Here is a 48,408-nt window from a genome sequence, read left to right as displayed (position 1 = left end):
AGTCAGCAATAAGCTGACTTTTTATTTTAAAACTGCCAAACTACTATTTCTAAATAATAGTTATTTTTTAAGCTCCTTCACTTAAGAACTTATATTGCGCCATATATAATTCATAGTAGCTACCTCTGTTATTTAATAGTTCCATATGATTTCCAATTTCCTCTATTTTCCCATCATTTATAACCATAATTTTATCGCAATCTCTTATAGTTGATAATCTATGTGCAACAACAAAAGATGTTCTACCATAAAGCAACCTTTCAATACCTTTTTGAACTAGCTTTTCAGTTTCTGTATCTATATTAGAAGTAGCTTCATCTAATATTAATATTCTTGGATTTGCAAGCAACGCTCTAGCAAAGGAAACTAATTGTCTTTGTCCTAGCGATAATCTAGATCCTCTTTCATTTACTTCTGTATTATATCCATTTTCAAGCTTCATTATAAATTCATGAGCATTTACAGCTTTAGCTGCATTTATAACATCTTCATCAGTAGCATCTAATCTACCATATCGTATATTCTCCATTATAGTAGTTGAAAATAAAAATGTATCTTGAAGCATTATTCCCATTTGACTTCTTAGACTTTCAATTTCCACATTTCTTATATCTTTTCCATCAATTAAAACTTCTCCAGAAGTTGGATCGTAAAATCTACTCAACAAGGAGACTATAGTTGTTTTTCCGGCTCCCGTCGCTCCAACCAACGCTATTCTTTCTCCTTTATTAACTTTAAAATTAATATTTTTTAAAACATGTGAATTTTCATCATAAGAAAAATCTACATTTTTAAATTCTACATTACCACTAATTCTTCCAATTTCTTTAGCATTTTTTTCATTTTTTATAATAGGTTTAATATCTAATATATCAAAGATTCTATCTGCTGCTGAAAAATTAGTAACTAATGTGTTATAAAAACTTGAAAGATTCATTATAGGTCTCCAGAACATTCCTGTATACATTGAAAAAGCTATTAAAGTTCCTAGCTTTATTTCCCCTTTACTTACTAAAGTATATCCCACAGCAAAAACCACTATTGTTCCAATCCCCCAAGCAAAATCTACTAATGGCCAAAATAAATCATTTAATTGTACAGCTTTTATAAATGCTGTACTTAACTCTGAAACCATAGCTTTAAAATCTTTTTCCGTACCCTTTTCTTTAGCAAACCCTTGTACAACTTTTATTCCTGAAAAATCTTCATGAGTAAATCCATTTAAATTTGATCTCTTATTTCTATATATTTCCCATCTTTTTCTTGAAAATGTCTCAATACAAAATATTGATATAAAAAGAAGTGGAACTAAGGCTATACATGCTAAAGCTAATTTAACATTCATCACAAGCATAATAACTGTAACACATAAAAGATTTAATAGTTGTGGTATAAGGGACTGTATACTTTGTGAAAACAAATTTTTTAATGCATTAACATCTCCAACTACTCTTGCAAGTATTTTTCCAACAGGCCTACTATCAAAAAAATCAAATGATAAATATTGTATATGACTGTATAATTCATGCCTTATATTTACTAAAATATTATTAGTTATTGAAGTTATCATACTCCATCTAATTCTAGATAATATCCACGCTACTAAATTCAATCCTATTAAAGCTACCCCAATTAAAATCAAGCCCTTTGTATCATTATTAGCTACATAGTCATCTATAGCAACTTCTAATAGTAGTGGATTAACAATTCCACAAACCATAACAAAAATCATTAACAAAACAACTATAAAAGCTTTAAATTTATATGGTTTAAGGTAAGTTAATAACTTAGCTGTTATTTCTCTCTTGCTTCTTCTCATTACCTCTTCATCTTTTTTTATCGAATTACTCCCCAATTATATTACCTCCTGTTCTAGCATATTAAAATCTTTAAATTGATCACAATAAATATCATAATATGCCCCTTTAAGATTTAATAATTCCTCATGAGTTCCTTGCTCCTTTATTTTTCCATTTTCTAAATAAACTATTAAATCCGAATTTTTAACCGCTGAAATTCTATGTGCTATTATGAAAGTTGTACTTTCCTTTTCTCTTTCTTTAAGATTCTTTAATAATTTATGCTCTGTTTCCATATCTAAAGCTGAGGTAGAATCATCTAAAATTAATATTTTAGAATTTCTAACTAAGGCTCTTGCTATTGAAATTCTTTGTTTTTGACCTCCTGAAAGTCCTATACCTCTTTCCCCTATTTCTGTGTCAAACCCTTCTTCTAAAGACTCTATAAAATCTAAAGCACATGCTAAATCAGAAGCTTTTTTTACCTCTTCAAAAGATGCATTATCATTACTAAATTTTATATTATTAATTATTGAATCAGAAAATAAAAATGTATCTTGTGGTACTATTGACATACTTTTTCTTAAAAAGTTTAAATCATACTCTTTAACATCTATACCATCAATCTCTACACTTCCTTCTTGCACATCATAATATCTTCCTATAAGATTTAATAAACTTGTTTTACCAGAACCTGTAGTTCCCATAATAGCTACAGTACTTCCAGCCTTAATATCTAAATTTATATTATCCAAAACAATTTCATCATTATATTTAAAGCTAACATTATTAAATTTAATATCACCATTAATGACTTCTTTTTTATATTTTTTCTCATTATTTTTTATTTCCGGATTTCTATCCATTATTGCAAAAATTTTCTTTGCTGAAGCTGTATTTCTTGAAAGCAAGTCCATAAGTTCCCCAAGCATTCTCATTGGCCATATCAAGTTCCATATATATCCACTAAACGCTACTAAAACTCCTATTGATATTTCTTCTCTCATAACAAGAAATCCACCTAAAACTATCATTATTACAAGAGATACATTAGTCAAGAACTCTATTGGTGGAAAATAATCTCCTATTATTTTTGCTTGCTTCATATTTAAGTCATAATATTTTCTATTCATACCTAAAAACTTATTTATTTCATGTTTTTCTCTTGCAAAAGCTTTTACTAATCTAACACCAGCTATATCTTCTTGCGCTGTTGTATTTATAACTGCTGTTTGATCACTTATTTCTTCATAGCATTTACCAAATTTCTTTTCTAGCTTAATGCCTATAAATCCTATAGGTACCATAACTATAAAGCATGCAAATGCAAGCTTATAATTTAAAGTAAATAATATTATTGTAGAAATAACAAAATACAATATATTTTCTATAAAAAGTCGTATACCAAACCCTATAGTCTGCCATATATTTTCAACATCCTCACCTATTCTTGACATAAGTTCCCCAGTATTCATATCATCAAAATACTTAAACTCTAGCTTTTGAATATGATTAAATAAATCATTTTTAATATCTGCATGTACCCATGTACTAAGTAAATCATATAAAAATTCCTTACCATACCCAAAGAATGATTTTATAAGTGTTATAATAAAAATCCCAACTAAAGTCCAAGTTATTACACTTTCATTTCCATTTGTAATTCCATCATCTATAAATATTTGTTGCAAATAAGGAATACACAAGTCCACTCCTATAACAATAAACATAGAAATAGTTCCTAGTATCAATGTTCCCTTATACTTAGAAACATATTTAAGTATTCTAGTCATTTAAAATCCCCCTTTTAATATATCCTCTTTAACGCTTTTGTTAATTATTGCTCATCGCTCTCATCCTTTCTAAAAAATAAATAAAGACATAGTTATTCCCTTACCTTTTATCTTAAACTTAAATTTCAAAGTAAAAAATAAAAGACAGGATTAATAACCATGTCTTCAAACTTCAATTTATTATTATAAAAATAAATTAAACAATTTTAAAATAATCTTTTTTATAGCTAAATTTATACACTACATTTTTTGATTATTCCTAGAGATAGGGTTATTAATATTTTCATTAAATATTTTATTGTTTTTTCTATCTTGCCATCACAAGCAAATATAGTATTTAACATATTCCTACCTCCTTTTCCTTAATCTTCTATAATTATATTCCTACATTTTTTCCTTGTCAACCACTTTTGTAACTATTATCCACTTTTTCTATATTTTTAATCTATAATTTACGACGTATTCTTACTTCATTAGAATTATAAAAAGTAAACTCTTTATCAACTCCCTCTTTTTCCCATGAGTAATATTAAATGTTATACAAAATATATAAATATAATAAATTTCAAGGAGGGATAACTTTGAATAAATATAAAGTTAGTATTTTTTTATTGATTTTTATTCTTTTATTTACTATCTTACCTAATACAACTTATGCCAACTCTAAAACTACAATACCAGAGGATAGCGAATTAAATTGGTATTTTGTAAATAGAGGAAAAGATACAACTCCAGAAGCACCAAAAGAATCTGCAGATTTTTTCAGCAAATATGATGCTTATTATGTTGGAAATACAGAAGAAAAAGTCATTTATCTAACTTTTGATGAAGGATATGAAAATGGCTATACTGAAAAAATATTAGATGTTTTAAAAGAAGAAAATGTACCTGCTGCATTTTTTGTTGTAAAACCTTATATAACTCAAAATCCAGATATAATAAAAAGAATGGCAGATGAAGGGCACTTAGTATGTAATCATTCTAATCACCATCCTTCAATGGCTACTGTTTTGGATACTGAAAAGTTTAATAAAGAATTTACCGATGTAGAAGAAGCTTATAAAGAAGTTGTTGGTAGTGACATGCCAAAATATTTTAGACCTCCAATGGGTAAATATTCTATTAACTCTTTAAAGAAAACTCAAGCCCTTGGTTATAAAACAATTTTTTGGAGCTTTGCTTATAAAGATTGGCTTATAGATAATCAACCTAGCGAAGAAATGGCAATTAAGAAAATAACAAATGGTGTTCATCCTGGTTGTATTATGCTTTTACATGCAGTTTCTAAAACTAATACTAATGTATTAAAAACAGTAATTGAACAAATTAAAGCTGATGGATATGAATTTAAATCTTTAGATGAATTAAATTCCAATTAATGTTGCCTAATTTTCATTAAATAATTTAAACTCAAAATGGATAATGCTAAATTTAAAAACTTTCTAAGTTTTATTATAATATAGCATTATCCATTTTATTATTTAATATGACTTTATAATATATTACACTCCTTTTTCAAAGTATCTTTGATATACTTTGGAAAATATAAAGTTAAATCCGAATGATTTTTATATCTATGAATATCATATTTCTTTTTAATATTAAGATTATTTAACGCTTCTATTAAAGGTTCAATATCACTTTTAAAGGTTTCTTCTTCATTTGAATAATGTAGATAAATACTATTACCATTATTCTCGTTATTTTTCAATCTATTTTCCATAAGAATATTAAGTTTATTTATTGATTCTTTTGATTCATCACCCATAATATAGTTTAATATATTTCTATGACTCGGAAGATATAAATAATTACCTAATCTATATTGTGGTGCACCTGCAACTATACTTGTATTCTTTCTTCCCATTCCAAAATATAACGCTGCATAAGCCCCTTTACTTGAACCTATATATATTTCTTTTTCCGCTTTAACCTCTTTACAAATATCATCTATTAATTTTTCTACATCAATAGCTATTGCAAAGTCCTTATTTTTCCCCAAGTAATAAGCACCTCTTCCGTCAAATCCAAAGTCATCTAGTATAAATAACTTATTACACTTAATTCCTTCTAATGTTCTAATATAGTTATATCTTGCCTTCTGGCCTTTTTTTGTACAGGCTGTAAAAACAATTAAAATATCATTAGACTTTTTATTAAATTCAACTAAATACTTTATATCATACATTTTACCTGTATATGTTTTTTGCTTAAATTTCATAAGATATTTTGTCTTTATAAGATCAGTGCCTTTGTTTATCTTTACCATAATTCCCATAAATAAAATTTTCTCCTAAATTCCAAAGCCCTTAACTATTTTTGATTTTCTTTCTAATGACTTTTTAATCATTTCTCTACAATCATTTGGTATATTTTCATATTCTTCTTTATTGCTTAAACTATTATAGTTTACAAATACATTTACTACAGCTGATTCTATTGCACTATGTAATAATATTGCTGCAACTATAGCATCTGAAGTCAAATTCTTATTTCCATACTCAACTGCAAATTCTATATTATCGTAAAACTCCAAAGAAGTTTTAGCTAAATTTAAAGGTGCTTCCATAGCTAATATAGTTTTTTCTTTTATCATTTTACTTCTATATAATTTTTCTTCTTCATTTTCCTTAGGAAGTTTAAAAGTATCCATAAGAGTTGTAAATGTACTTCTATCTGCTTCCATAAACTTCAAACTTTCCTTTATAAAAGCTTCACTTTTTTCTGCAAATACCTTCATTTTATCTTTATTTTCTTCATCTAATTTCTCAAAAGACTTTTTATATATAGTAAAAGAATATACCATTGAATTTAATGCTGAAGCTAATGCTGATACTAAAGCAGCTGTACTTCCACCTCCTGGTGATGGCAAATCTGTTTTTAATTCATATAAAAATTTATCAATACTATAATCTTTAAATTCCATATACTCTAACTCCTTTCCTTAATTACTTCTTGGTAAACATTAATTATTTTATTTACTATTATTTCAGGACTAAATTTATTGATACAATATTTTCTTACTTCTTGTGGATCATATTTTTCTATATTATTTTTTATATACTCCATTGCATTACCTAAATCCACAACATTATCCTTTTCTACTAAAATTCCTACCTCTTTGCTTATAATGTCTTCCGCCCCCCCATTATAAGCTCCAATAGTAGGCTTTCCACTGGCTAAAGCTTCAATATATACAACACCAAAAGTTTCATATCTAGAAGGTAATACAAAAACATCACATCTATTCATCCACTTTGAAACCTCTTCTCTTATAAGCGCTCCAGTAAAAATAACTTGCTTTTCAATATTTTCATCTCTTGCTATAGATTTAAGCCATTCTTTTTGACTACCTTCTCCACCAATTACAAGTTTCACACTTTGATTCTTGAATTTTTTAGCAAATGCCTTAATTAAAGTATCAAACCCCTTTTCACCCTCTAAAAAAGCAAGTGAAAAAAATATAAAATCATTATCATCTTTTTTTATATTACTAATATCAAATATCGATAGGTCAACTAAATTACCTATAACTTTTATATCATTTCTATTAGTCAATTCTTTTAATTCTTCTTTCAATCCATTTCCAACAGCAATTAGCTTATCTGCACTATTATAAGATTCTACTATCCTGTTATAATAGCTATCTCTAACATAAGCTCCTCTCTTTACTGAAGAATGCTCTGTAATTATTAAAGGAATATTATATTTTTTTGCTATATAAGAAGCACTTATTCCTCCCCACAAAGATGATTGTGCATGAATAATATCAACTTTTCCTTCTTTTTTAACTATTTCACTATAAAGTTTATCCATTCTTCTATCAAAAACTTTAAACATTAAAGGATTCTTTGGAATAAAATTATAATTCTTATATCTATAAGTTCTTAAGCCTTTTTCAACATTAAAATTAATTCCTATCTTTTCATTAACCTTTCCTAGTAATGTTAATGGCCAAATTTCATTATATGCAACCGTCACCTTAATTCCTGCATCTTGAAGCTTAGTAGCCTGTTCTCTAAAAAAACTACCATGAACTTTATTTCTATTATTATCATACCAAGAAGGTATAAACATTATATGCATAATCCTTACCCCTTTAAAATTTCATTAAGCTTTTTAGAAATATGTTTCCATCTATATTCTTCTATAGGTCCATATTGCTTTCCTGAAGTTACAATACCAACCATTTTTTTAATTCCTTTTTGTATTTCTTCTTTATTGTTACTAACTACTATACATTTTTCTTTATTTAAAACAACATCTTTTATAGGATCATTTTCATCACCTAATATAACAAAGATAAGTCCATCTGCTCCAAAGTAATCATAAATTTTAGCTGGAATTTGCTTTGAATTTTTATTACCAAATAAAAGTAAAACCTCACTATTAAGCATATATCCTAAAGCCTCGTTATACGGAATCCTTGGTGAAACATTTATATTTTCTACTGATATAAGCTTATTTTTTATATCTTCATCATCAATATTTCCAAAGAATAATATATTAAGTTTTTTGAATAACTCATTATCCTTTTCTTTTATTTCATCTAAGGCATCTATAAATGGTCTTACATCTCTAAGCTTTGAAAAAATTTCACCTGCATAAACAAAATTTATTTTTTCATCACTCAACATTTTAGGATTTGAACTTATTTTAATTTCATTATATTGTTCTTCATCATATCCTCTAGTTACTATAAAAGTTTTTTCAATTGGAATATTATATGTTTGTATATAATCGTCCCTATTTGCCTTAGTTACAAAAATAAACCTGTCACTAAGTTCTACTATTTTCTTTTCATAGCCTTCTTCAAATTTCCTTCTAAATTTACTTATATTTTCTCTTGTTGAGTCCTTAAGCCAAGGATCACTCCAATATGTAACCCAGGGAATATTCTTAAACTCTTCTTTTATTTTCAATGCACAAATATGACTTGAAGGTGGTTCATGCATTGAAAATATAACATCAAATTTTTCTTTTTTAGTTAATTCAATACCGTATCTAGCTGCATTCTTTGCCCAATTAAAATACATATCTGGAATTGCCACTAAAGACTTTCCTTTTCTTAAAGCTGTCTTTACAAAGCTTTTTTTATTGTTTCCAGCTTTTGCTATATTATTAGATTTTTTAGGCATTATCCTTTCAAAAATCTTTCCACCACTAATTATATGCATTTTAACTTTTTTATCTAACATGCTCAATATATATTCATCATAATATATTGAATTTTTAGGGAAATTTACTGTTAAAAGATGAACTTCATTTCCTTCTATTTTAGATAAGTTATTTAAATACTGTAATGTTTCTATAGATGCTGAGTTATTTATAAGAGGTGAATAGCAAGCTATAAATAATATCTTCATTATGCTTACCTCCTTTTATACCTTTCCATTATCTTTGCCTTTATTTTTAATTACAAGCCATATAAATTTAGGAATACTTCCAAGCCTCTTTATTCTCCACGGTTCTTTAGCTACTCTGTATGCCCATTCCATACCAATATTTATCATCCACTGAGGAGCTCTATTTACTTTTTCAGCAATAACATCAAAGCTCCCCCCAACTCCCATAAAAATTCTACAAGGTAACTCATCCATATACTTTACTATAAAGTTTTCTTGTCTTGGGCAACCCATCGCCACAAATAATGCCATTGGTTTTTTTTCTTTTATTTCATCTAAAATTTCTTTAGGATTATTTAAATCAAAAAATCCATTATGATATCCTACAATTTTCACTTTTGGATGATCGCGTAATATATTTGCTACACAGGTTTTCACACTTTCTTCATCTGCACCTAATAAATAAATACCATCTCCACTTTTTTCACAAGACATAATTATATTTTTCATAAGCTCAATTCCTGCAATTTTTTCACTTACAGGCGTATTTAATATCTTTGCACTTATTTGTACTCCAACACCATCAGGTATTATAATAGATGAATCAGATGTAAAATTATCAAAAAGTTCCTTATTATTTAATCCAGTATATAAAACCTCTGGATTCCCTGAGATAATATGAACTTTTTCATAAGATGATATTTCTTCCAAACATTTATCCATACTAGAAGAAAACACCTTATATCCCATAATATCTATATATTTGTTTTTCTCATCTTTTCTCATTTATTGTCTTCCTTTTTACTACTATTTATTTATCATAGTATCTAACTGTTTTACTATTTCATCTTCTGAATTTAATTTTTTAGCTATATCTAAATGAAGTTTAGCATTTTCTAAATCATTAAGATTTAAATAACACATAACAATATTAGTGCAAATTTCAACATCTCTTGATGCTTCAAATGCCTTTTTGAAATATTTAATTGCAGCTTCAAACTCACCAAGACAAGCATAACTAAGTCCTAGTTCTACAACAGCTTCTAGTATACCACTTTCCCTCTTTATACTTTCTTTTAAATAATAAATTGCTTCATCAAATTTTTCTAACTTTCTAAAAGCAATCCCTAAATAATAATAAATTAATGGATTTTCTTCAAACTCTTCAGCCAATCTTAATAAAATTTCTACTGACTTAGCTGGATCTTCACCTAATAATTCTATAGCATTTTCATAATCACTAATATTATTTATATCATTATTAATTATTTCTACTTCTGGTGTTTTTTTACCACCTTTATTAAAGTATTCATTTATAGCTACTTTAGCAGCTTTAAAGTCTGTATCATCTTTTAAAATAATAGCTTTATACAGATATGCCTCTGGAATTTTTAAATTATTTTCTATAACATACTCTATATCTTCTAAAATTAAATCTTTAAATCCGTTATCCTTTTCTCTAATAGTCTCACCTACAAGTAAAAGCTTTTTCATAGCTTCTAAATCTTTTGAATATGTATAATATCCCTTTAATAATATATATCCATCTAAAAACTTTTCCTCGTTAATCTTTTTTGCAATTAATGATTTAATTATATTTTCAGTATCTTTTATGTAATCTAATATCAATTCATAATCATCATTAAATCTAAAATTTTCATCACATCCCATTGCAATGAACATTCCTTCTACAAAGTAATATATAGGAAGATTTTTAAGTTTTATTTCATCATTTATATTTGAACTAATATATTCTGAATTTATTGGTAAATATAGATCTTTATTTTTAAAATTAACATATGATGGAATTGATATACTTTCTTTAAATCCATCAACATTCATTTCTAAAAATAATAATTTACCTAACTTTTCTTTAATTTGTGATTTGTAATCCATAAATTACACTCCTTTAGTAAATTATTTCATTATACATAATACAGTATTACCTTAAAACTTTCAAACAAATCCAATATAAATAATAAAAGTCACCAATAAAATTAGTGACTTTTACTTAAAAATTTATATTAAGCTAATTTTTCATTTATTATTTCCATAACTTTTTCATTGAATCTTTTTAGCTTTTCTTCAGCATTAACTAAGCTTTCACCTTTAACTGCTGAATAAACTTTCATTTTTGGTTCAGTACCTGAAGGTCTAACAACAAATGATGAACCATCTTCTAAGATATATTTTAACACATTTGATTTAGGTAAGTTTATTACACTTTCCATATTATTAATTAAGTTTTCCTCTTTACTTAACTTATAATCAAGTTTAGTTGCAATTTTAACTCCATCTACTTCTGTTAATGAAGTATTTCTTAAAGATTCTAAACACTTAGCAATCTTTTCTTGTCCCTCTTTACCTTGTAACTCAATTGATATTAAATCTTCTTTGAAGAATCCAATTCTATTATAAAGTTCAATTAAAGCTTCATATAAGCTCTTTCCTTGTTCTTTATAGTAAAGAGTCATTTCTGCAATTAACATAGAAGCAATAACTGCATCCTTATCTCTTACAAAATCTCCTGCTAAATATCCATAACTTTCTTCAAATCCAAATAAGTATTTCTTATGCCCATTTTCTTTGAATTCTCTTATTTTTTCTGCGATATATTTAAATCCAGTTAAAACGTCCATTATTTCAACACCATAATAATTAGCAATAGCTCTTGCGCCTTCTGTTGTAACGATAGTCTTAATTATAACACCATTTGAAGGTAATTTATTTTCTTCCTTTAAAGCTGATAATATATAATCAGTTAATAAAAGTCCTGTTTGATTTCCAGTTAATACTTTATATTCACCACTATTTTCTTTAACAACTACACCAATTCTATCACAATCTGGGTCTGTTCCAAATATTATATCTGGATTTACAGTCTTAGCCATATCTAAAGCTAATTCAAAAACTTGTGGATTTTCTGGATTTGGATAAGATGCTGTTGGGAAGTTTCCATCTGGTAACTCTTGTTCTTTAACAACTTCAATATTTTCATATCCAAGTTCTTTTAATACTCTTCTAACTGGCATATTTCCACTACCATGTATTGGTGTGTATATAACTTTTAAGTCTTTAGCTTTTTCTTCAACTAATTTAGTTCTTATAGTAAGACCTTTTACTTCTTCAATATAAGCCTTATCAACTTCTTCTCCAATATATTCTAAAAGATTATCTTTTAATGCATCTTCTAGTGCAATACTCTTTATATCTTCATAATTTACAATATTATTAACTTCACCAATTATAATATTAGCTTTTTCATCTGTAACTTGGCCACCAAACTCATCATAAACCTTATAACCATTGTATATTTTAGGGTTATGTGAAGCTGTTATAACTATTCCCCCTTGACACTTCAAATGTCTAGAAGTAAATGAAAGCATAGGTGTAGGTCTTAAGCTTTCAAAAAGATATACTTTTATATTATTAGCACAAAGTGTTAACGCTGCTTCTTCTGCAAACTCTTTTGACATGTTTCTTGAATCATATGCAATAGCAACCTTTGGTGCTTCAAAAGATTTATTTAAATAATTTGCAAAGCCTTGTGTAGCCTTTGAAACTGTATATACATTCATTCTATTAGTTCCTGCACCAATTATACCTCTTAGTCCACCTGTCCCAAAATCTAATTCCTTATAAAATCTATCTTCTATTTCTTTTTCATCTGTAATACTTCTTAGTTCTGCCTTTATTGTTTCTGATATTACTGTTGAGTTTAACCACTCATTATACTTCTCTTTGTAATCCATATTATCCCTCCTAAACATTTTCAGTAATATTATATACATAAGAATATAAAAATTCAAACAAAAAATAGAGTTATTATAAAAAAAATATATAACTCTATCTTTTTACTACAATATTCTATCTTTTATTACATTTTCAGACTCATTTTTTTACTCTGAAGCTGCTGATTCCTCTATTTCATCCATCTCATCAGAAACTGTTTTACGCTCATAACTTATTGATGCAATAACTGAATTTAAATCATCTAAAATAGATATTTCTGATGCAACTTCTAAATCACCAAACTTATATACTGAACCAACATTACCTGACCCAACATTAAAATCTATATGCTTTGGTAAATTTTCTACTGAGCATTCTACTTTAACAGAATCTTTTTCTTTTTGCAAAACTATTCCTCTTTGATTAATATAATCTTCTCCTACATAATGAATAGGTACTGAAGAAATAATTTTATTTTTACCTTTTAATTCTTCTAAATCTAAATGAATTATTTTATTAGTAACTGGATCTCTTTGAACCTCTTTAATTAATCCCTTATGTTCTTCTCCATCTAAATCAAAACTTATAACACCATGTTCACCATTAACTCCAATTTCATGAGCTAACTCTAATTCACCTACTTCAAATAATAGATTGTTTATTTTCTTTCCATATAATACTCCTGGAACTTTCCCATTTTTTCTTGCCTTTTTTGCACTATTTGGAATATCAGCATTTCTTTTATTCATTTCTAAATTTGACATTTTACTTTCCTCCTGTTAAAAAACTCTCTTAGGATATTCTGACCAAAATTTTAGAAATTATACATTTATGCTACTATAATACTTATTTATATTTTCTAATTTATTGCATTTTAAAATTTATTTCTTTTCTAATATTATATTTTACTTATGATTTAACCTATAACTAATAAAAATTTCTTCTTTAAAACATATCATATTTTCATCTTATTTATCATATATTGTTTATATATGTATTTTTTGCTTTTATCTTCTTATTTAGTGGACAAATATTTTTTTTATGGTAGAATTATTTCGTGGTATACTAGATAATTCATGAAAGGATGTGATTATTATAGTAACAAACCAGAAAATAATTTTATAAAAGCGCCAGAACTTAAGTGATTTTCTAAAGGAAAGTCCTACTAAGCGTAGGAGTAAGTTTGCCTAACTAAATTGAAATTTATAGGCTCACTTAAGTTGACGAGGATGGGGAGAATCGAATTCTTCGGCGGGTGCCCCACGGTATCGCACTACCGTTAACGACTAGTAAAACTATGAAGTGATTTATAGCACAACACTAGTCTGGTGTTAAAACCTTTTTAAGGTTTTTTGAAGTCCTAGTATTAGTATACCCTTTTTTAAATACTAACTTCAAAACTCCTAATATTTTCATAAACTTATACCTAAGTTCATAATCTTTTAGGTATAGGTTCAGTTATCCAAATTATAATTTGGAAGTTTATTATTGAAAGGAAGATTTATTATGTGCGGAATAGTTGGTTATGTTGGAAGTAGACAAGCATCTACTTTATTAGTTGAAGGTTTATCAAAATTAGAATATAGAGGGTACGACTCTGCTGGAGTTGCTATCCTTAATAATGGAATAAATGTTAGAAAATTTAAAGGTCGTTTAAACAATTTAGCTACTAGCTTAAATACAAATCCTATTGAAGGTCATATAGGAATTGGTCATACAAGATGGGCTACTCATGGTGAGCCATCTGATATTAATTCTCACCCTCATACTACTGAAAATGCTACAATAAGCGTTGTTCATAATGGTATTATAGAAAACTATATGAAATTAAGAGAATGGTTAACTTCTAAAGGATATACATTCTTCTCTGAAACAGATACTGAAGTTATACCGAATCTAATTGATTACTACTATGAAGGTGATTTATTTGAAGCTGTAGTTAAAGCAACTTCAAAACTTGAAGGAAGTTTTGCAATTGGTGTTATTGCAAAAAATGAACCTGATAAAATAGTTGCTGTTAGAAAAGATAGTCCTCTTATAGTTGGTATTGGGAAAAATGAAAGCTTTATAGCTTCTGATATTCCTGCTGTTTTAAACCATACTAGAGATGTTTATCTTTTAGAGGATAAAGAATTTGTTATTTTAACTAAAGATGGTGTTGAACTTCTAAATGAAGAAGGCGATAAAATAGAAAAAGAAATTTATCATGTTACTTGGAATGTTGATGCAGCTGAAAAAGGTGGATTTGAAGACTTTATGCTAAAAGAAATTCATGAACAACCAAGAGCTGTTAAGGATACTTTAGCTGGTAAAATTTCTTTAGGTAATCCAATAACTATGGATAATATTTCTTTCACAAAAGACGAACTTAAAAACTTCGATAAAATATATATCGTCGCTTGTGGTACTGCATATCATGCTGGTGTTGTTGGTAAAACAGTCATTGAAAAATTTGCAAGAATTCCAGTTGAAATAGATGTTGCTTCAGAATTTAGATATAGAGATCCTATTATTACTAATAAAACTTTAATTATAGTTGTTTCTCAATCTGGTGAAACTGCAGATACTTTAGCTGTTTTAAGAGATGGTAAAAGACAAGGTGCTAGAGTTTTAGCTATAACAAATGTTGTTGGTTCATCAGTTTCAAGAGAGGCTGATGATGTATTCTACACTTTAGCTGGTCCTGAAATAGCTGTTGCTTCTACAAAAGCTTATGTTACTCAACTTGTAGCATTCTATATCTTAGGATTATATTTTGCTTCATTAAATGAAACTATGTCAAGTGATCAAATAGAAGAAGTTAAAGCTGAACTTTTAAAAGTACCTGCCAAAATTGAAAAAGCATTAGAGATGAAAGATTCTCTTCAAAAATTTGCTTCATCTCATTACAATCATAAGGATATGTACTTCTTAGGAAGAGGACTTGATTATGCAGTTGCTATGGAAGGTTCTTTAAAACTTAAAGAAATTTCTTATATCCACTGTGATGCTTATGCTGGTGGAGAATTAAAGCACGGTCCAATAGCATTAATTGAGAAAAATACTTCTGTTATAACACTTTTAACTCAAGAAGCTTTAAAGGATAAAATGATTAGTAATGTAAGAGAAGTATCAACTAGAGGTGGAAATATATTTGCTGTTGTTAATGAAGATGACACTACTTCTAAAGAGGTTGTTGATGATTTAGTTTATATTCCAAAAACTATTGATATCTTAACTCCACTTATAAGTGTTGTTCCATTACAACTAATTGCTTACTATATTGCTAAACAAAAAGGCTGCGATGTTGATAAACCAAGAAATTTAGCAAAATCAGTAACAGTAGAATAATTTCTATAAAAAAACTGGCAATCAAACTATTGCCAGTTTTTTTTATTCCTTTTATCCTTATCTATTTTAATTTTTTTTATAATTGAAATCACAGCACCTCCAATTATACCCAATACTCCTCCAAGTGAAAAAAATAAAATTATTTCACCTGTTATAGCCCCTAAAATAATTCCTATTCCAACACCAATAGCAATTCCTTTACTTAAATATTCATAATCTTTTTCATTTAATATTAACTTCTCCCACATTCATGTTTCCCCTCTTAATACATATAAAACTTAATTTTATATATATTAGACATTAAATGCTATAAAAAAGTTCCTTTAAAAAAATTTTTAGGATTTATTAAAATATTTTAATAAATCCTAAATTAATTTACTATATAAATAACTCTTTAATTTCTTCACTACTTAATGAGCTTAAGAATCCTCCATTTGTATAATTTCCATTCATAACTTCATTTATTATTTCTTTTTTACTTTCTTGAAGCTTAATTATTTTTTCTTCAATACTTCCTTTTGCAATAAGCTTAATAACTTCAACAACATTTTTTTGACCAAATCTATGTGCTCTATCTGTTGCTTGATCTTCTATAGCTGGATTCCACCATGGATCAAAATGTATTACTACATCTGCTGATGTTAAATTAAGACCTGTTCCTCCAGCTTTTAAAGATATTAAAAATACCTTTGTTTTATTTGAATTATTAAACTCATTAACTAATTCTACTCTTTGTGATGCCTTAGTTTGCCCATCTAAATAAAAATATTCTATTCCTTCTGTCTCCAATATCTTCTTTAAATTATCAAGAACTGATGTAAATTGAGAGAATAATAATATTTTATGATCATTTTTTATAAATTCTTGTATAAGCTCTACTGTTACATCTATCTTTCCGCTCCCACCTTTATATCCTTCAACTAATATTGATGGATCTAAAGTAAGCTGTCTAAGCTTAGTTAAATAAGAGAATATAGTTATTTTATCTTTAGTAAAATCTTTTTCTTTCATTTTTACTTTTATATCATCTATATAAGATTTATATACCTTCTTTTGTTCATCTGTCATTTCTATAAGGAATCTTTTTTCAATTTTATCTGGTAACTCACTCATAACTTCTGTTTTTAATCTTCTTAAAATAAAGGGCTTAATAAGTCTTTTTAAATCCTCTGTATTCTTATCCCTTTTCATAAATTTATCTTGAAATTTTCGTCTAGAATATAAATATCCAGGCATTATATAGTCAAATAAAGACCATAATTCTAGTAAATTATTTTCTATAGGAGTACCTGTTAAAGCAAATTTCACCTTAGCTTTAATTTCCTTAACAACCTCACTACTTTGAGATAACGGATTTTTAATATTTTGTCCTTCATCTATTATACAGTAGTCAAAAGTAATATTTTCATATAAATCATAATCATTTCTTAGTGTTCCGTAAGTTGTAAGCAATACATCATATTTTTTTGCCTCTTCAGGTGTAAATGCTCTTTCTTCTTTGTTACCATGAATTATTTTTATATCTAAATCTGGTGCAAATTTTTCAAATTCACTTTTCCAATTATATATAAGTGATGTTGGCGTTACTATAATACTTCTTTTCCCTTTTTCTGATAATAAAAATGCTATAGTTTGAATAGTTTTTCCTAGTCCCATTTCATCCGCTAAAATTCCACCAAACTCATAATAACTTAATGTCTTAAACCACTTAAATCCAGTCAATTGATAATCTCTAAGATTTGCATTTAAATCTTTCGGTATATCATAATCAATACTATCTAAATTTTCTATCTTATTTGCAATATGAGAAGCTATATCTTTTCCATTTATAAAGTTCATATTATCTTTAAGTATAGCTTCATTTAAAAATACAGCTTTACTCTTATGAAGTTTTAAATTATTAGATTTTATAGATGTATCTTCTGCTAAGTCATCTATTAATTTTAATAATTTAACAACCTCCTCATCTCTTAAATCTACAAAACTTTCATCTTTTAATTTAAAGAATTTTCTATTATCTTTAAAAGCATTAATAATTTTTCTATACTCATCTTCGCTTACATTTTCAATATTAAAAGTAAATTCTAAATAATTTCCGCTTCCTTCTGTAATAGATGCATTAAGCGAATTAGCACCATAAATTTTTCTTTCTTTAAATCTATCTGAATAAAAAACCGTAGCTTTTTCTTTTAATTCATTTAAATCACTTGATAACAACTCATAAAGCTTCTCATCATCACCATTAAAATTAAAAATCTCCTTTTCTCTATAAAAAGATAAATTATTTAAAGCTTTTTCTATTTCTCTTTCTTTATTTAAATCCCTAATTATATATTGATCTTCTTTAGGTCCTTTTAATATATTAAACTCAACATCACCATAAATTGCTTTAATTTCAGCCCATGTCTTATTTCTTTCCCTATCAAAATATATTTCCAAATTTAAATTTTCTCTTATAATATTATTTTTCAATTCTTCATCAATGTTAATTTTATTACTTATTGTTTCTAATAAAGGAATTACCTTGTTAAATACTGCTTGTTTTTTATCACCTTTAAATGTTATATTTTTTTCTTTTGTTAAAATATCATTAATCCCCTTATAATATTTAATCTGTTCCTCAAAAGGCAAATAAATTTTATCTTCCCAAAGATAGACATCACCTTTATAAGTTAAAGCCTTTGGAATATCCTCATTACTTGTAATATTTATATCACCATTTTTCTCATTTACATTAAATTCAATAGGCAAATTTTCTTTTTTTACTTCTACTGTTTTAATCTCCTTACCATCATTTAAAGTTAAAGTCCTATTTTTAAAATAGCTTAAAAATCTTTTTAAAGCACTTTGTGATATTAATATAGTTTTACCTTTTCCAAAAGTATTATTAGTTACTCTATGTACTTGATATTCATTTTGAAATGTTTCATTAAAAGCTACATATTCTTCAACAAAGTTTAATAATTCTTCATCTTCTTCAGAAAAATAATGTATATCTGGGTTGTATATAAATTCTTTCCCATACTCTAAAGATTTTTTATTTTTTCTAGCTTCTATAAAATCAAAAATACTTTTTACAACATATAATTTTTTTACTCCAATTTTAAAGTCAGCCTCATAGTAAAACTTTTCTCTTCTATATTCCTTTCTTTCTATATTTACTTGTATATTTACTTTTTCTTTTTCATTATTATTTTTATCATCTAATAATTTTAATAATACTTCAGAATAATCCACATTCTCTTCTATATTTTTTTTCTCTACTATATACTTTTCTTCTTTTTTTAATTTAATCTTATCTTCTACAGCTTCCATAAATCTATAAAAACTAGCACCAATATGCTTACAAATATATGTAGAGTTAAAATCACAATTTTTTTTAAAATCCTCACAACTACATTCAGTATAAATTAAAGTGCTATTTTTTAAATCAAAAGATATATTAGTGTTATAAACATCTATATCACTTTCAGACATTACTTTCCCGTATATATCTAATGATTCATATTCTTTATCTACTATAGACTTTATATCTAATACTAAATTCTCCTTATAGCATCTCATGCCCTTTTTTAACCTATTATTAGCATCATTTTTTATCATTATAGTATTTAATTGTGCAATATTCATTTTTTTCACCTCATTAAATAAAGCTATGTTAAAATAAATTATCTAATTGCCTATAAATTTTAAGCTTTATTATAAATACAATACTTTTTATTTTATCATAAACTTTAATAAGAAAAACATCCTTCTATAAAAAAATTGACAAGTAATTTTAATAACAAATTAAAAGGGCAAATTAGCGGAAGCTTGATATCATCCTTATCCCTAATTTGCCATCTGTTACTCTAAACTTTAATTATATATATTTATTATTGTAATAAAACTTGATATTAATATATCTTATAAAATTTCTCTATATTTTTCTTCCTTAAAGCCAACTAAAACTTTATCATCACATATTAAAAGTGGTCTTTTTACCAGTTTACCATTAGTTGCTAATAGCTCTATCTTTTCTTTATCAGACATATCCTTTAACTTATCCTTAAGATTCATTTCTTTATATAAAACACCTGAAGTATTAAAGAATTTCTTTATCTCAAGTCCACTTAATTTAATCCACTCTTCCAACTCATTAACTGTTGGATTATCTAAAGTTATATCTCTATCTTTAAACTCCACATTATTTTCTACTAAAAATTTTTTTGCTTTTTTACATGTTGTACATTTAGGATATTGTAAAAATAATTTACTCATAACTCTTTTCTCCTTACATAATTGTTTTATGATATTTTATCATAATTATTATATAATAGTAAATATTCTTTCCATCTATTCTATTATTTACTCATTCTTTTTATATCTTAATATGTTTTCATTAGTATTTTTTGTATATAATAATATTTATAAAGGAGCTGATTATTATGGATATAACTAATTCGATGAATAATAATATGTATACTAAAATTTTATCTTTAATAAATGAAAAAGATTTAATACCAGCTGAAAATCTATTAAAAGAAGCTAATATTAAAACTCATGAATATCACTATCTTAACAGTCTAATTTTAGAAAAAAAAGCTTGGTTTGATACTGCCTTAGAAGAATTAAAACTTGCAATAACACTTGCACCAGATAATTTATTTTATAAAGATTCTTTAATTTCATTAATGGGAAGACATAGGCATTATAGCGATGATTACTATGATGGCTATAGAAGACGAAATAGGGGATGTTCTTGCTGTTGTTGTGATGATTGTTGTTGTGATTGTGGTAATTTTAGCTGTTGTGATTTAATTTGCTTAGACCAATGCTGTGAATGTATGGGTGGAGATTTAATTGATTGTATTTAAGTAATGAAAAATATGGAAAGAACTATTAAACACATAAGATTTAATAGTTCTTTCTATTTACAACTCGTTCATCATATTATATTAATTTTTTTAATTCAAATACTATAGATTTATATGACGAACTTATTTAAAGTCGCTTGAATATATTATAATGATTTAATAATATTTCTATGGAGATTTAGAAATGAACCCTTATAAAGTACTAGGAGTAAGACCTTCAGCTTCACTTGAAGAAATAAAAAGTGCTTATGAAAATTTATCTAGCACTTATAGCGTTGATAACTTTGAAAGTTCCCCAGAACAACCTTTTTTTGAGGATAAACTTTCTGAATTAAATGAAGCTTACAATTCATTAATCAATGATATAAAATACAAAGATATTAGAAAGTTAATTGAAAATGAACAATTCCTTTCTGCTGAAACAGAATTAAATCTTATAGGAGATAAAACTTCTCCTGAATGGAATTACTTAAAAGGATTTGTTATGTTAAAAAAAGGTTGGGTTCAAGCTGGTGTTAATCATTTAAAAACAGCTGCTGAACTTAATCCTACAAATGAAGAATATAAAGAAACTCTACTATTATTAAACAAAAAAATTAATCAAATAAAAGCTAATTATGCTCGTATGGCAAGAGCTAGAGCTGCTGCCTCTTCAAATAATAACAATAGTATGTGCGGTGGCGGTGGTCAATCAAATAATATGTGTGGTGGTCCAAGCCAAGGAGGAGGCGGAGGCATAGATCCAAATCTATTAAGCATGCTTATGGGAAATAACGCAAACCCTATGGGTAATGCTAATGCAACTGCAAATCCTATGGGCAATACCACAAATCCAATGGGCAATGCTGGCAATACCGGAGCTAATCCTATGGGTAATATGAATCCATTAGGCGGCGGTGCTAATAATAATCCACTACAAAATATGCTTATGCAAAGCTTAATGTCAGGTGGTGGAAATGGTATGAATATGTGCGGTGGTGCCCCTGGCGGTAAAGGAATGTGTTAAAACTTTAAATTAAGGAGAAGTTTAATGTTTGGTTATATAACTCCACTTAAAAGTGAACTTAAAGTTCGAGAGTTCGAATATTTTAGAAGCTATTATTGCGGATTATGTCATGAGATAAAAAAGGAATATGGGAATATACCTCGTTTTTGCTTAAATTACGACTTAACCTTTATTGGATTTTTATTAGAGGGACTTTATAGTGCACCATTAACTTTAAAATACGTTAAGTGTTTAAGACATCCAACTACAAAAATAATTATTGTAGATAAAACAGATACTTTAAACTACTCCTGTAATTTAAGTATTTTACTTTTTAACTATAAACTAAAAGATAATATTGCTGATGATAAAAGTATAAAAAGTAATTTCTTCAAACTTTTATTATCTCCAGCTGTTAAAAAAGATTTATTATCAATGAATAGTTTAGCATCTTCTATAGATAAAAATATAACTAACCTATCTATTCTAGAAAAAAGCAAAAACTTTTCTACCCTTGATGAAATATGTGCACCTTTTGGTGATACAATGGGAATTATATTAAGGGATTTTCCTTACGATATAGAGAATGATTCTATAGATTTAAGAAATAATTTATATTGGCTTGGATATTATATTGGTAAATGGATATATCTTATAGATGCCTTAGACGATTTAAAGAATGATATGAATGAAAATAAATTTAATCCTTTTAACATTATTTATAATAATGTTAATTTAAATTATAGTGAGCTTTTAAAGACTAATATATCCGATATTGACTTTTATATTTCAAATTGCATTTCAAACTGTATTGATTATATGAATAAGATTCCATTTAAAAAACACTTTGATATTATTAATAATACTATAAGTCTAGGCTTATTAAGTAAATACTACGAGATTTTAAATAAATTGGATCTTTTAAATTATGTTGTTAAATAAATATATATCCAAAAAAAATAAATGCAAGTGAATTATAATTAATCACTTGCATTTATTTTTATTTTATTTAGAATATACTATTATATCTCTTTTAGTAGTGTCTATTGCATTGCCATCTTTATCAGCATCATAAATGTTAGTTACAGTAACTTTTTGTATTTCACCTTTTATACCGTCAATACTAGACATGAATGAACTTCTACTTCTTTTATTAACTGTTGCTGATTGCTCTAATGTATTTTTATATGTTCCTTCAGTAGTTTCTACTAATACTTCTGTTTTTGCATCATTAGTTCCAAAAATCACATCATTACTAGAATTATTTACTACATCAACTCTTATTATTCCCCCAGTGAAATTAATAATTTCTTTTACTAAATTCAAATTAAGCTCTTTTGATTTTGATACTGGAACATCAAAATTCATACATCCTATAATACCATCTGGTGATACTGCCCATCCATCTCCTTCTTTTAAAACAGCATACGTATAACTCTCTGTACTTTCTTCACCATTAACTATAGCTGTTATTGATACATTTGCTTTTTGCGTATTATCATCTACTGCTTCTAAACTTTCAATAGTTGCAGCATTAATTTCTACATCTTTTCTATTGTTTTTCATTATCTTTATTATTTGATTTGTACTATATCCTATAGCATCTACATAAACATCAGAATATAGTTTAACCATTTCTTCTATATTATTATCAACATTATATTTATTAAATAAACTTAATGCTTCCTCTGCTGTAGGTGCTTTTACTCTAACTATTTCTTTACTACAACCTACTAAAAATAATACCAACATTATACTAAATAAAGCGCTAATTTTTTTTCTATATTTTTTCATATAATTCCCCTAACAATAATTTTATAGTTCTTTTAATTTCTTTTGTATACTATTAAGCTTTTCTAATTGATTATCATAATCTTTTATTACACCTTTAATATCATTCATTATACTTTCATCCATATTCTCATTTTCTTCAAGAAATTTATTTGCATTTTTTATTCCCATATTCATTGCTTTAATTGCGTGCTCACAAACCTCTGAATCCTTATTAATAGGAATAAGCTTTAATTTTTCAAAAGCTTCTGATATATTTCCTATTATTCCTAGTGAATCTGATGCATTCCCTCCTAAAGCCTCTATTCTATGTGTTATCGCTTCTTCATGCCTTTTAAAAGATTCAACAATTTCTCTTAATTCTTCTTTTAATTTAAGATTTTCAGCCTTATTTAAATAATCTTTAAAAGTTGCACCACCCATATGAATACCAGTTAAAAATTTATTTAGATCTTTTATTGTATTTCCTTTCATTTTTATCACCCTTCCTTACCTTTCTATTTTTCCCCTATAATAAATAATTATTTATATTTAAGCTTAAATTAGTAAAAAAATGTATAAAAAATGAAATATCTTCTTCTTTCATGCAAGGTGTATACCTTTGTAATTTTAATTATTACAGGCTATTTTTATATTATACATAAGTTTTTAACATATTACCCTATATCTTTTATATAAAAGCCTTTATTATATACTTCTTTATCATATTTTATTTCGATTTTATTACAAGCTCTTTCGTCTTTCTTGTTTACAATAAACTTTATTCCATTAATTGTTTCTTCTATATCTTCATCACTTTTAAAATCTGGATAAATTTCGTATGCTGGTCTTCCACATCCATAAAATACTTTAATTCTTATATACTCCTCTGAACTATTATTTATTAGTTCAGTTAAAGCATTCTTTGCTTTTTCATTAAAAATTATTTCCATTTTTCTCTCCTTCTTTCTTATACTTAAGTAATTTCATATATATTATATATTAACTTCGTTAAAAATTGAACATTTAACTTAATATAAAAATTCTTTTCTTAAAAAAATAAATAGAGACTGCTTAGCAAAATATCATTCTATTTTACCAAGCACTCCCTATTTTAAAAAAGTAATCATTATTTTAACTAATATCTATTTTTAAATATTTTAATACTCTTATATTTTTAATGCACTAATGATAATTGAAATTTATCATGCAATAATTTAATTGCTTTGCATATATCTCTTGAATAAATTAAACACCAAATAGTCATATTAGAGTCTGTTGTTTGTAATACTTCAATATCATTATTTATTAGTGTATTTATGATATTTGCCATTATTCCAGGTACACCAGTCATTCCAGCTCCTACTATAGCTATGGTACTACAATTTTCTATCATAGAAAACTTTATATTAGCTTTATTCATTATTTCCGTTAACTTTTCTTTTTCTGATGCATCAATAGTAAACATTTGGTGCGCTGGGAAAATATTAATCAAATCTAAGCTTATACCATTTTTAGCTACTAACTCTAACAAGTTTCTATATGCCTTTACATCTTTATTTTCTGATAATCTTACTCTCACCTGTATTCTATTATTTAAATGGGTTATTCCTGAAATAAATCTCTTTTCATCTTTAGATATATTATTTGTTATTAATGTACCCTTACAATTATTCATTGTATTCTTTATAACCAATGGTACATTGCCTTTTTTAGCTAAACCAACTGCCTTAGGATGAATCACTTTGGCTCCTTGATCCGCTAATTGAAATACCTCATTATATGTGATTTCATTTATTAATGATGCATTTTTAACCATTCTAGGATCAGCAGTCATAATTCCATCTACATCTGTATATATTTGAATTTCTTTAGCTTTTAATGCTACGCCTAAAATACAAGCAGATGTATCACTTCCACCTCTTCCCAAAGTAGTAAAATAACCCTCTTTTGTTACTCCTTGAAATCCACATATAACTGGAACTCTTCCTTCCTTTATAATTGCTTCAATTTTATCAGTATTAACATCTGTATATTGTGCATCATTATAATCATCATTTGTTATTATTCCTGCTTGTCCACCAGTTAATGGAACTGCATTAATACCTACTCTATATAAATCATTACATAAAATAACAGAACTAATTATCTCTCCACAGCACATTAATAAATCTTTAGCACTTCTATTATCTTCCTTAAAATTACTATCTAAAAGAGATAATAAAGTATCAGTTGCATATGGTTCTCCCTTTCTTCCCATTGCTGACACTACAACTACTGGTTTATATCCTTGCTTTATTCCTTCTAATATTTTATTAACTACTTGTTTTCTTCTTTCTTCTGTCGAAACAGATGTTCCTCCAAATTTTTGCACTACTATATTCAAGGACTCCTCCCCCTTAAGTTTAAGCTCTTGCCCGTTTTATCTTTCCTTCATCGGCGGAGATTACTATGACATTAGCTCCAACTTTAGTTACACATTCCCATGGTATTTCAATATATTCTTTACTACCACCAAGAAAACTAAACTTATTTGTGCTAACACCAACAACCAAGAATTTTAGATATCCTTTTTCATCGATTATAAAATCTATATTTTGTGCACTTTCATATTTTTCTGCAGATTCTAAATTAAATATTTCAAATCTTTCTAAATCACTTAAAAGCTTAATTTCACTATCTGGTTTCTTTTCATAATATTCAAATTCCTTCATAAATAACTACCTCCTTATACATAATATTATGCAAAGAGGAGGTAATTTATTACTTTCTAAACTTTTAGTGCTTTACTTAACTTTTAAATCTACACTCTACTTTTCCCTGTAGAATCATTTTTATATGCAACTTTTACATTATCAAAAATAGCATTTAATTTATTTACTTCTACATCTTGACCAACATATGCCGTGCTTATTATTCCTGGTTTAAAACACTTCTCCAATACATAGTTTATGTCCTCTTTATCTATTTTGTTAATTCTATCTATAACATCTTGCTGAGTTTTTATTTTGTTTTGTAATAATAAGCTCTTTGCATTAGCAAACATTCTTGATGATGTACTTTCTAATCCTAATATATAACTAGCCTTTATTTTTTCCTTATTTATTGCTAAAATTTCATCTGTAATACCTTCATTAGCAAATTTAATTAATTCTCTATTTATAACTTCTAAAGCATTATCAGAATATTTATTGCTTAATCCAGTATATATATTTAATGTACCAACACCTAAATAAGGTTGCATATATGAATAAATATTATAACAAAGCCCAAGTTCCTCTCTTACTTTTTGGAACATTAAAGATGAGGCCCCTCCACCTAATACATTATTTAAAAGTACAAGTGAATATGCTCTATCATCTGCATAAGGTAATCCTTTTAATCCTAAATTAATATGAACTTGCTCTATTTGTTTTTCGGCATATTTACTTCCATGATGTAGTTCTACTTTATCATATTCTGGATTATATATATCTTCTTTACTCCATTTTCCGAAATACTCTTCTATAAGCTTTCTTAATTCTACTTTATCAAATTTTCCACAAATACTAAGAACTGAGTTATAAGGTGTATAATGAGTCTTAATATAATTTTTTATTTTTTCTCTATTAAAAGATTTAATTCTATCAATTGTTCCTAAAATAGGATAAGCTAAAGAATCATCAGCGAAAATAGCATGTGAATGTATATCATCTAAAACATCCTCTGGATTATCTTGGCTCATATTTATTTCTTCAATAACTACACCTTTTTCTTTTTCTATTTCCTCACTATCAAATTTTGCATTCAACATCATATCAGAAATTACATCTAAACATAAATCTACATGAGTATCTAATGCCTTTACATAATAACAAGTAGTTTCTTTGCTTGTATAAGCATTTATTTGTCCACCTATATTTTCTATATCTTGAACTATTTCCTTTGCTGTTCTTTTATTTGTTCCTTTAAAGAACATATGCTCAATAAAATGAGATATCCCATTAACGTCTTGAGTTTCATTTCTTGATCCATTTTGAACCATAACTCCAACACTTATAGAATTAACATGCTCAATATATTCAGTTACCACTCTTAATCCATTATCTAATGTATATAAATCAAACATAACTACCTCCATTTTTTCTTAGTTTGCTTTTAGTTTATTTTAATCTTCTTATAATTATTCTATATAGTAAAAAAAAGAGAATACAATATTCTCTTTTGCCTATTTATTATTCAGTTACTTCTTCTTGTGGTAGAGCATCTTTTCTTGAAAGATTAATTCTTCCTTGTGAATCTATTTCAGTTACTTTAACTAAAATTTCATCTCCTACAGAAACAACATCCTCAACCTTTTCTATTCTCTTCTTATCTAACTTAGAAATGTGACAAAGTCCTTCTTTATTAGGTAATATTTCTATAAATGCTCCAAATGCAGCAATTTTAGTTACTTTACCTAAGTAAACTTCTCCAACTTCAACTTCTTTAGTTAAACCTTCAATAATTCTAATAGCTTCATTTACGCCATCATGATCTGGTGATGAAACAAACACTGTACCATCTTCCTTTATATCAATCTTAACTCCTGTATCTGCTATTATCTTATTAATAACTTTACCACCAGCTCCAATTACATCTCTAATTTTTTCTGGATCAATTGAGATTGTTGAAGTCTTAGGTGCAAACTTAGAAACTTCTTTTCTTGGTGCTTCAATACATTCATTAATCTTATCTAAGATGTGTAATCTTGCTTTTCTTGCATTTTTAATAGCTGTCTCAATTACATTAAAGCTTAATCCTTTAATCTTAGTATCAACTTGAATTGAAGTTATACCTTCTGTTGTACCTGCAACCTTAAAGTCCATATCTCCAAAGAAGTCTTCTATTCCTTGAATATCTGTTAATACTTCTTCATCAGTTAAATCTTCTGAAGTTATAAGTCCCATTGCTATACCTGCAGCTGGTCTCTTAATAGGAACACCTGCATCAAGTAATGCTAAAGTTGAACCACAAACAGATGCTTGAGAAGTTGAACCATTTGAACTTAATACTTCTGAAACTAATCTAATTGTATATGGGAATTCTTCCTCTGAAGGAATTAATGGTTCTAAAGCTCTTTCCGCTAAAGCTCCATGACCTATTTCTCTTCTTCCTGGTCCTCTTAATGGCTTTACTTCACCTACTGAATAAGCTGGGAAGTTATAGTGATGCATATATCTCTTTGATTCAGTTTCACCTATACCATCTATTATTTGTATATCTCCAACTGCTCCTAAAGTAGCAACTGTCATTACTTGGGTTAATCCTCTAGTAAATAAACCTGTTCCATGAGTTCTTGGAAGTAAATCAACTTCACAAGATATTTTTCTTATTTCATCAAAAGATCTTCCATCAGGTCTTCTCTTATGATTTAAAAGCATATCTCTTACTACTTCTTTTTGCATGTTATATACGATTTCTTTCATATCTGATAAGTTATCTGGATATTTTTCAGTGAACTCTTCTGCTATTTTATCATTTACTGCATCCATAGCTGCATTTCTTTCATCTTTATCAGTTATCCACATAGCTTCTTTAATCATTTCGCCTGCAAACGCTTCTATGTCACTTGCTAAATCTTCATTTGGTTTATAAAGAACTGGTACATCCTTTTCTTTACCAAACTTAGCCATAGCTTCTTCTTGGAATGCAACTATATCTTGACACTTTTCGAAACCATATTCAATTGCCTTAATCATTGTATCTTCAGGTATTTCATCTCCACCTGCTTCAATCATCATAACTCTGTCTTTTGTAGCACAAACAGTTAATTGAAGTATACTTTCTTCTCTTTCTTTAGATGTTGGATTTAAAACAAAGTTTCCATCGATTAGTCCTACTTGCACTGCTGCAACTGGAGTTGTAAAAGGAATACTTGATAGACATAATGCCATTGATGCAGCATTAATTGCTAGAATTTCTGGTAAGTTATCTTGTTCTACTGACACTACTGTACAAACCACTTGAACATCATTTCTATATCCTTTTGGGAATAATGGTCTTAATGGTCTATCTACAGCTCTTCCAAAAAGAATTGCATTTTCTGAAGGTCTACCTTCTCTTTTTATAAATCCACCTGGGATTTTACCTACTGCGTATAATCTTTCTTCATATTCAACACTTAATGGGAAAAAATCTATTCCATCTCTTGGTTTTTCTGAAGCGTTAACATTTGTTAATATTACTGTATCTCCATAGCTCATAAAAATAGCTGCATTTGATAACATTCCTACTCTACCAAATTCAACTTTCATTTCTCTACCAGCTATGCTTTTTTCTAGTATATTAGTCATTATTTAACCTCCCTTCAGGTTGTCTGTTTATAATTTTTCATCTTTAAAACAATAGAGCGGATAAAACCCGCTCTATAAAGACTATCTTCTTAAGCCTAATTGTGCTATTATAGCTCTATATCTTTCGATATCTTGTGCAGCTAAGTAGTTTAAAAGACCTCTTCTTTGTCCAACCATCATTAAAAGACCTCTTCTTGAGTGGTGGTCTTTCTTGTGAACTCTTAAATGTCCAGTTAATGAGTTGATTCTTTCAGTTAAAAGAGCGATTTGAACTTCTGGTGAACCAGTGTCCCCTTCATGTCTTCCGTATTGTTTGATTAATTCTTGCTTTCTTATTGCGTCCATAATGACACCTCCGTAAAATTATCCCCTATTTCCATGAAAAGAGCTATCAATCTCAGATCTTAGAAGTAGGTTCTTCATGATGTATTATAGCAAACTAAGTCTAACTTGTAAATATAATTTATATAATTATATTTTTTTGATAATCTTTATCGCATTAGATAAAATTATGATTTAATACCACCTTGCTATTAATAGCATAATTTTTATCTTTTTCAAGCTGTTCTTTTAGTTCATTAATACTATTAAATTTTATTTCATTTCGTATTTTGGAAATAAAATAAAGTGTTACTTCTTCACCATATATTTCATTATTGAAATTTAATACATAAGTTTCTATAGTTAAGTTTTCCCCATTTACTGTAGGATTATTCCCCACAGATGTAATTCCTTTGAAAATTTCTCCATTTATTATGATATTAGTATAATAAACACCTTTAGCAGGTATAATTTTACTAGGATTGATTTCCATATTTATAGTTGGAAAACCTATTGTCCTACCTAATTTTTTGCCATGGATCACCTTCCCAGATAATGAATATGGTCTAGATAGCATTTTATTTACCTTATCTATATTCCCCGCTACAAGTTCTCTTCTAATTCTTGTTGAACTTATAATATCACCATCCATTTTATATGGTTCCATAACAACTAATTCATAGTTATATTCTTGCTTATATTTTCTTTAAAACTTCAATATCACCTAAATTTTTATATCCAAACTTAAAGTTAAATCCTACAACAATACCTTTTACATTATAATCTTTGCAAATCCATTTTATAAAATCTTCTGGTTGCATTTTCATTATATTTTCATTAAATGTTCTAAAAGCTAATATATCTATATTGGCTTTTTGTAAAATATTTATTTTTTCATTATTTGTCATTAACAATTCAACTTTTTCGTTAAGTCTTATCAAATCTCTTGGGTGATTTTTAAATGTAAAAACCATAGAATTTCCATGGTTTTTATTAGCTAACTCTTTAACTTTTTCTATTAAAGATAAATGTCCTAAATGTAATCCATCAAAACTACCTAGAGCAACATAGTTATTTGTTTTTTTATCTTTTAAAATAACATCATCATAAATTAACATGGTTTTTCTCCTATGTCATAAGTAACTTTTCTATCTTAAATCCATTATTATTTTTTTCACCTAGACCTATGAAATTACCCTCTTCATCGTATACTCTATATAATTTTTCACAAATTACCTTATCTTTTGTAAATCTTGTATCTGCAACTCTAACACCATTAACTAATAATTTCTTATACCTCATACCTACGGTAATTGTGTCATAACTATTTAATGCATCTTCTATAGATATTAAATACTCATTTACATTGTCACTATTTAAATCATTTATATTAATTGCCTGTTCTTGATTAAATACTGATGTTGCAGATCTATTTAATTCAGTCATCGTTGCAAAGACTCCAAGCTTTTCACCTATATCATAACAAAGGCTTCTTATATATGTACCTTTAGAACAAGTTACTTTCATTGAAACATACGGATTATTTACTTTTATATCTTCTATATTATAAATAGTAATTAATCTTCCTTCCCTTTCAACTTCAATACCCTTTCTTGCCAGTTCATATAATCTAACACCATTTTGCTTCAATGCAGAGTACATAGGCGGTATTTGTGAATACTGACCTTTAAAACTATTTACAACTTTTAGTATATCTTCATCTTTTAAAGATTCAGTATTTCTTTCTTCTAACACTTCCCCCTCTAAGTCATAAGTAGTTGTCCTAATTCCCAGTTTAAAAACTACTTCATATACCTTTTTAGAATCCATTATGTAATCTATAATTTTAGTTGCTCTTCCAACACAAACTGGTAGTACACCACTCGCCTCTGGGTCTAATGTTCCTGTATGACCTACTTTACCAGTATTACATACTTTTTTTACTATTCTAACAACATCAAAAGATGTCATTCCTGTTGGTTTAAAGATATTTAAAACACCATTCATATCTTACAACTCTTTCTGTATTTCATTTAAGATTTCATATTTAGCTTCTTCCATTGATACATTCTTTATCTTTAGTCCAGAAGCTCTAACATGGCCACCACCACCAAAAACTTCTGCAATCTTTCTTACATCAACATAACTTTTAGCTCTAAGACTTGCTTTAACACCATCTTCTACTTCTTTTAATAAAAGAGTAACCTCTACTCCTTTTATTTGAAGTCCATAAGAAATAATATCTGATGTATCTCCTATTTCTCCTCCAAACTCATCTGCAAAAGTTTTATTTAATTCAATTAAAGCAACTTTTCCACCTAAAATAAGTTCCATTTTACTTAGAGCTTTCCCAATAATCTTTATTCTATTAAACTCCTTATTATCAAATAAGCTTTGATAAATAAATGTATTATTTACATTTATTTTCTTTAATGTAGAACAAATATTATGAGTTCTATCTGTAACATTTGAGTGTCTAAATCCACCTGTATCTGTTACTATTGAAGTATATATACAAGTACCAATGTCCTTTGTAATATCATTTTCAATACTAAAATCAATTCCCATGATATTTACTAATTCAAATATTATTTCTGCTGTTGCAGCAGCCTTTGAATCTATATAATTAATATCACCATATTTATCATTTGAAAGATGATGATCTATATTTATTATTTTGCCAGTGAATTCTTCTAAATTTGCACTTACTCTATCTAGATTTCCACAATCTAGAACTACTATAATATCAGTTTCATCCTTAGCTTCAGTAATATCACCTATTATTTCATCTGAACCTTTTAAGTATTTTAAATTATCAGAAACAGAATCTTTAGATATTACATAACACTCTTTATTTAAACTTCTTAAAGCATTAAGAAGTGCAAGGACACTACCTACTGCATCACCATCAGGTGATACATGGTAGGTAATGCCTATTTTTTTGCCTTCTAATATTAAGTTTGCAATTTGACTTAATGTCATTTTACTTTCCCTTAACTTTATGAATTAACTCTTCAATATGCATTCCATAATTAATAGAATCATCAATTTCAAAAATTATTTGAGGATTATATCTTAAATTAATTCTTTGACCTATTTCTCTTCTTATATATCCACTAGCATTTTTTAGAGCAATAAATGTATTGTTCTTTTCTTCATCATCTTTCCCAAATATACTTACAAATACTTTGGCATATCTTAAATCTTTTGTTACTTTTACATCTGTAACTGATACCATTGCTGTAAGTCTTGGATCTTTAATTTCATTTCTAATTATATTACTAATTTCTCTTTTGACTTCTTCGTTTATTCTTCCGCCTCTATAGTTAGCCATTTAAAACACCTCTTAAAGCTCTTTTCTCTTTATAGCTTCCATTGTAAATGATTCTATAATATCGCCTTCTTTAAGGTCATTGAATTTTTCAACACTTAATCCACATTCATATCCTTTAGCAACTTCTTTGACATCATCTTTAAATCTCTTTAATGAAGCTAATGTTGATTCAAATATTACAATACCGTCTCTTATAACTCTTACTTCAGAACTTCTTACAATTTTACCATCAAGTACATAACATCCAGCTATTGTACCAACATTTGAAATCTTGTAAGTCATTCTTACTTCAGCTTTACCATTTACAACTTCTTTATATTCAGGGTCAAGCATACCAATCATAGCTGATTTAACATCTTCTATAGCATCATATATTATTCTATATGTCTTTAAGTTGATGTTTTCTTTTTCTGCAGCTATAGTTGCATTACTATCTGGTCTTACGTTAAATCCAATTATAAGTGCATTTGAAGCTGCTGCTAATGTAACATCAGTTTCAGTTATAGCACCAACTGCACCGTGAATAACTCTTACTTTAACATCATCAGTTGATAATTTTTCTAATGATTGTCTAATTGCCTCAACTGAACCTTGAACATCAGCTTTAACAACTATTGCAAGTTCCTTAACTTTACCTTCTTGAATTTGGCTATATAAATCTTCAAGTGATACTCTATGTGATGCTTGATGACTATCAGCTTTAATTTTTTGCTTTCTAAGTTCAGCCATATTTCTTGCAGTTTTTTCATCTTTACAAACTACAAATCTATCTCCAGCCGCTGGAACTTCTGAAAGACCTAATATTTCAACTGGAATAGATGGTCCAGCAGATTTAATTTTCTTTCCTCTATCATCAAACATAGCTCTTATTCTACCATAAGTAGAACCAACTAATATTGAATCTCCAACGTTTAAAGTACCATTTTGAATAAGTAATGATGCAACTGCACCTCTACCTTTGTCTAATTTAGCTTCAATTACAGTACCTTTAGCTTTTCTATTTGGATCTGCTACTAATTCTTGCATTTCAGCAGTTAATAGTACCATTTCAAGTAAGCTTTCTAAGTTTTCTCCAGTCTTAGCTGATACTGGTACACATATAGTGTCTCCACCCCAGTCTTCTGAAACTAAACCATGCTCAGTTAATTCTTGTTTAACTCTATCAATATTTGCTCCTGGTCTATCAATCTTATTGATTGCAACTATCATTGGAACATCAGCTGCTTTACAGTGATTTATAGCTTCTTTAGTTTGTGGCATTATTCCATCATCTGCAGCAACAACTAATATAACTATATCAGTAACTTGAGCTCCTCTAGCTCTCATTGCAGTGAAGGCTTCATGTCCTGGAGTATCTAAGAATGTTATCTTTTCTCCATTTAATGAAACTGTGTATGCACCTATGTGTTGAGTTATTCCACCAGCTTCACTTGCTGTAACCTTTGCATGTCTTATAGCATCTAAAAGAGAAGTCTTACCATGGTCAACGTGTCCCATAATAGTTACTATCGGTGGTCTCTTTTCTAAGTTTTCTTCAACTACATCATTTTCGTCTTCAAAAGCTTCTAATTCAGTTTCTGCTTCTTTCTTTTCAACTAAAACTTCATATTTTTCACAAAGCTTTTCTGCTGTAGCAAAATCTATTTCTTGATTAACTCCAGCCATAACGCCTAAGAATATTAAATTCTTAATAACATCATTTGTAGGTTTTCCAAGCTTCTCACATAACTCTTTAACAGTTATAGTTTCGCCTATTTCGATTACTCCACAAGCTGCTTCTGCATTTCTTTCTACTTCTTCACGCTCTAATTCTTTTTTAGTCTTTTTCTTTTTTCTTACACCTTTATTTAATGATTCAGCTAATTCTTCTTCATATTCATCAACTAAGCTCTTCTTTGACTCATCACTTGCTGAATCACCTAATAATTCTTTTATTAGTGCAGCATCTTCATCTTCAATAACACTCATGTGGTTTTTTACTTCTACACTAAATTCATCCATTAATAAATTTATTAAATCTTTTGAGCTTACATTTAGCTCTTTTGCCAATTCATATACTCTAATCTTTGACAATAAAATCACCCCCGGTTAATTTGTTACTTCTTCCATTTGGTATAAAGATATTAACTTTTCAGCCATATTTTTATCAACTATCGCTAAAACTTTTATTTCCTCTCTCCCAATTGGACTACCTAATTCTTCCTTCGAAAAATTTTCTATAAGAGGAATATTTTTTTCCTTGCAATGATTCTTAAATTTTTTCTTTGTACTATCTGATGCATCATTAGATAGTATCACAAGATAAAAATTACGTCTATTACGCTGTTCATCACACTTGCTATATCCTTCAATTAGATTCCCTGATCTTTTAGCTAGACCTAGGAAGTTAAAAAATTTATTCATTAATTATCTCTTCCCTTAATCTGTTGTATATTTCTTCATCTATTACAGCATCAAGGTTTCTACTTAATCTCTTAGTTTTAAATGCCTTTTCTAGGCATTCTATATCTTTACAGATGTAGGCTCCTCTGCCTGATTTTTTTCCTGTTAAGTCCATAGAAACTTCACCATCTTGACTTCTAACTACTCTTATAAGTTCTTTTTTAGGCTTCATCTCCATACAACCTGTGCACATTCTTAAAGGTATCTTCTTTACTTTCATAAAAAGCCCTCCTTTATTCCTCTAATGCTTCAGCTTGTGACTTACTCTTTATGTCAATCTTCCAATTTGTTAATTTAGCAGCTAATCTTACATTTTGGCCTTCTTTACCAATTGCAAGGGATAATTGATTATCATCAACTATAACCTTAGCTGATTTTGTATCCTCATCAACTGTAACACTTAGTACTTTTGCTGGGCTTAAAGAACTTGCAATAAACTCTTCTGGGTTTTTACTCCATTTAATTATGTCAATCTTTTCTCCCTTAAGTTCATTAACTATGTTTTGTACTCTAGTTCCCTTTGGACCAACACATGCTCCCATTGGGTCTACATTTTCATCATGAGATACTACTGCAATCTTACTTCTTGAACCAGCTTCTCTTGAAATACTCTTAATTTCTACTATACCTTCGTATATTTCTGGTACTTCAAGCTCAAATAATCTCTTAACTAATCCTGGATGAGTTCTAGAAACTATAATTTGAGCTCCCTTTGGTGTATTTTTAACTTCTACTAAATATAATTTAATTTTTTCATTAAATTTATACTTCTCTCTTGGAATTTGTTCTTTTGGTCCAATAGCTGTTTCTAATTTACCTATATTAACAAAAACATTTCCTTTATCTTCTCTTAAAACTGTACCTGTTATAATATCATATTCTTTTTCTTTGTATTCTCCATATATGATATTTCTTTCAGCTTCTCTAATTCTTTGAGTTACTACACCTTTTGCAAGTTGTGCTGCAACTCTACCAAAGTTCTTTGGTGTTACTTCAAAATCAACTACGTCATCTAAATCATAAGTTGGTTTTATTTCTCTTGCTTCTTCCAATCCAATTTCTGTAACATCATCAAATACTTCTTCTACAACTATCTTTTGAGAATATACATGTATTTCTCCAGTTTCTCTATCAATTGTTACTTTCACATTTTGAGCTGAAGATGTTGGGCCTGCATAATTTTTCTTATATGCTGCAACTAATGCATCCTCAATTGTTGCGAATAATAAATCTTCACTAATTCCTTTATCTTTTACTATTTCTTTAAGAGCACCTATAAACTCTTGGTTCATCTTAAATACACCCTCCTTACTATATTTCCCCTTCAATATTGGTTGATTTTATTTTATCTTTTGGAACAATTACTAAGCTATCTGCTTCAACTACAATGTTTTCTTCATTAACTTCTTTTAATATACCTTTAACGTTCTTTTTGCCATCTAGAGACTTTGTAAATCTAACCATTACTTCTCTACCAACAAATCTCTTATAATGTTCTTCTGTGAATAATGTTCTATTTAAACCTGGTGATGAAACTTCTAAGAAATAAGCTTCTGTTATAGGATCTTTTTCATCCATAACATCACTAACTCTTCTTGAAAGAGCTTCACAATCACTTAAAGCGATGCCACCATCCTTTTCTATATATATTCTTAAATAATATTCTCCATTTTCCTTAACATATTCAATGTGATATATGTCATAGTTAAGTTCATCTGCAATTGGTTTAACCAATTCATAGATTTGATTAATTAAGGCATCAATTTTCATATTAATCCTCCTTTGCTATATTCAGTTTTTAAGTAATTTAAAATGCAGATATGTAAAAACGCAACTATAAAAGTAGTTGCGTTCAAATATAAAGAGCGGGATTTACGCCCCACTCCACATTTTTTAGCTATTAGTAAATTACTTCTTTCTAGATAATATCATACTTTACTAATAAATACAAGGGGCTATAGCAACATTTAGGTTCCCCATTTTAAACTTGCCCCAAATTCAATGTTTTTATTCAACTCTAGCGTTTCTAGCAAATATTATTTATTATCTAAAGCAATTGTACTTAACATCTATATTAAGAACTTCTAGTATTATACTGATTTTCGATATAATTCATAAGTTTTGTAAATGCTTGTAGTGACTTTTCAATCTTCTCATATGAAATACAATATGATAATCTTATAAATCCTGGGCATCCAAAAGTTTTACCTGGTACAGCTAATATATTATATTTTTTTGCTTCTTCACAAAACTTAACATCATCTTCTATTGGTGATTTAGGAAATAAATAAAAGGCACCTTGTGGCTTAATACATTTAAACCCTATAGAAATTAAATGGTTATATAATAAATCTCTATTTTTCTTATATATCTCAACATCTACTTCTAAATCTAAACTTTCTTTAATTACTCTTTGAAAAAGTGATGGTGCATTTACAAATCCTAATATTCTATTTGCAATATTTAATCCATTAATGGTTTCTTCAAAATCACTAATATTAGGATTTATAACAATATACCCTATTCTTTCTCCAGGTAATGATAAAGATTTACTATATGAATATCCAATAAATGAATTATAATAGTATTTTAATATATAAGGAACTTTAACAGCATCATATACAATTTCCCTATACGGTTCATCAGATATTAAATAAATATCATTATTATATTCATTTTCTTTTTCTTTTAAAATATTTGCTAATTTAATAATACTTTCTTCACTATATATTACTCCACTTGGATTATTAGGCGAATTAATTATAACTGCTTTTGTTTTTTCTGTAATATTATTTTTAAAAGCATTTAAATTCATATCAAAAGTGCTAGTATCAGCTTCAATAACTTTAATAGTTCCACCATAATTTTTAACATAGTTTATATATTCTCCAAAAAAAGGTGCAAAAACTATTACTTCATCTCCTGGATTTAATATAGTCTTAAAAATTATATTTAATCCACCTGCTGCCCCACAAGTCATAACAATATTATTAAAATTCAATTTAATATTATGTTTATTCTCTAAATGCTTTGCAATTTCTTCTCTAACATCTAAATATCCTGAATTATTCATATATCCATGAACATAATTTGGTTTTTCCTCATTTAGTATTTTATTTATTTTATCTTTTATTTCTTCTGGCGGTTCTACACTTGGATTACCTATGCTAAAATCAAATACATTTTCTTCCCCATAAATTTCTGATAATCTTTTTCCCTCTTCAAACATCGCTCTAATAATTGAACTATTAGAAACCATATCCTTCATATTTTCAGATATCATTTTTAAGCCACCCCTTTTATTTAGTTATTACTTTATACTTTCTCATTTAGTATTCCATAGTAATTAACTTATATTTTCTAAACTTCTCTATAACTAATTTATTTACTTTACTTTTTTATTACCCCAATTGCTACACCTATTATGCTTACCTCTTTCCCCTCTAAAGGTATTGCTCCATACTTTGGATTTGCTGCTATAAGTATTGGTTTTTTTTCATTAAGCTTTAATGTTTTTAATGTTGCTTCGCCATCAATACTAGCTGCAACTATATCATTGTTATAGGCTGTATTTTGCTTCTTAATTACTACTAAATCTCCATCATTTATATTTTTATCTATCATACTATCACCTTTTACATGAAGTATAAACGTATCTTTTCCTCTCTCAAGCCATCCTTTAGGAAGATAAAATTTCTCTTTAATTTCATCATTCATTTCAATGGGATTACCTGCTGCTATATCATTAAAAACATTTATTTCTACTATTTCATCTTCATTAAAAATAGTATTATCATCTAAAAATATCTCTTTTTTTGAAGATGATGTATCTAAATTAAAATCTACTATATTCTTATACTTTAGATTAATATATCTAAACTTTTCCATATATTCATCCCTTGTTACTTTTTCTTCCTTGAAGTCTTTTTTAAAAGTAAAACTCTTTCCTTTAAAATCTGCACCAAGAGTATTTAATTTTCTCCCCTTTATTAACCATTTATTTTCATCTATTTGTTTTTCATTATTAAATATAAATATAAACGATGAATATGTTTTAGTTTCATAAAGACTTTTGACAAATTTAATTTCACTTCTAGTTAAATTTTCTACTTCATCTAAAACTATATGTGTATATTTACTACCTATTTTATTTGCATATTTAGCTGCAAATATTATCTCATCATAAATATCCATATATCCTTTGTCCCATATTAACGAAGTATATAGTTCCATTAAGCTGTATATAGCATCTCTACTATACGAATTTTTTATAACTCTATATTTTCTGCCTTTTCTATGAATATTGCTATATTCATCTCTAGTAAAATCACAAGCTTTAATCCACATTATTTCATTATATATTTCTTTAACTGTAAGCTTACTTAAAAGCTTAGATTTCTTTCTAAACATAGAAAGATTATCTATAAACGCTTCACTATTTAAAACTTCATTTACTATACTATCATTAGCGTTTTTTAGATTTAATTTATTTTCTTCTTTATATCTATTTGAATATATATTAATAAAATCTCTTATTAAAGCAAATTCCACACGATTTTTATCTATGCTAAACAACGAGTAAAATTCATTACTCTTATTATTTTCATCATATATTTTTTTACCTTCTTCTAATTTATTTAAATCAGAATTTAAGTATAAAATTTTATCATTTTCATATAGACAATAATTATTTTCTAAATTTATAACTCTATGTATGGAAGCCATCGTCTTTCCTGTTAATGATTTTCCTTTCATCAATGAAAAGCCCATGCTTTTATTTTTTATAAATCTATTTTGAGTTTTTGTTAATTTCATTTTTACACCTGCTTTACTTTTCATTAAAAGAAAAACCCCAAAGAAAGAAAATAACTTTGGAGTTATAAAATAATTTTATTCATTTATTATAAAAAAGTCAATTATTAGTTAAATTAAACCATAAATCTTTTATTTAATTATACTATTTATTACTTAAATAAGCATCTATAGCCTCAGCAGCCTTTTTACCAGCCCCCATTGCTAATATAACCGTTGCTGCACCAGTAACTGCATCACCACCTGCATAAACACCTTCTTTAGTTGTAAGCCCTGTTTCTTCATCAGCAACTAAACACTTCCACTTGTTAATTTCTAATCCCTTTGTAGTAGATGAAATAAGTGGATTTGGTGATGTTCCAAGGGACATAATTACAGTATCTACTTCCATAATATATTCTGAATCTTTAACAACAACTGGTCTTCTTCTTCCAGATGCATCTGGTTCTCCTAATTCCATTTTTACACACTTCATCCCTGTAACCCATCCATTTTCATCAGTTAATATTTCTGTTGGATTAGTTAAAATATCAAAGATAACTCCTTCTTCTTTTGCATGATGTATTTCTTCAACTCTCGATGGCAACTCCAACTCACTTCTTCTGTAAACTATATGAGTCTCTGCCCCTAATCTCAAAGCTGTTCTTGCTGCATCCATTGCAACATTTCCTCCACCAACTACAGCTACCTTATTTCCAACTTTAACTGGTGTATGATATTCCTCTTTAAATGCTTTCATTAAATTGACTCTTGTTAAAAATTCATTTGCAGAAAATACTCCATTTGCATTTTCCCCTGGTATTCCCATAAATTTAGGCAAACCAGCTCCTGATCCTATAAATACAGCATGAAATTTTTCTTCTTCAATTAATGAATCTATTGTAACTGTTTTTCCTACAACTACATTTGTTTCGATCTTCACGCCTAATTTTTTTATATTTTCAATTTCAGCTTTAACTACATCATCCTTCGGCAATCTAAATTCTGGTATACCATAAACCAAAACTCCACCTACTTCATGTAACGCTTCAAAAATAGTTACATCATAACCTTTTTTAGCTAAATCTCCTGAACAAGTAAGTCCTGCTGGTCCTGAACCTATAATTGCTACCTTTTTACCTTTAGACTCTTCTTTAAATGATAAATCAACATTATGTTTCCTAGACCAATCTGCCACATACTTTTCAAGCTTACCAATTGCAACTGGTTCGCCTTTTATTCCTAATACACATTTCCCTTCACATTGTGATTCTTGAGGACAAACTCTACCACAAACTGCTGGTAGTGCACTATATTTTGCAATCTCTTTAGCCGCTCCTTCTATATCTCCATCTTTAACATAAGATATAAAACCTGGAATATTGATAGAAACAGGGCATCCACTAACACACTTTGGATTTTTACATCCAAGGCATCTTTTTGCTTCAACTAATGCACTTTCATCATCATAACCCAAACATACTTCTTTAAAATTTTTAGCTCTTATGCTTGCTTCTTGCTCTCTAACTGCTGTCCTTTTCATTCTATCTATATTACTCATTATTTATGACCTCCACATTCGCAACCTTTTCTATGATGTGTATCGCCTTCTTCAAATTTTAAGATAGCTCTTCCTTCCTCGGTCTTATATAAAGCTTGTCTTCTCATGCTTTCATCAAAATTTACAAGATGTCCATCAAATTCTGGTCCATCAACACAAGCAAACTTAACTTCATTTCCAACTGTTACTCTACAAGCACCACACATTCCTGTACCATCTACCATTATAGGATTTAAACTTACCGTTGTCTTTATTCCTAGTTCTCTTGTAAGTTCTGACATAAACTTCATCATTATCATAGGCCCAATTACTATAGCATGGTCATATTTTTTACCTTTCTTATTTACTAAATCTAATAAACAATCTGTTACTCTACCATTAAATCCATAAGAACCATCATCTGTTGATATATAAAGATTTTTAGCAACTGCTTTCATTTCATCTTCTAATATTATTAACTCTTTATTTCTTGCTCCTATAATTACATCAACATCTATATTTTTTTCTTTAAACCATTTTACTTGCGGATAAACAGGTGCAGCCCCTACTCCCCCTGCTACAAATATTATTTTTTGATTTTTTAACATTTCTAAAGACTCATGTATAAATTCACTTGGTTGACCTAATGGTCCAACAAAATCCTGAACATATTGCCCTTCTTCAAATCTTGCTAATTCTTTAGTTGAATACCCTACCGTTTGAAAAACAATAGTTACAGTTCCTTTATTTTTATCATAATCAGCAATAGTTAATGGTATTCTTTCTCCCTTTTCATCATTTTTTATAATAATAAATTGACCTGGTTGTGCTGATTTAGCAACTCTCGGAGCCTCTATATCCATTAAATATATATTTTCTGTTAAAACTTTTTTCTTTACTATCTTAAACATTGTAAACGCCCCCTTAAAAGCTTCTTGCATAAAATTAATTCTTTTATCTTTAAAATTTAAGAATACATCTTTAAAATTGCTCTTAAAAAATGTATTCTTAAAATAATAAACACTATAACTTATCTTCTCTCTATTCTATTTACAACTTTCTTTTAAAAATCCACTTTATTTCCATAGAATGTACATGAAAGAAGTTTTTCCATTGTTTCATCATCTATAGTTCTTGGGTTTGAACCTGTACATGCATCTAAAACAGCATTATGTGCAACATTCTTTAGATTTGCTAAAAACTCTTCTTCATTTACTCCGTACTCTTGCATTGTTGCTGGAATATTTAATTCTTTATTAAATTCATTGATCTTCGTAATTAATGAATCTGTTAACTCTGCATTTGTATTTCCTTCTAATTTTAATACTTTGGCTATATCCGCATATCTTTCTTCACATTCACTTCTGTTATATTGAATAACATATGGTAAGAAAATTGCATTAGCACATCCATGTGGAATATGGAATACAGCTCCTGTTTTATGTGCCATTGAATGTACTATTCCAAGTAATGCATTACTAAATGCCATACCAGCTAAACATTGAGCTTCATGCATTAAATCTCTAGCATTTTTATCTCCATTAAAAGATTTAACTAAATTTTCATTAATCATTTCAATTGCTTTTAATGCTAATGGATCTGAAAAATTTGATTTTAAAGATGCCGTATATGCTTCAATCGCATGAGTTAATGCATCCATACCCGTATGAGCAACAAGCTTTGCTGGCATTGTTTGTGCAAGCTCTGGATCAACAATTGCAATATCTGGAGTTATATTAAAATCTGCTAAAGGATATTTAATTTTTGCTTTATAATCAGTAATTACTGAAAATGCAGTAACTTCAGTTGCTGTTCCTGACGTTGATGGAATTGCAACAAATTTAGCTTTTTGTCTTAGTTCTGGTAATCCAAAAGGAACTACCGCTTCTTCAAATGTAAAATCAGGATATTCATAGAAAATCCACATTGCTTTTGCAGCATCAATTGGAGAACCACCACCCATAGCCACTATCCAATCTGGCTCAAATTCTCTCATAACAGCTGCACCATTCATAACAGTTTCAACTGATGGATCTGGTTCAACACCTTCAATTAATCTAACTTCTAGTCCAGCTTCTTTTAAATAATTTTCAACTTTTTCTAAAAAACCAAACCTCTTCATTGATCCGCCGCCAACTACAACTACAGCTTTCTTTCCTTTTAAAGTTTTTAAAACTTCTAAAGAACCGTTTCCATGATAAATATCTCTTGGTAATGTAAATCTTGCCATTCTATCCCCTCCCAAAAATCAATACAATGTAAAAAGTCAATACCACATTTATATTTTTATAGCAGTCACAAATTAATTATACCATAATTTCACTTTAGATAAATATTTTTCAAAAAATATACTTAAAGACAAGAAAATACCTTTTCTAATCTCTAAGTATATAAAACCTTCTATTCTGCTTTCTTTAAAAAGTTTTTACAGTTTTCATCTAACACTTTTAATATTTCATCTACTCTTTCCCAATTTTCAAGCGAAGCTCCTGCTGCTAACATATGGCCACCCCCACCAAAGTTTGCTGCTATATCATTCACTCTAGGACCATTTGATCTAAATTCACAGAATATAGATCCATCTTCTTTTTCAGCGAAGAAATGCCAATTAATTATTCCTACTGTATCTTGCAGAGCATTTACCATTCTTGCCGCTTTAATTGCTTGTAAATTATACTTCTTTACTATTTCATTTGGAATTTTTAAATATGCCATTCCATTTTCAGTAGTTACATAATTACTATATATATATCCTAAGAATTTTAATTCCTCTTCTTCTCTTTTATACATATTAGCATAAATTTCTTTTGTTTCTAGATCAAATGTTATTTTTGATAACTTTTCAAATAATTCAGTTGGATTTTCTATATATAAAAATCTTCCTGTATCACCAATTATTCCTGTAAATAAAGCTTTTCTTCCTTGCTTATCTATTTTTAATTTATTACTATTTGCTAAATATAAATCTAAAATCATTTCACTACAAGAAGAATAATTAGTATCTACCCATGTTAAATCTTCAAAAGGTGCATCAAAAGCCTTATGATGATCTATTTTTAAAATATACCCACACTTATTAAAGGATTGATTATCAACTCTTTCTTTATTAGCTACATCTACAATAATAGCTAATGATTTTTCATCCAATTCAATTTCTTCATCCATTTTATTTATATACTCTAAATTTTTAGAATGTTCACCTAATAATACAACCTTTTTATTTGGATATGTATTGTTTATAATGCTTTTTAAAGCTGTTTGGGAACTATATGAATCCGGATCCGGAAATACATGTCTATAAATAGCTATAGTATCATATTCTTCAATTTTATTTATTATACTTTTCATTAATTTTTATTCATCCTACTTACCTCCATTATTTTTTAATTAATTACTAAATTTAATTTTAGATAATTAATATATCAACATACATCAATTTCACTTAAATATCAAGTTATTTTTATTATTTTATGTATCTAGTAAAAAAATTCCCTACTTAGCTAAGCTAAGCAGGGTTTTTATTAATTTATAGTGTTTTATTGACGACTAATTGAAGTTTCAACTTGTGATTGCATTTCTTTTAACATAGAATCAATATCATTTGAATTTCCAGTAACGTATGCCGCATACTTTTCTTCTGCTACTGTTCTAGCTGATTGAGCATTATTTATAGCTGGAGTAAAGTAAGCAAAACCTAAAGATTCTTTAGCTACATTATAAATTTTTCCATATAATGAATCTGTATCAGCTAATACTTCTTGAACTACAGTAGAATCTTGAGCTGATTTTCTTACTGGTAAGTATCCAGTTCCAGTTGCAAACTTAGCTGTGTTTTCTGTGTTAGTTGCGAACTTAATAAATTCATAAGCTGCATATTGAGCTTCTGGAGAAACATCTTTAGTTACAAATAATGAAGCACCTTGTTGGATTACAGCTTTGTCTTTTCCTTCAAAGTGTGGAACTTCTACTACAGCTACTTCAAAAGCACCATTAGTGTTAATGTGAGCAAATCCAGCTGAAGAACCTTGGTAAGCTAAAAGATCACCATTAGAGAATGGTCCTGATAAGAACTTATCTTCACCAGGTACTCTAAATGCACCACTTTGAGTCTTTTCTCTAAAGAATTGCATAAACTCTTTTGACCAATCGTTTATGATATTTATTTTTCCATCTAATTGAACAAAGTCTTTTCCATCTTCTTTTAATGTAGAAATAAATGCATTAGAACTTGAGTCAAATCCAAATCCAGCTATTCCTAATTCATCTTTTGCTTTTTGTGATATTTCAGCTAATTTTTCAAAAGTTAAATCTTTTAAATCATCTACAGTATATCCTAGTTTTTCTAATGCGTTTTTGTTTACATATAAAACTTCTGTAGATTTAGTCATTGGAAGACCATATATTTTATTTTCTCCCCATTGTGATAATTCACTAATGAAGTCTGGAATAAAATCATTTTTAATATCATCTGCCATTCCTACAGTTTCACTATTAACATATGGTGTTAAATCTACAACCTTATCTTCGTTAATAAGTCCAGTAGCAGCATCTGGATAAATATTTACTATTGCTGGTAAAGTATTTGATTGTGATGAAGCTATAACTTTTTTATTTAAATCTACGATACTTCCTTGGCTTGAAGCAGTAACAGTTATACCTAAAGTATTAGTGTTGTTAAAGTCATCAACTATACTTTGTAAAACTTCTGCTTGCTTACCATTCATGTAATGCCACATTTCTATTGATATTGGTTGTTGTAACTCTGTTACAATATTTTCACTTGTTGTATCATTTTTTGAACAACCTGCCAATGATGTAACTGCAATTACTGCAGTCATTAAAGATGCTAATAATCTTCTTTTCATTCGTTTCACCTCTAAAACCTATTTTCATATATATTTATAAGAAAAGATGATTAAAAGATAAATTATTAAAATTTCATATATATTTATATATTTTTTATTAAAGCATTAAAAACTTTTATAATAAATAATTAAAGCATTTATAAATACTTAAAGTATTAATATTTTAACTTTTAATTCATACTCTCCCTATATGCTAATTATTTATATTATCCTTTAGTTCCCCCAATAGAGATACCATTCATAATTTTCTTATGTAAGAACATATAAACTATAACTATTGGCATTGTAATTATTGTTGATGCCGCCATTAATAATTCATATCTATTTCCTACATCTGATTGGAATGCTGTTAAACCATTTGCAAGCAATCTCATGTTATCGCTATTTGTAACAAGTAATGGCCAAAGGAATGCATTCCATGAATTTATACCAACTAATATACAAATTGTAATTATTGAAGGCTTAGCCATTGGTACGACTATTTTCCATAAGAATTTCCAATCACTTGCACCATCAACCTTTGCTGCATAATATAATTGCTTTGGAATCTTTAAGAAAAATTCTCTAAGCATATAAATATATAAAACATTTGCCATATAAGGTAAAAATAACGCTGTATAACTATCCATTAATTTCATTGCTGAAATTGTTTTGAAATTAGTTACTATTAAAACTTCTCCTGGAATCATCATTGATGCTAAGAAAATAGAGAATATTAAATCTCTACCCTTAAACTCAAGATGAGAGAAAGCAAATGCTGATAATATTGCAATTACTACTGTAGTAACTATACTTAAAGCAGTAACTATAATTGTGTTTATGAAATATCTTCCAAAAGGAGCCATTGCTAATGCAGTACTAAAGTTACTCCACATAAATTTATCTGGAACCATTGTTGGTGGCGTTTGAATAACTTCAAAACTTGATTTTAATGATGATGCTATCATCCAATAAAATGGAAATAGCGTTATAATAGCAAAGACAACTAATAAGAAGTATTTAATGAATGCTTTAAAATTATTTTTATTTTTCATTTTTACACCTCTTAGTAATGAATCTTATTACGAGCAACAGTTTTTTGTACTAAAGTTACACTTAATATTATAACCAATAGAACTACTGAAGCAGCAAAAGCTAATGGGAAATCTTGATCCCCGTAGAATCTATCTATTATATATCTTACAACTGTTG

43 protein-coding genes and 1 pseudogene (1 of these 44 cut by a window edge) are annotated in these 48,408 nt (G+C 27.8%); 5 read left to right on the top strand and 39 right to left on the bottom strand.

Features of this window, described 5'->3' with window-relative positions:
- Positions 1–67: 67 nt before the first annotated feature.
- Positions 68–1,819: an ABC transporter transmembrane domain-containing protein gene (locus HMPREF0216_RS15965; protein WP_051040736.1), complete on the bottom strand. Its 1,752-nt coding sequence runs from the start codon at positions 1,817–1,819 to the stop codon at positions 68–70.
- A 36-nt stretch (positions 1,820–1,855) separates the two neighbouring features.
- A complete protein-coding gene (locus tag HMPREF0216_RS15960) occupies positions 1,856–3,592 on the bottom strand; it encodes an ABC transporter ATP-binding protein (RefSeq protein WP_005216456.1) in 1,737 nt (578 codons plus the stop codon).
- A 533-nt stretch (positions 3,593–4,125) separates the two neighbouring features.
- On the opposite strand from HMPREF0216_RS15960, the gene pdaA reads away from it, so the two are divergent.
- Entirely contained in the window at positions 4,126–4,971 is an 846-nt protein-coding gene (pdaA, locus tag HMPREF0216_RS15955; RefSeq protein ID WP_005216453.1) for a delta-lactam-biosynthetic de-N-acetylase, read from the top strand.
- A gap of 113 nt (positions 4,972–5,084) precedes the next feature.
- Here the strand turns inward: pdaA and HMPREF0216_RS15950 are convergent, their stop codons facing one another.
- From HMPREF0216_RS15950 to HMPREF0216_RS15915, 8 genes are all read right to left on the bottom strand, one after another.
- Positions 5,085–5,870 (bottom strand): hypothetical protein, encoded by a 786-nt coding sequence (locus tag HMPREF0216_RS15950; protein ID WP_005216451.1) that lies wholly within the window; start codon positions 5,868–5,870, stop codon positions 5,085–5,087.
- A gap of 15 nt (positions 5,871–5,885) precedes the next feature.
- On the bottom strand, positions 5,886–6,518 hold the full coding sequence (locus HMPREF0216_RS15945) for a cyclodeaminase/cyclohydrolase family protein (RefSeq protein ID WP_005216450.1): 633 nt from the start codon (positions 6,516–6,518) through the stop codon (positions 5,886–5,888).
- A 5-nt stretch (positions 6,519–6,523) separates the two neighbouring features.
- Positions 6,524–7,678 (bottom strand): glycosyltransferase, encoded by a 1,155-nt coding sequence (locus tag HMPREF0216_RS15940; protein ID WP_005216448.1) that lies wholly within the window; start codon positions 7,676–7,678, stop codon positions 6,524–6,526.
- 5 nt (positions 7,679–7,683) lie between these two features.
- Positions 7,684–8,958, bottom strand: coding sequence for a glycosyltransferase (locus tag HMPREF0216_RS15935; protein ID WP_005216447.1), 1,275 nt, complete (start codon positions 8,956–8,958; stop codon positions 7,684–7,686).
- Positions 8,959–8,973: 15 nt separating this feature from the next.
- The gene (locus tag HMPREF0216_RS15930; RefSeq protein WP_005216446.1) at positions 8,974–9,723 is read right to left on the bottom strand and encodes a WecB/TagA/CpsF family glycosyltransferase; all 750 of its coding nucleotides are present in this window, start codon (positions 9,721–9,723) and stop codon (positions 8,974–8,976) included.
- Between the two features lie 21 nt (positions 9,724–9,744).
- A complete protein-coding gene (locus HMPREF0216_RS15925; protein WP_005216445.1) occupies positions 9,745–10,833 on the bottom strand; it encodes a tetratricopeptide repeat protein in 1,089 nt (362 codons plus the stop codon).
- A 128-nt stretch (positions 10,834–10,961) separates the two neighbouring features.
- Positions 10,962–12,689 (bottom strand): phospho-sugar mutase, encoded by a 1,728-nt coding sequence (locus HMPREF0216_RS15920; RefSeq protein ID WP_040420243.1) that lies wholly within the window; start codon positions 12,687–12,689, stop codon positions 10,962–10,964.
- Between the two features lie 147 nt (positions 12,690–12,836).
- Entirely contained in the window at positions 12,837–13,433 is a 597-nt protein-coding gene (locus tag HMPREF0216_RS15915) for a 50S ribosomal protein L25 (protein ID WP_005216442.1), read from the bottom strand.
- A 742-nt stretch (positions 13,434–14,175) separates the two neighbouring features.
- Between HMPREF0216_RS15915 and glmS the strand changes: the two genes are divergently transcribed.
- On the top strand, positions 14,176–15,999 hold the full coding sequence (glmS, locus tag HMPREF0216_RS15910; protein WP_005216440.1) for a glutamine--fructose-6-phosphate transaminase (isomerizing): 1,824 nt from the start codon (positions 14,176–14,178) through the stop codon (positions 15,997–15,999).
- 26 nt (positions 16,000–16,025) lie between these two features.
- On the opposite strand, the gene HMPREF0216_RS15905 is transcribed toward glmS, so the two are convergent.
- The 3 genes from HMPREF0216_RS15905 to HMPREF0216_RS15895 form a co-directional block, all read right to left on the bottom strand.
- Positions 16,026–16,247, bottom strand: coding sequence for a hypothetical protein (locus HMPREF0216_RS15905; RefSeq protein WP_005216438.1), 222 nt, complete (start codon positions 16,245–16,247; stop codon positions 16,026–16,028).
- A 130-nt stretch (positions 16,248–16,377) separates the two neighbouring features.
- Positions 16,378–19,629, bottom strand: coding sequence for a DEAD/DEAH box helicase (locus HMPREF0216_RS15900; protein ID WP_005216436.1), 3,252 nt, complete (start codon positions 19,627–19,629; stop codon positions 16,378–16,380).
- Positions 19,630–19,905: 276 nt separating this feature from the next.
- A complete protein-coding gene (locus HMPREF0216_RS15895) occupies positions 19,906–20,259 on the bottom strand; it encodes a Spx/MgsR family RNA polymerase-binding regulatory protein (protein ID WP_005216434.1) in 354 nt (117 codons plus the stop codon).
- A gap of 167 nt (positions 20,260–20,426) precedes the next feature.
- Here HMPREF0216_RS15895 and HMPREF0216_RS15890 point away from each other — a divergent pair, with 167 nt between their 5' ends.
- The 3 genes from HMPREF0216_RS15890 to HMPREF0216_RS15880 all read left to right on the top strand — a co-directional run bounded on the left by HMPREF0216_RS15890 (position 20,427) and on the right by HMPREF0216_RS15880 (position 22,782).
- A complete protein-coding gene (locus tag HMPREF0216_RS15890) occupies positions 20,427–20,855 on the top strand; it encodes a hypothetical protein (RefSeq protein ID WP_005216421.1) in 429 nt (142 codons plus the stop codon).
- A gap of 184 nt (positions 20,856–21,039) precedes the next feature.
- Positions 21,040–21,861 carry a J domain-containing protein gene (locus HMPREF0216_RS16600; protein ID WP_005216419.1) on the top strand — a complete coding sequence of 274 codons (822 nt, stop codon included), beginning with the start codon at positions 21,040–21,042 and terminating at the stop codon, positions 21,859–21,861.
- Between the two features lie 24 nt (positions 21,862–21,885).
- On the top strand, positions 21,886–22,782 hold the full coding sequence (locus tag HMPREF0216_RS15880; RefSeq protein WP_005216417.1) for a DUF5685 family protein: 897 nt from the start codon (positions 21,886–21,888) through the stop codon (positions 22,780–22,782).
- 63 nt (positions 22,783–22,845) lie between these two features.
- Here HMPREF0216_RS15880 and HMPREF0216_RS15875 read toward each other — a convergent pair whose 3' ends face one another.
- The 26 genes and pseudogenes from HMPREF0216_RS15875 to HMPREF0216_RS15750 form a co-directional block, all read right to left on the bottom strand.
- Entirely contained in the window at positions 22,846–23,634 is a 789-nt protein-coding gene (locus HMPREF0216_RS15875) for a hypothetical protein (RefSeq protein ID WP_005216415.1), read from the bottom strand.
- A 21-nt stretch (positions 23,635–23,655) separates the two neighbouring features.
- Positions 23,656–24,105, bottom strand: a complete 450-nt coding sequence (locus tag HMPREF0216_RS15870; protein ID WP_005216414.1) for a DUF2383 domain-containing protein — start codon at positions 24,103–24,105, stop codon at positions 23,656–23,658.
- A gap of 182 nt (positions 24,106–24,287) precedes the next feature.
- Complete coding sequence (locus tag HMPREF0216_RS15865; RefSeq protein WP_005216413.1) at positions 24,288–24,563, bottom strand: hypothetical protein; 276 nt, start codon at positions 24,561–24,563, stop codon at positions 24,288–24,290.
- Positions 24,564–24,787: 224 nt separating this feature from the next.
- Positions 24,788–25,996, bottom strand: a complete 1,209-nt coding sequence (gene dapG / locus HMPREF0216_RS15860) for an aspartate kinase (RefSeq protein ID WP_040420242.1) — start codon at positions 25,994–25,996, stop codon at positions 24,788–24,790.
- A gap of 19 nt (positions 25,997–26,015) precedes the next feature.
- Positions 26,016–26,324 (bottom strand): YlmC/YmxH family sporulation protein, encoded by a 309-nt coding sequence (locus HMPREF0216_RS15855; RefSeq protein ID WP_005216400.1) that lies wholly within the window; start codon positions 26,322–26,324, stop codon positions 26,016–26,018.
- Positions 26,325–26,413: 89 nt separating this feature from the next.
- Complete coding sequence (locus HMPREF0216_RS15850) at positions 26,414–27,718, bottom strand: M16 family metallopeptidase (protein ID WP_040420241.1); 1,305 nt, start codon at positions 27,716–27,718, stop codon at positions 26,414–26,416.
- Between the two features lie 106 nt (positions 27,719–27,824).
- Positions 27,825–29,924, bottom strand: a complete 2,100-nt coding sequence (locus HMPREF0216_RS15845; protein WP_005216396.1) for a polyribonucleotide nucleotidyltransferase — start codon at positions 29,922–29,924, stop codon at positions 27,825–27,827.
- 81 nt (positions 29,925–30,005) lie between these two features.
- The gene (rpsO, locus tag HMPREF0216_RS15840) at positions 30,006–30,269 is read right to left on the bottom strand and encodes a 30S ribosomal protein S15 (RefSeq protein WP_005216394.1); all 264 of its coding nucleotides are present in this window, start codon (positions 30,267–30,269) and stop codon (positions 30,006–30,008) included.
- A gap of 154 nt (positions 30,270–30,423) precedes the next feature.
- Positions 30,424–31,363, bottom strand: a pseudogene (locus HMPREF0216_RS15835) (bifunctional riboflavin kinase/FAD synthetase).
- A 10-nt stretch (positions 31,364–31,373) separates the two neighbouring features.
- Positions 31,374–32,252: a tRNA pseudouridine(55) synthase TruB gene (truB, locus tag HMPREF0216_RS15830; protein ID WP_005216390.1), complete on the bottom strand. Its 879-nt coding sequence runs from the start codon at positions 32,250–32,252 to the stop codon at positions 31,374–31,376.
- 3 nt (positions 32,253–32,255) lie between these two features.
- Positions 32,256–33,227: a DHH family phosphoesterase gene (locus tag HMPREF0216_RS15825; RefSeq protein ID WP_005216389.1), complete on the bottom strand. Its 972-nt coding sequence runs from the start codon at positions 33,225–33,227 to the stop codon at positions 32,256–32,258.
- 1 nt (position 33,228) lies between these two features.
- Entirely contained in the window at positions 33,229–33,579 is a 351-nt protein-coding gene (gene rbfA / locus HMPREF0216_RS15820) for a 30S ribosome-binding factor RbfA (RefSeq protein ID WP_005216387.1), read from the bottom strand.
- A 12-nt stretch (positions 33,580–33,591) separates the two neighbouring features.
- The gene (gene infB, locus HMPREF0216_RS15815) at positions 33,592–35,652 is read right to left on the bottom strand and encodes a translation initiation factor IF-2 (protein WP_040420240.1); all 2,061 of its coding nucleotides are present in this window, start codon (positions 35,650–35,652) and stop codon (positions 33,592–33,594) included.
- A 15-nt stretch (positions 35,653–35,667) separates the two neighbouring features.
- Positions 35,668–35,982 (bottom strand): 50S ribosomal protein L7ae-like protein, encoded by a 315-nt coding sequence (locus tag HMPREF0216_RS15810; protein WP_005216383.1) that lies wholly within the window; start codon positions 35,980–35,982, stop codon positions 35,668–35,670.
- On the bottom strand, positions 35,975–36,241 hold the full coding sequence (gene rnpM / locus HMPREF0216_RS15805) for an RNase P modulator RnpM (protein ID WP_005216380.1): 267 nt from the start codon (positions 36,239–36,241) through the stop codon (positions 35,975–35,977). The genes HMPREF0216_RS15810 and rnpM overlap by 8 nt, the downstream gene beginning before the upstream one ends.
- 13 nt (positions 36,242–36,254) lie before the next feature.
- The gene (gene nusA / locus HMPREF0216_RS15800) at positions 36,255–37,313 is read right to left on the bottom strand and encodes a transcription termination factor NusA (RefSeq protein WP_040420239.1); all 1,059 of its coding nucleotides are present in this window, start codon (positions 37,311–37,313) and stop codon (positions 36,255–36,257) included.
- 19 nt (positions 37,314–37,332) lie between these two features.
- Positions 37,333–37,791: a ribosome maturation factor RimP gene (gene rimP / locus HMPREF0216_RS15795; RefSeq protein ID WP_005216376.1), complete on the bottom strand. Its 459-nt coding sequence runs from the start codon at positions 37,789–37,791 to the stop codon at positions 37,333–37,335.
- A gap of 304 nt (positions 37,792–38,095) precedes the next feature.
- Positions 38,096–39,304 (bottom strand): pyridoxal phosphate-dependent aminotransferase, encoded by a 1,209-nt coding sequence (locus HMPREF0216_RS15790; protein ID WP_005216374.1) that lies wholly within the window; start codon positions 39,302–39,304, stop codon positions 38,096–38,098.
- A 107-nt stretch (positions 39,305–39,411) separates the two neighbouring features.
- Positions 39,412–40,860: a LexA family protein gene (locus HMPREF0216_RS15785; RefSeq protein WP_005216372.1), complete on the bottom strand. Its 1,449-nt coding sequence runs from the start codon at positions 40,858–40,860 to the stop codon at positions 39,412–39,414.
- Positions 40,861–40,978: 118 nt separating this feature from the next.
- Positions 40,979–42,373 carry an NADPH-dependent glutamate synthase gene (gene gltA / locus HMPREF0216_RS15780; RefSeq protein WP_005216370.1) on the bottom strand — a complete coding sequence of 465 codons (1,395 nt, stop codon included), beginning with the start codon at positions 42,371–42,373 and terminating at the stop codon, positions 40,979–40,981.
- The gene (locus HMPREF0216_RS15775) at positions 42,373–43,263 is read right to left on the bottom strand and encodes a sulfide/dihydroorotate dehydrogenase-like FAD/NAD-binding protein (RefSeq protein WP_040420238.1); all 891 of its coding nucleotides are present in this window, start codon (positions 43,261–43,263) and stop codon (positions 42,373–42,375) included. Before HMPREF0216_RS15775 ends, gltA begins: the two co-directional genes overlap by 1 nt.
- Before the next feature lie 152 nt (positions 43,264–43,415).
- Positions 43,416–44,582, bottom strand: a complete 1,167-nt coding sequence (locus HMPREF0216_RS15770) for an iron-containing alcohol dehydrogenase (protein WP_005216368.1) — start codon at positions 44,580–44,582, stop codon at positions 43,416–43,418.
- A gap of 170 nt (positions 44,583–44,752) precedes the next feature.
- Positions 44,753–45,700: a DHH family phosphoesterase gene (locus tag HMPREF0216_RS15765; protein WP_005216365.1), complete on the bottom strand. Its 948-nt coding sequence runs from the start codon at positions 45,698–45,700 to the stop codon at positions 44,753–44,755.
- Between the two features lie 188 nt (positions 45,701–45,888).
- Complete coding sequence (locus HMPREF0216_RS15760) at positions 45,889–47,217, bottom strand: extracellular solute-binding protein (RefSeq protein ID WP_040420237.1); 1,329 nt, start codon at positions 47,215–47,217, stop codon at positions 45,889–45,891.
- Between the two features lie 206 nt (positions 47,218–47,423).
- The gene (locus HMPREF0216_RS15755) at positions 47,424–48,251 is read right to left on the bottom strand and encodes a carbohydrate ABC transporter permease (protein ID WP_005216361.1); all 828 of its coding nucleotides are present in this window, start codon (positions 48,249–48,251) and stop codon (positions 47,424–47,426) included.
- Positions 48,252–48,262: 11 nt separating this feature from the next.
- Positions 48,263–48,408 carry the 3' end of a carbohydrate ABC transporter permease gene (locus HMPREF0216_RS15750; protein ID WP_005216359.1) on the bottom strand. Its footprint extends 721 nt past the window's final position, so only the last 146 of its 867 coding nucleotides appear in the window; its start codon lies off the right edge, out of view; it ends in the stop codon at positions 48,263–48,265.

It is taken from the genome of Clostridium celatum DSM 1785 (genome assembly GCF_000320405.1).
Classification (GTDB): Bacteria; Bacillota; Clostridia; order Clostridiales; family Clostridiaceae; genus Clostridium; species Clostridium celatum.
This window is presented reverse-complemented; position numbering and strand designations above follow the sequence as displayed.

Bases quoted from the DNA above. Each gene is read 5' to 3' on its own strand.
- HMPREF0216_RS15785 (WP_005216372.1), bottom strand. From the start codon at position 40,860: ATGAAAAGTAAAGCAGGTGTAAAAATGAAATTAACAAAAACTCAAAAT.
- HMPREF0216_RS15775 (WP_040420238.1), bottom strand. From the start codon at position 43,263: ATGTTTAAGATAGTAAAGAAAAAAGTTTTAACAGAAAATATATATTTA.
- HMPREF0216_RS15890 (WP_005216421.1), top strand. From the start codon at position 20,427: ATGGATATAACTAATTCGATGAATAATAATATGTATACTAAAATTTTA.
- rimP (WP_005216376.1), bottom strand. From the start codon at position 37,791: ATGAAAATTGATGCCTTAATTAATCAAATCTATGAATTGGTTAAACCA.
- pdaA (WP_005216453.1), top strand. From the start codon at position 4,126: ATGTTATACAAAATATATAAATATAATAAATTTCAAGGAGGGATAACT.
- HMPREF0216_RS15810 (WP_005216383.1), bottom strand. From the start codon at position 35,982: ATGAATAAATTTTTTAACTTCCTAGGTCTAGCTAAAAGATCAGGGAAT.
- HMPREF0216_RS15855 (WP_005216400.1), bottom strand. From the start codon at position 26,324: ATGAAGGAATTTGAATATTATGAAAAGAAACCAGATAGTGAAATTAAG.
- HMPREF0216_RS15930 (WP_005216446.1), bottom strand. From the start codon at position 9,723: ATGAGAAAAGATGAGAAAAACAAATATATAGATATTATGGGATATAAG.
- HMPREF0216_RS15875 (WP_005216415.1), bottom strand. From the start codon at position 23,634: ATGAAAAAATATAGAAAAAAAATTAGCGCTTTATTTAGTATAATGTTG.
- glmS (WP_005216440.1), top strand. From the start codon at position 14,176: ATGTGCGGAATAGTTGGTTATGTTGGAAGTAGACAAGCATCTACTTTA.
- rpsO (WP_005216394.1), bottom strand. From the start codon at position 30,269: ATGGACGCAATAAGAAAGCAAGAATTAATCAAACAATACGGAAGACAT.
- HMPREF0216_RS15850 (WP_040420241.1), bottom strand. From the start codon at position 27,718: ATGTTTGATTTATATACATTAGATAATGGATTAAGAGTGGTAACTGAA.
- HMPREF0216_RS15925 (WP_005216445.1), bottom strand. From the start codon at position 10,833: ATGGATTACAAATCACAAATTAAAGAAAAGTTAGGTAAATTATTATTT.
- HMPREF0216_RS15905 (WP_005216438.1), bottom strand. From the start codon at position 16,247: ATGTGGGAGAAGTTAATATTAAATGAAAAAGATTATGAATATTTAAGT.
- HMPREF0216_RS15880 (WP_005216417.1), top strand. From the start codon at position 21,886: ATGTTTGGTTATATAACTCCACTTAAAAGTGAACTTAAAGTTCGAGAG.
- HMPREF0216_RS15865 (WP_005216413.1), bottom strand. From the start codon at position 24,563: ATGGAAATAATTTTTAATGAAAAAGCAAAGAATGCTTTAACTGAACTA.
- nusA (WP_040420239.1), bottom strand. From the start codon at position 37,313: ATGAACCAAGAGTTTATAGGTGCTCTTAAAGAAATAGTAAAAGATAAA.
- HMPREF0216_RS15960 (WP_005216456.1), bottom strand. From the start codon at position 3,592: ATGACTAGAATACTTAAATATGTTTCTAAGTATAAGGGAACATTGATA.
- HMPREF0216_RS15845 (WP_005216396.1), bottom strand. From the start codon at position 29,924: ATGACTAATATACTAGAAAAAAGCATAGCTGGTAGAGAAATGAAAGTT.
- HMPREF0216_RS16600 (WP_005216419.1), top strand. From the start codon at position 21,040: ATGAACCCTTATAAAGTACTAGGAGTAAGACCTTCAGCTTCACTTGAA.
- HMPREF0216_RS15950 (WP_005216451.1), bottom strand. From the start codon at position 5,870: ATGGGAATTATGGTAAAGATAAACAAAGGCACTGATCTTATAAAGACA.
- HMPREF0216_RS15915 (WP_005216442.1), bottom strand. From the start codon at position 13,433: ATGTCAAATTTAGAAATGAATAAAAGAAATGCTGATATTCCAAATAGT.
- truB (WP_005216390.1), bottom strand. From the start codon at position 32,252: ATGAATGGTGTTTTAAATATCTTTAAACCAACAGGAATGACATCTTTT.
- HMPREF0216_RS15825 (WP_005216389.1), bottom strand. From the start codon at position 33,227: ATGACATTAAGTCAAATTGCAAACTTAATATTAGAAGGCAAAAAAATA.
- HMPREF0216_RS15755 (WP_005216361.1), bottom strand. From the start codon at position 48,251: ATGAAAAATAAAAATAATTTTAAAGCATTCATTAAATACTTCTTATTA.
- HMPREF0216_RS15870 (WP_005216414.1), bottom strand. From the start codon at position 24,105: ATGAAAGGAAATACAATAAAAGATCTAAATAAATTTTTAACTGGTATT.
- HMPREF0216_RS15765 (WP_005216365.1), bottom strand. From the start codon at position 45,700: ATGAAAAGTATAATAAATAAAATTGAAGAATATGATACTATAGCTATT.
- HMPREF0216_RS15935 (WP_005216447.1), bottom strand. From the start codon at position 8,958: ATGAAGATATTATTTATAGCTTGCTATTCACCTCTTATAAATAACTCA.
- HMPREF0216_RS15920 (WP_040420243.1), bottom strand. From the start codon at position 12,689: ATGGATTACAAAGAGAAGTATAATGAGTGGTTAAACTCAACAGTAATA.
- HMPREF0216_RS15900 (WP_005216436.1), bottom strand. From the start codon at position 19,629: ATGAATATTGCACAATTAAATACTATAATGATAAAAAATGATGCTAAT.
- HMPREF0216_RS15790 (WP_005216374.1), bottom strand. From the start codon at position 39,304: ATGATATCTGAAAATATGAAGGATATGGTTTCTAATAGTTCAATTATT.
- HMPREF0216_RS15940 (WP_005216448.1), bottom strand. From the start codon at position 7,678: ATGCATATAATGTTTATACCTTCTTGGTATGATAATAATAGAAATAAA.
- rnpM (WP_005216380.1), bottom strand. From the start codon at position 36,241: ATGAAAGTAAAGAAGATACCTTTAAGAATGTGCACAGGTTGTATGGAG.
- HMPREF0216_RS15895 (WP_005216434.1), bottom strand. From the start codon at position 20,259: ATGAGTAAATTATTTTTACAATATCCTAAATGTACAACATGTAAAAAA.
- rbfA (WP_005216387.1), bottom strand. From the start codon at position 33,579: ATGGCTAACTATAGAGGCGGAAGAATAAACGAAGAAGTCAAAAGAGAA.
- HMPREF0216_RS15760 (WP_040420237.1), bottom strand. From the start codon at position 47,217: ATGAAAAGAAGATTATTAGCATCTTTAATGACTGCAGTAATTGCAGTT.
- HMPREF0216_RS15945 (WP_005216450.1), bottom strand. From the start codon at position 6,518: ATGGAATTTAAAGATTATAGTATTGATAAATTTTTATATGAATTAAAA.
- HMPREF0216_RS15770 (WP_005216368.1), bottom strand. From the start codon at position 44,582: ATGGCAAGATTTACATTACCAAGAGATATTTATCATGGAAACGGTTCT.
- gltA (WP_005216370.1), bottom strand. From the start codon at position 42,373: ATGAGTAATATAGATAGAATGAAAAGGACAGCAGTTAGAGAGCAAGAA.
- HMPREF0216_RS15965 (WP_051040736.1), bottom strand. From the start codon at position 1,819: ATGAGAAGAAGCAAGAGAGAAATAACAGCTAAGTTATTAACTTACCTT.